The organism is Pseudoruegeria aquimaris, assembly GCF_900172235.1.
Taxonomy (GTDB): Bacteria; Pseudomonadota; Alphaproteobacteria; order Rhodobacterales; family Rhodobacteraceae; genus Pseudoruegeria; species Pseudoruegeria aquimaris.
The window spans coordinates 1-44,273 of sequence record NZ_FWFQ01000027.1; the positions used below are offsets into that span (position 1 = coordinate 1).

42 protein-coding genes are annotated in these 44,273 nt (G+C 67.2%); 22 read left to right on the forward strand and 20 right to left on the reverse strand.

What is annotated here, in order from left to right; translation table 11 throughout:
* Positions 1-229: 229 nt before the first annotated feature.
* A complete protein-coding gene (locus tag PSA7680_RS15540; protein ID WP_085869604.1) occupies positions 230-1,210 on the forward strand; it encodes a phosphatase PAP2 family protein in 981 nt (326 codons plus the stop codon).
* 3 nt (positions 1,211-1,213) lie between these two features.
* A complete protein-coding gene (locus PSA7680_RS15545; protein ID WP_085869605.1) occupies positions 1,214-2,167 on the forward strand; it encodes a C1 family peptidase in 954 nt (317 codons plus the stop codon).
* A gap of 92 nt (positions 2,168-2,259) precedes the next feature.
* On the opposite strand, the gene PSA7680_RS15550 is transcribed toward PSA7680_RS15545, so the two are convergent.
* Both PSA7680_RS15550 and PSA7680_RS15555 read right to left on the reverse strand, forming a co-directional pair.
* Positions 2,260-3,015 carry an SDR family oxidoreductase gene (locus tag PSA7680_RS15550; protein ID WP_085869606.1) on the reverse strand — a complete coding sequence of 252 codons (756 nt, stop codon included), beginning with the start codon at positions 3,013-3,015 and terminating at the stop codon, positions 2,260-2,262.
* Positions 3,016-3,049: 34 nt separating this feature from the next.
* Complete coding sequence (locus PSA7680_RS15555; RefSeq protein WP_245824685.1) at positions 3,050-4,078, reverse strand: LacI family DNA-binding transcriptional regulator; 1,029 nt, start codon at positions 4,076-4,078, stop codon at positions 3,050-3,052.
* A 266-nt stretch (positions 4,079-4,344) separates the two neighbouring features.
* Here PSA7680_RS15555 and PSA7680_RS15560 point away from each other — a divergent pair, with 266 nt between their 5' ends.
* From PSA7680_RS15560 to PSA7680_RS15590, 7 genes are all read left to right on the forward strand, one after another.
* Positions 4,345-5,667 carry an ABC transporter substrate-binding protein gene (locus PSA7680_RS15560; protein WP_085869608.1) on the forward strand — a complete coding sequence of 441 codons (1,323 nt, stop codon included), beginning with the start codon at positions 4,345-4,347 and terminating at the stop codon, positions 5,665-5,667.
* A 132-nt stretch (positions 5,668-5,799) separates the two neighbouring features.
* Positions 5,800-6,747: a carbohydrate ABC transporter permease gene (locus PSA7680_RS15565; protein ID WP_085869609.1), complete on the forward strand. Its 948-nt coding sequence runs from the start codon at positions 5,800-5,802 to the stop codon at positions 6,745-6,747.
* The gene (locus PSA7680_RS15570; protein ID WP_085869610.1) at positions 6,744-7,682 is read left to right on the forward strand and encodes a carbohydrate ABC transporter permease; all 939 of its coding nucleotides are present in this window, start codon (positions 6,744-6,746) and stop codon (positions 7,680-7,682) included. Before PSA7680_RS15565 ends, PSA7680_RS15570 begins: the two co-directional genes overlap by 4 nt.
* The gene (locus PSA7680_RS15575; RefSeq protein WP_085869611.1) at positions 7,679-7,867 is read left to right on the forward strand and encodes a hypothetical protein; all 189 of its coding nucleotides are present in this window, start codon (positions 7,679-7,681) and stop codon (positions 7,865-7,867) included. Before PSA7680_RS15570 ends, PSA7680_RS15575 begins: the two co-directional genes overlap by 4 nt.
* A gap of 3 nt (positions 7,868-7,870) precedes the next feature.
* A complete protein-coding gene (locus PSA7680_RS15580; protein ID WP_085869612.1) occupies positions 7,871-8,968 on the forward strand; it encodes an ABC transporter ATP-binding protein in 1,098 nt (365 codons plus the stop codon).
* Positions 8,961-9,965: an ABC transporter ATP-binding protein gene (locus PSA7680_RS15585; protein ID WP_085869613.1), complete on the forward strand. Its 1,005-nt coding sequence runs from the start codon at positions 8,961-8,963 to the stop codon at positions 9,963-9,965. The genes PSA7680_RS15580 and PSA7680_RS15585 overlap by 8 nt, the downstream gene beginning before the upstream one ends.
* Positions 9,966-9,967: 2 nt before the next feature.
* Positions 9,968-11,581 (forward strand): dihydroxyacetone kinase subunit DhaK, encoded by a 1,614-nt coding sequence (locus PSA7680_RS15590; RefSeq protein ID WP_085869614.1) that lies wholly within the window; start codon positions 9,968-9,970, stop codon positions 11,579-11,581.
* 78 nt (positions 11,582-11,659) lie between these two features.
* Here the strand turns inward: PSA7680_RS15590 and amaB are convergent, their stop codons facing one another.
* The 4 genes from amaB to uxuA all read right to left on the reverse strand — a co-directional run bounded on the left by amaB (position 11,660) and on the right by uxuA (position 16,128).
* The gene (gene amaB / locus PSA7680_RS15595; protein ID WP_085869643.1) at positions 11,660-13,192 is read right to left on the reverse strand and encodes an L-piperidine-6-carboxylate dehydrogenase; all 1,533 of its coding nucleotides are present in this window, start codon (positions 13,190-13,192) and stop codon (positions 11,660-11,662) included.
* A 5-nt stretch (positions 13,193-13,197) separates the two neighbouring features.
* On the reverse strand, positions 13,198-14,301 hold the full coding sequence (locus PSA7680_RS15600; RefSeq protein ID WP_085869615.1) for a saccharopine dehydrogenase family protein: 1,104 nt from the start codon (positions 14,299-14,301) through the stop codon (positions 13,198-13,200).
* 126 nt (positions 14,302-14,427) lie between these two features.
* Positions 14,428-14,925, reverse strand: coding sequence for an Lrp/AsnC family transcriptional regulator (locus PSA7680_RS15605; protein WP_085869616.1), 498 nt, complete (start codon positions 14,923-14,925; stop codon positions 14,428-14,430).
* A 33-nt stretch (positions 14,926-14,958) separates the two neighbouring features.
* The gene (uxuA, locus tag PSA7680_RS15610) at positions 14,959-16,128 is read right to left on the reverse strand and encodes a mannonate dehydratase (protein ID WP_085869617.1); all 1,170 of its coding nucleotides are present in this window, start codon (positions 16,126-16,128) and stop codon (positions 14,959-14,961) included.
* A gap of 126 nt (positions 16,129-16,254) precedes the next feature.
* Between uxuA and PSA7680_RS15615 the strand changes: the two genes are divergently transcribed.
* From PSA7680_RS15615 to PSA7680_RS15650, 8 genes are all read left to right on the forward strand, one after another.
* Positions 16,255-18,627, forward strand: coding sequence for a glycoside hydrolase family 31 protein (locus PSA7680_RS15615; RefSeq protein ID WP_085869618.1), 2,373 nt, complete (start codon positions 16,255-16,257; stop codon positions 18,625-18,627).
* 122 nt (positions 18,628-18,749) lie between these two features.
* Positions 18,750-19,517 (forward strand): SDR family NAD(P)-dependent oxidoreductase, encoded by a 768-nt coding sequence (locus PSA7680_RS15620; protein ID WP_085869619.1) that lies wholly within the window; start codon positions 18,750-18,752, stop codon positions 19,515-19,517.
* Between the two features lie 56 nt (positions 19,518-19,573).
* The gene (locus PSA7680_RS15625; protein ID WP_085869620.1) at positions 19,574-20,737 is read left to right on the forward strand and encodes an isovaleryl-CoA dehydrogenase; all 1,164 of its coding nucleotides are present in this window, start codon (positions 19,574-19,576) and stop codon (positions 20,735-20,737) included.
* Positions 20,734-21,537 (forward strand): EcsC family protein, encoded by an 804-nt coding sequence (locus PSA7680_RS15630; protein WP_085869621.1) that lies wholly within the window; start codon positions 20,734-20,736, stop codon positions 21,535-21,537. The genes PSA7680_RS15625 and PSA7680_RS15630 overlap by 4 nt, the downstream gene beginning before the upstream one ends.
* Entirely contained in the window at positions 21,534-23,138 is a 1,605-nt protein-coding gene (locus PSA7680_RS15635) for a carboxyl transferase domain-containing protein (RefSeq protein ID WP_085869622.1), read from the forward strand. The genes PSA7680_RS15630 and PSA7680_RS15635 overlap by 4 nt, the downstream gene beginning before the upstream one ends.
* Entirely contained in the window at positions 23,138-23,566 is a 429-nt protein-coding gene (locus tag PSA7680_RS15640; protein ID WP_217808354.1) for an ASCH domain-containing protein, read from the forward strand. Before PSA7680_RS15635 ends, PSA7680_RS15640 begins: the two co-directional genes overlap by 1 nt.
* Positions 23,567-23,672: 106 nt before the next feature.
* A complete protein-coding gene (locus PSA7680_RS15645) occupies positions 23,673-25,652 on the forward strand; it encodes an acetyl-CoA carboxylase biotin carboxylase subunit (protein WP_085869624.1) in 1,980 nt (659 codons plus the stop codon).
* A 73-nt stretch (positions 25,653-25,725) separates the two neighbouring features.
* On the forward strand, positions 25,726-27,171 hold the full coding sequence (locus tag PSA7680_RS15650; protein ID WP_176244159.1) for an aldehyde dehydrogenase family protein: 1,446 nt from the start codon (positions 25,726-25,728) through the stop codon (positions 27,169-27,171).
* Between the two features lie 93 nt (positions 27,172-27,264).
* On the opposite strand, the gene PSA7680_RS15655 is transcribed toward PSA7680_RS15650, so the two are convergent.
* A complete protein-coding gene (locus PSA7680_RS15655) occupies positions 27,265-28,152 on the reverse strand; it encodes a LysR family transcriptional regulator (RefSeq protein ID WP_085869626.1) in 888 nt (295 codons plus the stop codon).
* 112 nt (positions 28,153-28,264) lie between these two features.
* On the opposite strand from PSA7680_RS15655, the gene PSA7680_RS15660 reads away from it, so the two are divergent.
* Genes PSA7680_RS15660 through PSA7680_RS15670 form a run of 3 tightly spaced genes read left to right on the forward strand, consistent with a single transcriptional unit; the run spans position 28,265 to position 30,786 of the window.
* Positions 28,265-28,972 carry an NAD(P)H-dependent oxidoreductase gene (locus PSA7680_RS15660; protein ID WP_085869627.1) on the forward strand — a complete coding sequence of 236 codons (708 nt, stop codon included), beginning with the start codon at positions 28,265-28,267 and terminating at the stop codon, positions 28,970-28,972.
* Positions 28,973-29,029: 57 nt separating this feature from the next.
* Entirely contained in the window at positions 29,030-29,983 is a 954-nt protein-coding gene (locus PSA7680_RS15665; RefSeq protein ID WP_085869628.1) for an LLM class oxidoreductase, read from the forward strand.
* 11 nt (positions 29,984-29,994) lie between these two features.
* Positions 29,995-30,786, forward strand: coding sequence for an SDR family NAD(P)-dependent oxidoreductase (locus tag PSA7680_RS15670; RefSeq protein WP_085869629.1), 792 nt, complete (start codon positions 29,995-29,997; stop codon positions 30,784-30,786).
* 168 nt (positions 30,787-30,954) lie between these two features.
* Here the strand turns inward: PSA7680_RS15670 and PSA7680_RS15675 are convergent, their stop codons facing one another.
* Both PSA7680_RS15675 and PSA7680_RS15680 read right to left on the reverse strand, forming a co-directional pair.
* Positions 30,955-33,138 carry a xanthine dehydrogenase family protein molybdopterin-binding subunit gene (locus tag PSA7680_RS15675; RefSeq protein ID WP_085869630.1) on the reverse strand — a complete coding sequence of 728 codons (2,184 nt, stop codon included), beginning with the start codon at positions 33,136-33,138 and terminating at the stop codon, positions 30,955-30,957.
* A 4-nt stretch (positions 33,139-33,142) separates the two neighbouring features.
* Positions 33,143-33,607 carry a (2Fe-2S)-binding protein gene (locus tag PSA7680_RS15680; RefSeq protein WP_085869631.1) on the reverse strand — a complete coding sequence of 155 codons (465 nt, stop codon included), beginning with the start codon at positions 33,605-33,607 and terminating at the stop codon, positions 33,143-33,145.
* A 243-nt stretch (positions 33,608-33,850) separates the two neighbouring features.
* Here PSA7680_RS15680 and PSA7680_RS15685 point away from each other — a divergent pair, with 243 nt between their 5' ends.
* Complete coding sequence (locus PSA7680_RS15685; protein WP_085869632.1) at positions 33,851-34,459, forward strand: TetR/AcrR family transcriptional regulator; 609 nt, start codon at positions 33,851-33,853, stop codon at positions 34,457-34,459.
* A 47-nt stretch (positions 34,460-34,506) separates the two neighbouring features.
* Here the strand turns inward: PSA7680_RS15685 and PSA7680_RS15690 are convergent, their stop codons facing one another.
* From PSA7680_RS15690 to PSA7680_RS15735, 10 genes are all read right to left on the reverse strand, one after another.
* Positions 34,507-34,914 (reverse strand): universal stress protein, encoded by a 408-nt coding sequence (locus PSA7680_RS15690; RefSeq protein WP_085869633.1) that lies wholly within the window; start codon positions 34,912-34,914, stop codon positions 34,507-34,509.
* A gap of 72 nt (positions 34,915-34,986) precedes the next feature.
* Positions 34,987-36,168, reverse strand: a complete 1,182-nt coding sequence (locus PSA7680_RS15695) for a UxaA family hydrolase (protein WP_085869634.1) — start codon at positions 36,166-36,168, stop codon at positions 34,987-34,989.
* A 12-nt stretch (positions 36,169-36,180) separates the two neighbouring features.
* Positions 36,181-36,471, reverse strand: a complete 291-nt coding sequence (locus tag PSA7680_RS15700; RefSeq protein ID WP_085869635.1) for a UxaA family hydrolase — start codon at positions 36,469-36,471, stop codon at positions 36,181-36,183.
* A gap of 11 nt (positions 36,472-36,482) precedes the next feature.
* Complete coding sequence (locus PSA7680_RS15705) at positions 36,483-37,475, reverse strand: alcohol dehydrogenase catalytic domain-containing protein (RefSeq protein WP_085869636.1); 993 nt, start codon at positions 37,473-37,475, stop codon at positions 36,483-36,485.
* Positions 37,472-38,257: an SDR family NAD(P)-dependent oxidoreductase gene (locus PSA7680_RS15710; RefSeq protein ID WP_085869637.1), complete on the reverse strand. Its 786-nt coding sequence runs from the start codon at positions 38,255-38,257 to the stop codon at positions 37,472-37,474. The genes PSA7680_RS15705 and PSA7680_RS15710 overlap by 4 nt, the downstream gene beginning before the upstream one ends.
* Entirely contained in the window at positions 38,250-39,557 is a 1,308-nt protein-coding gene (gene hisD, locus PSA7680_RS15715; protein WP_085869638.1) for a histidinol dehydrogenase, read from the reverse strand. The genes PSA7680_RS15710 and hisD overlap by 8 nt, the downstream gene beginning before the upstream one ends.
* 9 nt (positions 39,558-39,566) lie before the next feature.
* Positions 39,567-40,895: a TRAP transporter large permease gene (locus PSA7680_RS15720; protein ID WP_085869639.1), complete on the reverse strand. Its 1,329-nt coding sequence runs from the start codon at positions 40,893-40,895 to the stop codon at positions 39,567-39,569.
* Between the two features lie 10 nt (positions 40,896-40,905).
* Entirely contained in the window at positions 40,906-41,418 is a 513-nt protein-coding gene (locus PSA7680_RS15725; RefSeq protein WP_085869640.1) for a TRAP transporter small permease, read from the reverse strand.
* Positions 41,419-41,526: 108 nt separating this feature from the next.
* Entirely contained in the window at positions 41,527-42,672 is a 1,146-nt protein-coding gene (locus tag PSA7680_RS15730; RefSeq protein ID WP_085869641.1) for a TRAP transporter substrate-binding protein, read from the reverse strand.
* A gap of 20 nt (positions 42,673-42,692) precedes the next feature.
* The gene (locus PSA7680_RS15735) at positions 42,693-42,884 is read right to left on the reverse strand and encodes a hypothetical protein (protein ID WP_085869642.1); all 192 of its coding nucleotides are present in this window, start codon (positions 42,882-42,884) and stop codon (positions 42,693-42,695) included.
* Between the two features lie 142 nt (positions 42,885-43,026).
* Between PSA7680_RS15735 and PSA7680_RS15740 the strand changes: the two genes are divergently transcribed.
* A complete protein-coding gene (locus tag PSA7680_RS15740) occupies positions 43,027-44,085 on the forward strand; it encodes a LacI family DNA-binding transcriptional regulator (RefSeq protein WP_245824688.1) in 1,059 nt (352 codons plus the stop codon).
* Here the strand turns inward: PSA7680_RS15740 and PSA7680_RS15745 are convergent.
* A partial coding sequence (locus tag PSA7680_RS15745; protein WP_217808310.1) for a transposase occupies positions 44,082-44,273 on the reverse strand: 192 nt, incomplete at its 5' end. The genes PSA7680_RS15740 and PSA7680_RS15745 overlap by 4 nt on opposite strands.

The following is a 44,273-nucleotide window of genomic DNA, read 5'->3' on the forward strand; positions in this document are numbered from 1 at the left end:
ACAGCGGCGAGATCACCGCCCATTCCGCATCGCTCACATCGTGTCTGCCCGTCATGCTCACCTCCGTTTCCGAAAGTGAATCATCACACCGCCAAAAACGGAATCCCGTTTATGAGTTCACGACCTAGCCGCGCGGCCAGCCGCCTGCATCCCCGTCGTGAATAACGGGGCCTTCACGCTCGCTCTGCCACTGATACCTCCAGTTTTGGAAAAGTATCAGGAGTGCATCATGACGGGGTTCATGAATGGCGGCATAAACGGGGGTATCAACGGGGGTATCAACGGCGGCATAAACGGAGGGATCAACGGGGGCATCAACGGCGGCATTTCGGCCAGCCCCTTCTCCATCGGCGGCGCGCCGCTGCATGTGCCGATCGTGGATTCCCTGAGCAACGTCGATGACAGGCCCTTCGCCATGGTCACCGACGTGGAGTTCCCCGACGAAGCCTGGGCGGCGGACCTGAAGGCGCAGTTGATCGTCAACAAGTTCTGCAAGACCGATTGGGACGATCCCCAGACCGGCATCCAGGGCACCGCGCCCGACAATTCCGCCGCCGCCATCGAGGCCGAGATCCAGAAGCTGATCCACGAGCGCAACTACCTGCGCGGCCAGCGCGTGGGCGAGATCCTCGCGCAGGTCGACGGATCGGAGCTCTACTGGTCCAACCTCCTGATGGCCGGGGCCAACAACCGCCCCCGGACCGCCGAGCTGATCACCTGCGCGATGATGATCGGCACGGTGGTGGCGATGCATTTCAAGCACAAGTGGAAGCGCGCGCGCCCGAGCCAGGTGTTCCCGGCGATCATGCCCGCCATCCCGACGCCGCGCCATCCCTCCTACCCGAGCGGCCACGCCACGCAGTCCTTCCTCGTGATGCACCTCGTCTCGGCGGCGCTGCCCGGCGAGAAGGACAACGTGATGTTCCCCTACATCCGCTCCATGGCCGATCGCATCGCCCACAACCGCGAGGTGGCCGGGGTGCATTTCGCCAGCGATTCCGACGAGGGCGAGCGCCTCGCGAAGGAGGTCTACGAGCGTTACCTGACTCAGCTTGAGCCCCTGCAGGCGCTGATCGAGGAGGCCAAGGCCGAGTGGGCGGACGTGGCCTCCACCCTGCCGCTGAAGGACACCGGCGAGCTGGACGGCCCGCCCAACCTGACGAAACAGATCGCGCGGGATCTGGCCAACGAACTGGCGAAGGACACCTGAACCATGGGTCGCGACATTCTGGACAATGATTTCGGCACCGGGGGCTGCCCGCCTTCGGCGGCCGTCCGCGCCAAGATCTGTGCGGAAGGCTATGCGCAACAGGTGCTGGAGGCCTTCAATGCCACCCGTCCGCTGGAGGATCGCCCGGCGATCGATCTCGTGGAGGGTCTGGACTGGCCCGCGCGCGATCAGTGGCGGCGGGGCACCTGCACCGCCTTCGCCGCGGCGGCCCTTGCGGAACACGCCCACGCCAGGGCCTGCGGGCGGCTGGAGGCGTTTTCGCCGGAGTTCCTCTACTGGTGCATGCGCAAGGAGCCGGGCTACACGCCAGATCCCGGCATGCCCTACTACGAGCTCGGCGCGACGAAGCTGGACCAGGCCCGCCGTGTGCTGGCCGATCTCGGCCTCTGCCGGGAGAAATACGCGCCCTACGTGCCCAATCCGCACACGCTCATGCGCCGCCCGTCGCAGTCCGCCTGGGACGATGCCGCCGCCCACCGCTTCGAGCCGGTGCTCTACGATGATTTCGAGGGCCGCCGCCCGGATTTCGACGTGGCCCACGCGATCTACGAAGAGCTGTCGCAGGGGCGGCCCGTGGCCCTCGGCCTGCCGATCTTCGGCTACCGGGGCAACCGCGCGCTCGACAACTGGACGAACAGCCGGACGATGAACACCGGCCGCGTGATGGGGCCGGTGAACGAGCCCGAACTGGTGGATCCGGACGCGGTGGTCTCGGGGCATGTCGTCTGCGTGACCGGCTACCAGCCGGATCCGGGCAGCGCCGCCGGGGGCTGGTTCATCTTCAAGAACAGCTGGGCGGCGCGGTTCAACGATCCGGTGATGATCTACCACCCCGCGACCGTGCCCGCCATCACCCGTCGCGGCTACGGCGCGGTGTCGGTGGCCCATGTGCTGGGCTACACGCTGGAGCTTCTGAGCGTTAAGGTGAAGGCCTAGGGGCAGCGCCTTCGACGGCGGAGCCCGCAGCAAAGCCTTCCGCCCGGTTGGGCGCGGAAGCCGCCTGGCCGGGCTGCCTGTGTGAGCCTTTCCTAGTAGTGGCTCGTGTAGCCGCCATCCACGGCCAGGATCTGCCCGGTGACGTAGGAGGCTTCATCGGAGGCAAGGAACAGCGCCGCCGGCGCAAGTTCCGGCGGCTCGCCCCAACGCTTGAGGGCGGTGGCGGCCTCCAGCCGGGCCTGGATCTTCGGATCCTGCGCCGCGGCGGCATTGGGCGCGGTGCGGAAGAACCCCGGCGCGATGGCGTTCACGGTGATGCCATGCGGGCCCAGCTCGGCAGCCAGCGCCTTCGTCATGCCGTTCACGCCGGCCTTGGCCGAGGTGTAGACGGCGTCGCTGCTCTGGGCGATGAGGCCGGCGATCGACGAGATGTTGATGATGCGCCCGCGCGTGCGGCCCTCCACCATCAGCCCGGCGGCCTTCTGGGCCAGCAGGAAGGGCGCCACAAGATCGGCGTTGATCAGGCGCGCCACGTCGGCGGCGGTGAACGCGGCCAAGGCGCGGCGGTCGCGCAGGCCCACGTTGTTGACGAGGATGTCCAGCCCGCCGGGCGCAAATCCCGCCATGGCCGCCTCGATGGCCTCGGGCGAGGTGGCGTCGAAGGGCAGGGGGGTGGCCCGGCCCTCGATCGCGGCGACGGCCCGCGCGCAGCTTTCCGCGCTGCGCCCGTTGACGAAGACATGCGCGCCCTGGCGGGCGAAGAGTTTCGCGATCTCGTGGCCGAGCCCGCTCGTCGCTCCGGTCACGAGGGCTGTCTTTCCGGCAAGGCTGAAGGCGGGGCTGTGCATGGGGCTTGGTCTCCGGTCCGGTCCTGCGCCCTTTCTACGGCAGGTTCTCGCGGATGACGATCTCCAGCCTGATCTTTTCCTGCGCCTCGATGATCGGCGTGCCGTCGCAGGTGGCGCGCAGAACGCGGATCGCGCTGCGCACGATATGGCCCACGTTCTGGGTGATGACGGCATCCACCACGCCGCTTTCCAGCCCGCGCCGGGTGCTTTCCGTCAGCTCATGCGCGATGACGGTGACCTGCTGCGACAGCCCGAGCGATTTCAGCACCCGGCTCACTTCGCGGTTGCCGGCGCCCAGAACGTAGAGCCCGTCCACCGCGCCCCGCTGCTCCAGCGCGCGGGGCAGGAGGGAGGAGATGTAATCCATGTCGTCGCGCCCTTCGAGCGAGGGCAGCACCTCGATGTCGGGCCAGGACTCCGCGATCACCTGGTCGAAGCCGAAGCGGCGCTCCAGGCTGTCGCGCGCCTGCATCGAGTTCACGAGCACCATCACCCGATGCCGGCCGGGGCCGAGGAAGCGGCCCATCAGGGCTCCGGCGGTGCGGCCGGCCATCACGTTGTCCACCCCCACGAAATGGTCGCGATCGGAGTTCGGCTGGTCGGAGACCAGCGTCACCACCGCACGGTCCTGCTCTTTCAGATGCCGGATGGCATCGCGGACGGGCGGCGTTTCCGGCGCCAGGATCGCCACGCCGTCCACCGCCACTGTGGCCAGTTCGCCCAGCCGCGCGGCGATGAGGTGAGGATCGTGGGCCGGCACCGGAAGGATGGTGATGCGCGTGCGATCGAGGCGGGAAAGTTCGGCCACCTCGTTCACCATGTCCCGCACAGATTGCAGGAAAAGGCTGTCGCTTTCGGGCAGCACGAAGACGAAATGATATTCGCGGCGCCGGGCGAGATTGGCGGCGGTGATGTCGCGCACGTAGCCGATCCTGCGGATCGCCTCGTTGACCTTCTCTACCGTCTTCTTGCGCACGCCGGGGCGGCCGTTGAGCACGCGATCGACGGTGGCAAGGCTCACGCCGGCCTCCTTCGCGATGTCGTTCACTGTGGGTCGTGCCACGGTTTCCACTCGTTCCTGGGTCAGAAGCAGCGACGTAGCCGCAAGACTTCGAGGTGCGCCTTTCAAATAGGCCATGCCTAAAATAGTCAAGTTTACAACTGGATAATGACCTCCGATTTCTGGTGTGTCGAGCAGAATGAGGCACGCACCTCAAAAAAGAGTCGACATGAGGCACGCACCTCAGATAACTCATACATTAGGCACGGTGGAATCGGGCGCCCCATTTGGGCGGCCTCGGGCGTGCCGCCATACTGGGAGGAGATAGAATGACCAAAAGAACGAAGACGGCGGTTTCGCTGCTCGCACTCACCGCCGCCGCGGGCTTCGGCTCCGCAGCCCAGGCCGATGATCTGACGCTCTGCTGGGCGGCCTGGGATCCGGCCAACGCGCTCGTCGAGCTTTCGAAGGACTTCGAGGAGAAAACCGGCCACACGATGAGCTTCGAGTTCATTCCCTGGCCCAATTTCGCGGACCGGATGCTCAACGAGCTGAACTCCGGCGGCAAGCTCTGCGACCTGCTGATCGGCGACAGCCAGTGGATCGGCGGCGGCGCGGAGAACGGTCACTACGTGAAGCTGAACGATTTCTTCGAGGCCGAGGGCATCAGCATGGACGATTTCGCCCCGGCCACCGTCTATGCCTATTCCACCTGGCCAAAGGGCACGCCCAACTATTACGCGCTGCCGGCGATGGGCGATGCGAACGGCTGGTTCTACCGCAAGGACTGGTTCGAGAACGAAGAGATCCGTGCCGCCTACAAGGAGGCCACCGGCAAGGGGCTGGGCGAGCCCAAGAGCCAGAAGGAACTGATGGAGATCGCCAAGTTCTTCCAGGGCCGCGAGATTGACGGCAACACCGTCTACGGTGTCTCGATCTTCACCGAACGCGGTTCGGAAGGCATCACCATGGGGGCCACGGGCGCGCTCTATGCCTGGGGCTTCAAATACGAGAACACGCCCGGCTCCTACGACATGGAAGGTGCCGTGAACTCGCCGGAGGCCATCGAAGCCCTTGAGTTCTACAAGGAGCTCTACGAGTGCTGCACCCCGCCGGGTTACACCAACTCCTACATGGGGGAATCGCTCGATGCCTTTAAATCCGGGCAGGTGGCGATGGCGATGAACTGGTTCGCCTTCTTCCCCGGCCTTTACCAGGATCCGGATGTGGGCGGCGACAAGATCGACTTCTTCGTCAACCCGCCGCAGAACCAGCCCGGTTCCACGCTGGGCGGGCAGGGGATCTCGGTCGTCAGCTATTCCGACAAGCAGGATGCGGCTCTGGAATACATCAAGTGGTTCGCCGATCCCGAGATCCAGGCGCGCTGGTGGGAGCTGGGCGGCTACTCGGCGCACAACGCGGTGCTGAACGATCCGGGCTTCGTGGACAGCCAGCCCTTCGCGGGGGATTTCCTCGAAGCGATGCAGAACGTGCAGGATTTCTGGCAGGAGCCGGCCTATGCCGAACTGCTGCTAGCGATGCAGAAGCGCCTGCATGACTACGTGGTCGCCGACAAGGGCACCGCGGAGGAGGCGCTGAACCTTCTGATCGAGGACTGGACCGAAGTCTTCGAAGACGAAGGCAAGCTGTAGGCCCGGTCGCCTTTCACGGCTCTCCAGTGTGCTCCGGCCTTGGCCGGGGCGCCGTTCCCTGGAGCGTCCGCTTTCTTCAGCGGGCGGGCGCTCCGACCGTGCCGATCAACTGATCAATTTCCTGGACGCGAGATGTCAGAGTCACCCATCACACGCATGGCCGAAGCCACGCCACAGCCGCTGGCGCGCAAAGTGCGCGGGCTTTCGGACCGGGCCATCGCCTGGATCTTCGTGGCCCCCACGATCTTCCTTCTGCTGGCCGTCAATATCTTCCCGTTGATCTGGACGATCAACCTGAGTTTCACCAACTTCAAGGCCAACCGCCCGAACCGGGAGGTGGAATACATCGGCCTGCGCAACTACGAGCGCATTCTCACCGACTCCGACATATGGCTGTCGATGCAGGCCACCGCGCATTTCCTGTTCTGGACGATCTTCTTCCAGGTGCTGATCGGTTTCACGCTGGCCTGGCTCATCAACAAGAAGTTCAAGGGCAATGATCTCTGGACGACGATCATCGTGCTGCCGATGATGCTGTCCCCGGCCGTGGTGGGCAACTTCTGGACCTTCCTCTACCAGCCGCAGATCGGCCTCTTCAACTACGTGGTGGCCTTCTTCACCGGGGCGGACCCATCCAGCTTCGAGATGCTTGGCTCGGTGCAGCTTGCGCCCTGGGCCATCGTGATCGTGGACACATGGATGTGGACACCTTTCGTGATGCTGATCTGCCTCGCCGGGCTGCGCTCGATCCCTGACTACATCTATGAAGCGGCCGAGATCGACCGCGCCAGCAAATGGCGGCAGTTCTGGACGATTACCGTGCCGATGGTGATGCCTTTCCTCATGCTCGCCGTGCTGTTCCGCGGCATCGAGAACTTCAAGATGTTCGATCTGGTGGTGCAGCTCACCGGCGGCGGGCCGGGCTCCACCACCGAACTGGCCTCGATCAACCTCAAACGCGAGGCTTTCGAGAAATGGCGCACCGGCTATTCCTCGGCCTTCGCCATCATCCTTTTCGTCACCGTCTTCGGGCTCGCCTCGATCTACGTGAAGGCACTGAACAAGGTGAAAGACAGATGAGCTATTCCATCACCGACCCTTCGCCGCGCCAGAAGTGGTTCGCCGGCACCCTCGTGATCCTCTACGCGCTCATCACCCTGATGCCGCTGGTCTGGATCCTGATGACGGGCTTCAAGACGCCGCCCGATTCCATCAGCTACCCGCCCAAGGTGATCTTCCAGCCCTCGCTGGAAGGTTACGTTAACCTCTTCACCACGCGCACACGCGTGTCGCCGGACGATCTCGCCGCGCTGCCGCCGCCGGCGAATTTCGCCGAGGAGATCGTGCGCAACCGCGACATGGTGATCGTGGGGCCGAGCAAGTTCGGCGAGCGTTTCATGAACTCGGTGATCATCGGCTTCGGCTCCACCTTCCTGAGCATCTTCCTCGGCACGCTCGCGGCCTATGCCTTCAGCCGCTACAAGATCCCGCTGAAGGATGACCTGTTGTTTTTCATCCTCTCCACCCGGATGATGCCGCCGATCGCCGTCGCGATCCCGATCTTCCTGATGTATCGCACGCTCGGGCTTTCGGACACGCACCTCGGCATGATCCTGCTCTACACGGCGGTGAACATCTCGCTCGCGGTCTGGCTGTTGAAGGGCTTCATCGACGAGATCCCGCGGGAATACGAGGAAGCGGCGCTGATCGACGGCTACACCCGCTTTCAGGCCTTCTACAAGGTGGTGCTGCCGCAGGCGGCCACCGGTATCGCCTCAACCGCGATCTTCTGCCTGATCTTTGCCTGGAACGAATACGCCTTCGCCGTGCTGCTGACCTCGGGCACCGCGCAGACTGCGCCGCCCTTCATCCCGACGATCATCGGCGTGGGCGGGCTCGACTGGCCGGCCGTTGCCGCAGGGGCCACGATATTCCTGCTGCCGGTCATGGTGTTCACCATCCTTCTGCGCAAGCACCTGCTGCGCGGCATCACCTTCGGAGCGGTTCGCAAATGAGCAATTTCATCAACGGCTTGCTGCGGATGCGCCGCGGCCCCTGGGAAATGGTGGCAACCATCCTCATCGCGCTGGGCGTCTTCATGCTGATGCAGCCCTTCGCGATGTGGATGTACACCTACTCCTTCATCGTCACGCTTGTCGGCACGGTGATGTTCATCATCGTCAGCCATTTCCCGGAGTAAGAGATGGCCGAGATCATCATTGAGAACCTGCAGAAGATGTTCGGCGAATTCACCGCCGTGCAGTCGTCCTCCTTCACCATCGAGGACGGCGAGTTCTTCATGCTGCTGGGGCCATCGGGCTGCGGCAAGACGACGACACTGCGCATGATCGCGGGGCTGGAATTGCCCACCTCGGGCGAGATCTATCTCGATGGCGAAGAGGTCAGCCAGCGCCCGGCGAGCCAGCGCGACATCGCCTTCGTCTTCCAGATGTTCGCCCTCTATCCGCACATGAAAGTGGGCCAGAACCTGCGCTATCCGCTGATCAGCCAAGGGATGGGGCGGGCCGAGGCCAACGCCAAGGTCGCCGAGGTTGCGAAGATCCTCGGCATCGAAGGCATTCTCGATCGCCCGGTCGGCGGGCTCTCCGGCGGCGATCGCCAGCGCGTGGCGCTGGGCCGGGCCATCGTGCGCGAGCCCAAGGCTTTCATGATGGACGAACCGCTCGGCGCGCTGGATGCGGAATTCCGCGAGCATATGGCCGAAGAACTGCGCGCCCTGCACGATCGCATGGGCGCCACCACCGTCTACGTCACCCACGATCAGCTGGAGGCGATGCAGATGGGCGACAAGATCGTGGTGATGAACCACGGCGTGGTGGAGCAATTCGGCACGCCGCAGGACGTCTATGACAAGCCGGCCACCATGTTCGTCGCCGATTTCATCGGCGCGCCCTCGATGAATTTCCTCACGTTCGCCGGCAGCGTCCGGCCGGGGCAGGATACGGTCGAGCTTGACGGGGCCACCTTCGGCGTGCCCCGCCAGATCGGCGCGGCGCAAGGGGATCTGGTGTTCGGCGTGCGCCCGGAGCACGTGGGCTTCGACGACGCCAGCCCCTACCGCGGGCGGATCGATGCCACCGAGTATCTCGGCACCACCCAGATCGTCACCGTGGCAACGCCCAACGGCGATCTCAAGGCGCGTATCCCGTCCAGCGAGGTGGTGCGAGAAGGCGAGAGCGTGGGGCTCACATTCCGAGCCGAGACGATCACCCTCTTCGAACGATCGAGCGGGCGGGCGCTGCGATCCGAACTCAACAAGGAGGTCGTAGCCGATGTCTGAAGTCGTCCTTGAAAGTGTCAGCAAGCGCTTCGGCGACACGCTGGCCTTGGCCGATGTCTCCATGGTGGTGCCGGACGGCGCCTTCGTTGTGCTGCTCGGCCCCACCGGCGCGGGCAAGACGACGACGTTGCGCCTGATCGCCGGGCTCGACCGGCCTGACACGGGCAACATCGTCATCGCCGGGCAGAGCGTGCTGGATTACACCCCCGCGCAGCGCGACGTGGCGATGGTGTTCCAGCAGTATTCTCTCTACCCGCATCTCACCGTGCGCGAGAACCTTGCCTTCCCGCTGAAATCGCCGCTTCTGAACACGCCGGCGGACGAAGTCGAACGCAAGGTGCGGGCCGTCGCCGAGACCCTTCGGATCCCGCACAAGCTCGACAACAAGGCCACCGAGCTTTCGGGCGGCGAGATGCAGCGGGTTTCGATCGGGCGGGCGCTGGTGCGCCAGCCGCAGATCTACCTGATGGACGAGCCGCTCTCCTCGCTCGACGCCAAGCTGCGCGCCGAATTGCGGGTGGAGCTGAAGCACATCCAGGCCAACCTCGGCGCAACGATGCTTTACGTTACCCACGACCAGATCGAAGCGATGACGATGGCCACCCACATCGGCGTGCTGGAGGAGGGGCGGCTCGTGCAGTTCGGGGCCCCCCGTGACGTGTATGAGAACCCGGTCAGCACCTATGTGGCCACGCGGCTTGGCCAGCCCCGGATCAACCTCCTGCCGGCGGATCTGTTCCCGGGTGCACCCAGCGGGGCCGAAACCATCGGCCTGCGCCCGGAGCACATCGTGCAGGGCGAGGGCCAACCGGCCACGGTGCTGCGGGTGGAGCACCTCGGGGATCAGACCCGCCTGCACCTGCGGTTCGGCGGCCATGAGGTCGTGACGACGACGGAGGTGCACAGCCACCACGCACAGGGCGACGAGATCTCGATCCGCCCGCAATCCGCCCTTTATTTCGATGCCGCCGGCACATGCATGACGACGGGAGCCTGAGCATGAAACAGTTCATCAACGCGAAAGAAGATCTTGTCACTGAAGCCATTGACGGTGTGCTGCGCACCGCCGGCGGGCGGCTGGCTCGGCTCGACGGCTTCCCGCATATCAAGGTTGTCGTGCGCACCGATTGGGACAAGTCGAAGGTCGCCATCGTGTCGGGCGGCGGCTCCGGGCATGAGCCCTCCCACGCCGGGTTCGTCGGGCGCGGGCTGCTGACGGCGGCCGTGTGCGGTGATGTGTTTGCCTCGCCGTCGGTGGATGCGGTTCTGGCGGGGATCCTCGCTGTTTCCGGCAAGGCGGGCTGCCTGCTGATCGTGAAGAACTACACCGGGGACAGGCTGAATTTCGGCCTCGCCGCAGAGCGCGCCCGCGCCTTCGGGATCAAGGTGCGCATGGTGATCGTGGACGACGACGTGGCCCTGCCGGATCTGCCGCAGCCGCGCGGCGTGGCAGGCACGCTCTTCGTGCACAAGGTCGCTGGCCACCTCGCCGAGACCGGCGCCGATCTCGATACCGTGGCCGACGCGGCGCAAGCCGTGATCGAGAACGTGGTGTCGATTGGCATGTCGCTGGATACCTGCACCATCCCCGGCTCTCCGAAGGAAGAGCGGATCGGCGCGGGCATGGCTGAACTCGGGCTCGGGATCCACGGCGAAGCCGGGATCGAGCAGGTGCAGTTCGAAGGCGCGCGCCATGCGATGTCTTTGGTGGTGGATCGTCTCGCGCCGCGGGCAGGGGACGGCCCCTTCGTCGCCCTGCTGAACAACCTCGGCGGCACCACGCCGCTTGAGATGAGCGTTCTGGCCGAAGAACTGGCCCGCTCGTCCATCGGCAGCCAGATCCGCTGGATGATCGGCCCGGCGCCCCTGATGACATCGCTCGACATGCGCGGCTTCTCCGTGTCGCTGTTGTCGGTCTCCACCGTTCAGGAAGAGGCCCTTCGCAGCGCGGTCGGCCCGGGGGGGTGGCCGGGGATGCAGGGCTTCGGCGAGGTCGAAGTTCGGCCCCTCCCGGACGGGCTCTCGCCGATCCAGCCTCTGCCGTCCCAACATGTCGGCAATGCTGCCCTGCTGGCCAAGTGCTGCACGCTGATGATCGAGGCGGAGGATGCGCTGAACGCGCTGGACGCGAAATCGGGGGATGGGGATACCGGCTCCACACTGTCCACCGCGGCGCGGGCGCTGATCGCCAGCACCGATCGCCTGCCGCTGGCGGATCTCACCCAACTCTACCGCGCCATCGGGCTGGAGCTGAGCCAGACGATGGGCGGTTCCTCCGGCGTGCTGCTCGCAATCTTCTTCTCGGCCGCCGGGGATGCTTCGGCCAATGGCGCAGGCCCGGTGGACGCCCTGAAGGCCGGGCTGCTTCGGGTGCAGCAGGTGGGCGGCGCGCAGGTGGGCGACCGCACGATGATCGACGCGTTGGCACCTGCTCTTGAGGCTTTGCCGGACGGCATCGCCGCCGCCGCCGCGGCCGCCCGCAAAGGCGCCGATCATACGGCCCAGATCACCAAGGCCAAGGCGGGTCGGGCCAGCTACATCTCCGAAGCCAGCCTCGCCGGCCACAACGATCCCGGCGCCGAGGCCGTCGCGCTCCTGTTCGAAGGGCTCTGACGCCGCCGGGCCAAGCGCGGAAGGCATGAAAAGGGGGCGCGGATCAACCGCGCCCCTGAACCGTTCCGGCAAGATGAGTCAGATCTCGAAAGAGACCCCCTGGGCGAGGGGTAGCTCCGCGGAGTAGTTCACGGTGTTGGTCTGCCGGCGCATGTAGGCTTTCCAGGCGTCGGAGCCGCTTTCGCGCCCGCCGCCGGTTTCCTTCTCGCCGCCGAAGGCACCGCCGATCTCGGCGCCGGAGGGGCCGATGTTGACGTTGGCGATGCCGCAGTCAGAGCCGGCTGCCGAGACGAAGGCCTCGGCCTCGCGCATGTCGCGGGTGAAGATGCAGGAGGAAAGCCCCTGCGGCACGCCGTTCTGCATCGCGATGGCCTCGTCGAAAGCCTCATACTCCATGACGTAGAGAATCGGCGCGAAGGTTTCGGCGCGCACGATGGCGCTCTGGGCCGGCATTTCCACGATGGCCGGGGCCACGTAGGCGCCCCCCGCCGGCACGCCCTCGCGCACGCGCTCGCCGCCGTGGACGACTCCGCCCTCTGCGCGCGCCGCGGCCAGCGCATCGCTCATGGCCTGCGCCGCGGCTTCGTCGATCAGCGGGCCGACGAGCGTCGCGGGGTCCAACGGGGAGCCGATCGGCAGGCTGGCGTAGGCGGCCACGAGCTTGCGGGTGAGCTCTTCCTTGAGCGTTTCGTGCACGATCAGCCGCCGCAGCGAGGTGCAGCGCTGCCCGGCGGTGCCGACGGCGGAAAAGACGATGGCGCGCACGGCCATGTCCAGATCGGCGGAGGGCGCCACGATCATCGCGTTGTTGCCGCCGAGTTCGAGGATGGAGCGGCCGAAACGCGCGGCGACCTGCGGCGCGACGGCCCGGCCCATGCGGGTGGAACCCGTCGCCGAGATCACCGGCACCTGAGGGCTCTGCACCAGCGCCTCGCCAAGCTCCGCCCCGCCGATCACAACGTGGTGCAGGCCCTCCGGCGCATCCCCGAAGCGCGCGAGCGCACGTTTCAGGATCGCTTCGCAGGCAAGGGCCGTGAGCGGGGTCTTCTCGCTGGGCTTCCAGATCACCGGATCGCCGCAGACCAGCGCAATGGCGGCGTTCCAGCTCCAGACCGCCACCGGGAAGTTGAAGGCGGTGATGACGCCCACGGGGCCGATCGGATGCCAGCTCTCCATCATCCGGTGCCCGGGGCGTTCGGACGCGATGGTCAGCCCGTAGAGCTGCCGCGACAGCCCGACGGCGAAATCGCAGATGTCGATCATCTCCTGCACCTCGCCAAGGCCCTCGGTGCGGATCTTGCCGGCCTCCAGCGAGACCAGCGTGCCCAGCGGCTCCTTGGCGGCGCGCAGCTCTTCGCCGAGCAGGCGCACCAACTCGCCGCGCCTTGGCGCCGGCACGCTGCGCCAATCAAGAAAGGCACGCTGCGCGCTTTCGATCACGCCGCCCATGGCACCGGCGTGCGTCTGCCGAACCCGCGCCAGTTCGCTGCCGTCCACGGGGGAGCGCACGGCAAGGCTGCCTCCGCTCACGGCCTCGTCGGTGAGATCCAGCGCGGTCCGGCAGGCCGCCCAGGCCTCGGCCACGGTTTCGCTTTGCATCCTGTCAGCCATCCTGTTCATGCGGCCCCCTTGAGTTCGGTGATGTTGCCGGCCAGGTAGAGCTGGCCGAATTCGGTGGAGAGGAACTCCGAAAGCGGAACGTCCTGCTGCGAGATGAACCCGCGCCGCGGCAGCGCGCCGCGCCGCATCAGCTCCACCACGCCGCAGACACCCGCCGCGGTGGTGATCTGGATCGCGCTCCAATGGGCGCCGCCCACCTGCCGTGCGTAGGTCTTGTTCAGGAAACTGTGCTCGCGGTAGGCGCCGTCGATCCAGCCCGTCGCGGTGCAATGGACGATCACCACGTCCTGTTCCGTGCGGGGCAGGGCGGCCTCGAAGATCTCCTTCATCAGGTCGCGGCGGGAGGCGAGTTGCAGATCCTGCAGCAGCAGCTTCACCACGTCCCGGTGGCCGGGGTAGCGGATGGTGCGGTAGGTCACCTGCCGGGCCTTGCCGGCAAGCGCCTCGGCCAGAGTGCCCAGCCCGCCGGAGGTGTTGAAACACTCGTAGTCCACCCCGTCGAGGCTGAAGGTTTCAAGCCCCTCCAGCGGCGCAAGCTTCTGAAGCGTGCCGTCCTGCACCGCGTCGCAGGGGTTGCAATACTCGTTGATCAGCCCGTCGGTGGACCACGTCAGATTGTATTTCAGCGCGTTGGTGGGGAACTGCGGCAGCGCCCCGACACGCAGCGAGAGCGTATCGAGCCTGTCGAACCGCCTGGCCAGATCGGCCCCCGCGATGCCGACGAAGCCCGGCGCGAGCCCGCATTGGGGCATGAAGGCCGTGTCGGCCTCCTCGGCGAGGCTGCGCACGGCCTCGGTGGCGGCCACGTCCTCGGTGAGATCGAAGTAATGGGCGCCGGCGCGCCGCGCGCCCTCCGCTATGCTCGGCGTGAGGAAGAAGGGCGCGGCGCTGATCGCGGCGTCGCAATCGGCAAGCACGGCCGCCACGCCCGCCGCATCCGATCCGTCAACCTGCCGGACCTGCACGCCGGGGGTCTCCAGCCGCTTGAGCGCGGCGAGATCGCTGTCGGCGATGATGACCCGATAGTTGCGCGATGCCGATAGAAAGGCGGCGATCGTCTGCCCGATCTTGCCGGCCCCGATGATGCAGACTGTCCACATCCTGTGTCCTCCCGATGTTGCCTCCCCTTCAGGCTGAAGCGGCGGCGGCGCGGGCGGGAGTGGGCAAATTGCCGAAGGTTTTCGGATCCGCCGGCAAAGTGGCGGCGTATCCGTCAAGGCGGCGGATCAGCCGAGAAACTGTTCGGTGATCCTCTGGGCCGTCTCGTCGTAGCGGCGGTCGAAGCGGCTGCCGAAGACGATGGAGGTCTTGGTGCGCAGCACCCCCGGAATTTCGCCGATCTCGTCCACGATGGCGTCCAGATCGTCGATGCGGGGAGCTTCGAGTTGCAGGAAGAGATCGAACTCGCCGTTGATCGACAGGCAGACCCGCGCCTCGCTGTATTGCGACAGGCGCTGGATGATCTTGCGGGTTTCAGGCTGCTTCACTTCCAGAAGCACCAGCGCCTGGATGCCCTCCTTCTCGGGGGCGCGGGCCAGAACGACGGAATAGCCCGCGATGATGCCCTCCCGCTCCATGCGCGTGATGCGCTCGTGCACGGTGGAGCGCGGCACCCCGAGGCGGGCGGCGATGGTGGTGGTGCTTTCGCGGGCGTTGCGCTGCAACTCGGCGATGATGCGGCGGTCCAGCGCGTCGCGGAACCATGTGGCGGCGGTGTTCGTCATATCGTCAGAATGCGCGCTGATGCCGGCAGATTGTCAAGCCCGCGCCGCCGACCATTCAAGCCCACGGATCGCGCCGCGCAGCTCAGCCAATCCGCGCAGGCGGCCGATGGCGGGGTAGCCCGGCGTGCTCTCGCGCCCCAGATCGGTGAGGATCTGGTGGCCGTGGTCGGGGCGCATCGGGATCTGCACGCCGTCCGCCTTCTCGGCGGCCAGCAGGGCGCTGAGCACCGCCATCATGTCGAGATCGCCGGCCAGATGCGCATCCTCGTGGAAGGAGCGCGGGTCAGTTTCGCGCTTGGTGGCGCGCAGGTGGGCGAAATGGATGCGCGGCGCCAGCGCCTCGATCATGGCCGGCAGGTCATTATCGGGGCGCACGCCGAGGGAGCCGGTGCAGAAGGTGAAGCCGTTCTCCGGCGCGTCCACCATGGCGGCAATGTCCTGCAGATCGGTGAAGGAGGACACGATGCGCGGCAGGCCGAAGAGCGGGCGGGGCGGATCGTCGGGGTGGATGGCGAGGGTGAAGCCCTCGGCCTTGGCCACGGGCACCACGATCTCCAGGAAGGCCTTGAGGCGGGCCTTGAGCCCTGCGGCGTCGATGCCGTCGTAGCGGGCCAGTTGGGCGCGGAAGCTTTCGAGCGAATAGCTTTCCTCGCTGCCCGGCAAGCCAGCGATGATGGTGGCCTGAAGCTTGGCGCGATCTTCTTGGGATGAGGCGTCAAACCACGCCTGCGCGAGCGCCTTGTCGGCCTCGGAATAGTCGGCTTCCGCCCCCGCGCGTTGCAGGATCAGCAGATCGAAGGCGGCATAGGCGGCGAAGTCGAAGCGCAGGGCGCGGGCGCCGTCGGGCATCTCGTAGGTGAGATCGGTGCGGGTCCAGTCCAGCACCGGCATGAAGTTGTAGCAGATCGTGCGCACGCCCTGCCGCGCCAGCCGGCGCGCGGTTTCGGCCCAGTTTTCCGCAAGCGCTTCCCAGCCGGGGGCGCCTGTCTTGATGTCTTCGTGCACGGGGATGCTTTCCACCACGGCCCAGCTCAGGCCGGCGGCCTCGATCATCGCCTTGCGCGCGGCGATCTCCTCTTCCGGCCAGATCGCGCCGTTGGGCTGATCGTGCAGCGCGGTGACGACGCCCGTGGCCCCCGCCTGCCGCACATCCGCCAGCGAAACGGGATCTTTCGGCCCGAACCAGCGCCAACATTCCTGCATGATCTTTCCTCCCGCTTCCCACGTGCGGGGCCACCTAAGCCGCTGATTTGCCGAATGTCGAGAGAGAAGCGACCTTGGGGCAACTTCGCGGCTAGGCAAGCCCGCGCGCTTGGCTACAGTGGCGCAATGAAAGCTTTGCGACTCTGGGAGGTTGCGCAGGCCGGGCCCGAGGGGCTCACCCTGCGTATCGATGGGCGCCACCTGCTGCGGTTGGAGGCGCTGGAGGCGGATCTGATCCGCGTGAGCCTGTTGAACGGGGGTGCTTGGCGCAACCCGCGCACGTGGTCGATCGCGCCGCAGGAAGATGTGCCCTGGGAGGGGCGCAGCCGCGACAGCCGCGCGGGTTTCGGCTGCCCCGCGCTGCGGTTCGACGCAGATACGGCCACGGCGGAGACCGACAGGCTTCGCGTGAAGATCCACGCCCCTCTGGCGCTGGAGTGGCACTGGCGGCCCAACGTGGATGCGCCCTGGCAGCCCCTGATGGCCGACCGCCCCGAGGCTGCCTACATGCTGGGCACCCGCGATCACCGCAACAGCCACTTCCTGCGCCGTCACGCAGGCGAGCGCATTTTCGGGCTGGGGGAGAAAACCGGCCCGCTGGAGCGCACGGGCCGCCGCTTCGAGATGCGCAACCTCGATGCGCTCGGCTATGACGCCCGCAGCACCGATCCGCTTTACAAGCACATCCCCTTCACGCTCACCGCCCGCGAAGGCGGCCGGGCCTACGGGCTGTTCTACGACAATCTGTCCACCTGCTGGTTCGATCTGGGCAACGAGCTGGACAACTACCACCCTGCCTACCGCGCCTACCGCGCGCAGGACGGCGATTTGCAGTATTACGTCATGGCGGGGGCGGGCGTGCCCGAGGTCGTTGCGCGCTTCCACCGGCTGATCGGCGGCACCGCGTTCATGCCGCTCTGGGGGCTGGGTTACTCTGGCTCCTCCATGGCGCTGGCGGATGCGCCCGACGGGCAGGCGCAGATCGAGGCGTTTCTCGCGCGCTGCCGCAGCGAGGGCATTCCGCTGGACAGTTTCCAGATGTCCTCGGGCTACACCACCATCGGCCCGCGCCGCTACGTGTTCAACTGGAACACGGATCGCTTCCCCGATCCGGAAGGCATGGCCGCGAAATTCGCCGCCGAGGGCGTGGAACTGATCGCCAACATCAAGCCGGTGCTGTTGGACGATCACCCGAGATATGCGGAAGCCGAACAAGCAGGCCTCTTCGTGAAGGACGGCGAGACGGGCGCGCCCGAAACCTCTGCCTTCTGGGACGGGCGCGGCTCGCATCTGGACATGACGAACCCGGCCACCCTGCGCTGGTGGCGGAAAGGTTTGCGCGAAGCGCTTCTTGAAAGGGGTATCGGCAACACCTGGAACGACAACAACGAATACGAGGTCTGGGAGGATGCGGCGCAATGCGCGGGCTTCGGGGAGCCGATGGACATCGCCCTGATCCGCCCCTTGCACGGGATGCTGATGACGCGCGCCTCCAGCGAGGAACAGAAGCGCCACCGCCCCCAAGAGCGGCCCTACCTGATCTCCCGTTGCGCCGCGCCGGGCACCCAGCGCTACGCCCAGACGTGGACAGGCGACAACCGCACGGGCTGGGAGACCCTGCAATACAACATCCCGATGGCGCTCGGGCTGGGGCTTTCGGGCTTTTTCAACATCGGCCACGACGTGGGCGGCTTCGCCGGTCCGCCGCCGGGGCCGGAGCTGTTCCTGCGTTGGGTGCAGAACGGCATCTTCTCGCCGCGCTTCACCATCCATTCCTGGAACGATGATGCCACCTCCAACGTGCCGTGGATGCACCCGGAGTTGGCGGGCGAGGTGAAGGCGGCCATTCACCTGCGCTATCGCCTGATGCCCTATCTCTACACGCAGCTCTACCGCGCGGTGACGGAGGGCGCGCCCATCCTGCGGCCGCGTTTCTATGACTTCCCCGCCGATGCCACCTGCTGGGAGGAAAGCTTCGACATGATGGTCGGCCCCGATCTTCTGGTGGCCAACGTGGTGGAGCCGGGCGCGGAGCGCCGGGCCGTGTATCTGCCGGACTGCGCCGAAGGCTGGTGGGACCATGCCACGGGCCAATGGCACGCGGGCGGGCAATGGCTGGATCTCGCGGTGGATCTGGCCAGCATTCCGCTGTTCGTCCGTGGTGGCACCGTCCTGCCGGTCGCGACCGCGCCCTGCCGGGGCGTGGCCGATACGCTCACGGCGCGCGCGCTGGCCGTTTTCCCGTCCGGGGCCGAGGGCACGCGCGAAAGCCTGCTCTACGAGGATGATGGCGTGGCCGTCGATGCGCTGGCAGGCAACCATGCGCTCTTGCGCTTCCAGCTTGCGCAACGCGGGGCGGAGACAACGCTCGCGCATCGGCGATCCGGCCGCTTCACGCTGCCTTACCGTGAGGCGGAAATCCTTTTGCCTGAGGGGTTTTCCGGCACGCTGGCGCAGGCAACGGGCCCGCTTGGCCACGGCGCGCGGCTGGCCATCTAGGCGCGCGGCTCTCCCGTGCCTGCCGCGCGGGCGGGCTTGCACCTTCCCGCATGGCTTGAAACACTCTCGCAACATTCGTGAATCATGTGGAGCATGAACACGAGTCTGGGAGGATAGGAACCATGGAAATCGGACGTGACACGCCCGTCGTGATCACCGGTGGCGGCTCCGGTCTGGGCGAAGCCACCGCCCGCAGGCTGGCCGGACTGGGCGCGCAGGTCGCCATTTTCGATCTGAACGAAGAGGCCGGAGCGGCCGTGGCCTCCGAGATCGGCGGCCTGTTCTGCAAGGTGGACGTGAGCGATCCCGAAAGCCTCGCCGCCGGGTTTGAAAAGGCGCGCGCGGCCCACGGGCAGGAGCGCATCCTTCTGTGCTGTGCCGGCATCGCCCCGGCGCAGAAGACCGTCGCCAAGGGCGCGCCGCACGATCCGGCGCTCTTTGCCAAGGTCATCGACGTGAACCTCAACGGCAGCTTCTACGCGGCGTCTCAATCGGCCGCCGGCATGGCGGCGGCGGAGCCGCTCACCAAGGACGGCGGGCGCGGCGTCATCATCATGACGGCTTCCATCGCCGGATACGAGGGGCAGGTGGGGCAGGCGGCCTACGCGGCGTCCAAGGGCGGAATCATCGGCCTTGTCCTGCCCATGGCGCGCGATCTGACGAGCGCGGGGGTGCGGGTCATGGCCATTGCGCCGGGGCTCTTCCTCACGCCCATGCTGCTTGGCCTGCCGCAGGAGGTGCAGGAGTCTCTTGGCGCGCAGGTGCCGTTCCCGCCCCGGCTCGCCGACCCGCAGGAATACGCGCAGCTGGCGCAGCAGATCTGCGAGAACGAGATGCTCAACGGTTCCGTCATCCGGCTGGATGGCGCCCTGCGGATGAGCCCGCGCTAAGGGCAAGCAAGCGGCCGTGTGGCCGAAACGAAGATGCAACTGGGGAGAGGCTCCCGATGTTCAACGCAACGATGAAATTCGATCTCGGCGAGGAAGTGAACGCCCTGCGCGAGATGGTGCACCGCTGGGCGCAGGAGCGGGTGAAACCGCTGGCCGCCGAGGTCGACAGGAAGAACGAGTTCCCGTCGGAGCTCTGGCGCGAGATGGGTGATCTGGGCCTGCTGGGCATCACCGTGCCCGAGGAATACGGCGGCGCCGGCATGGGCTACCTCGCCCATGTGATCGCGGTGGAGGAAATCGCGCGGGCCTCGGCCTCGGTGTCGCTCTCCTACGGTGCGCATTCCAACCTCTGCGTGAACCAGATCAAGCTCAACGGCACGCCCGAGCAGAAGGCGAAATACCTGCCCGGCCTGATCTCGGGCGAGCATGTGGGCGCGCTGGCGATGAGCGAGGCGGGCGCGGGCTCGGACGTGGTGTCGATGAAGCTGCGCGCGGAGAAGCGCAACGACCGCTACGTGCTCAACGGCACCAAATACTGGATCACCAACGGCCCCGACGCCGATACGCTCGTCGTCTACGCCAAAACCGATCCCGAGGCCGGCAGCAAGGGCATCACCGCCTTCCTGATCGAGAAAACCATGAAGGGCTTCTCCACCTCGCCCCACTTCGACAAGCTGGGCATGCGCGGCTCCAACACCGCCGAATTGATCTTCGAGGACGTGGAAGTGCCGTTTGAGAACGTGCTCGGCGAAGAAGGCAAGGGCGTGCGCGTGCTGATGAGCGGGCTCGATTACGAGCGCGTTGTGCTTTCCGGCATCGGCACCGGGATCATGGCCGCCTGCCTCGACGAGATCATGCCCTACATGGCCGAGCGCAAGCAGTTCGGCCAGCCCATCGGGAACTTCCAGCTGATGCAGGGCAAGATCGCCGACATGTATACCAAGATGAACTCCGCCCGTGCCTATGTCTACGAGGTGGCCAAGGCCTGTGACCGCGGCGAAGTCACCCGGCAGGATGCCGCGGCCTGCGTGCTCTATGCCTCCGAGGAAGCGATGACGGTCGCCCACCAGGCGGTGCAGGCCATGGGCGGCGCGGGCTTCATGAACGAAACGCCCGTCTCGCGCATCTTCCGCGACGCCAAGCTGATGGAAATTGGCGCCGGCACCAGCGAGATCCGCCGGATGCTTGTAGGGCGCGAACTGATGGCATCGATGGGATGACGGAGAAGCTGCCCCGCACGCCGGACGGCGCCCTGCCGGAGGCGATAAGGCGCGCCTTCGACGAGCAGCGCGCCTACGAGGAGGCCCGTGCCACGCGGCTGGGGCGCGGGGCCGAGAAGCTCACCGCGCCGCTCGGCGGGCTGATCGGCAAGGCCGTCCCGGCCTCCACGGTGCGCGCGGGGCTCGATCTGGCCGACCGCGCGGCGGGCCTGACGGTGCCGGCTTCGCTCTACGGCCACGACACCGACGACATCGCGGCCTGCGACGAGGCCGCGCTGAAGGTGCAGGCGTGGTCGCAGGGGGTCAACGCGGCCTCCGGCGGCGCCGCCGGTTTCTTCGGCATGGCGGGGATGACGGCGGACATTCCGGCTACCCTCTCGCTGGCGGCGCGCAACGTGCGCGCGACCGGCGTGTGCTACGGGTTCGACGGCAACAGCGAGGAAGACCGCCTGTTCCGCCTGATGGTGCTTGAGGCCGCAACGGCGCAGGCCGGCGACAAGCGGCGCGAAACCCTTGATAATCTCAACGCGCTCGCGCGGCACCTGAACTCGCCCGAAGGCCGCTATATCCTTGAAAAGGGTGGGGATTGGGTCGTGGACAAGGTGGTCGAACGGGTAGCGCGCGCGCTTGGGGTGTCGCTTGCGGGGCGCAAGGCCGCGCAGGTCGTGCCCTTGGTCGGCGGCGTCGTCGCGGCGACCGTGAACGCGAGCTTCCAGGCCGATGTCTCCCGCGCCGCCCGCTACGCCTATCGCCAGCGCTGGTTCATGGCGCGCAAACTGTTGAGCGGAGATCCAACATGAAACTCACCTCCTCCATCTCCCCCGGTTCCGACACCTTCAAGGCCAACCAGGCCGCCCACGAAGCCGCGCTGGCCGAGATCCGCGCCGCCGCCGAGATCGCCATGGCCGGGGGCGGGGAGCGCGCCCGCGAACGCCACCTTGCGCGCGGCAAGATCCTGCCGCGCGAACGGGTCGAGCGCCTGCTCGATCCCGGCTCGCCCTTCCTCGAAATCGGCCTCTTCGCCGCCCACGGGCTCTACGAGGGCGCTTCGCCCTCCGCCGGCGCGGTGGCGGGTATCGGGCTCGTGGAGGGGCAGGAGTGCATGATCGTCTGCAACGATGCCACCGTGAAGGGCGGCACCTACTACCCGATGACGGTCAAGAAACACCTGCGCGCGCAGGAGATCGCCGAACAGAACAACCTGCCCTGCATCTACCTCGTCGATAGTGGCGGCGCGAACCTGCCCAACCAGGATGAGGTGTTCCCCGACCGTGATCACTTCGGGCGGATCTTCTTCAATCAGGCCAACATGAGCGCCAAGGGCATCCCGCAGATCGCGGTTGTCATGGGGTCCTGCACCGCCGGCGGCGCTTACGTGCCCGCGATGAGCGACGTGACGATCATCGTGAAGGAGCAGGGCACGATCTTCCTTGCTGGCCCGCCGCTGGTGAAGGCGGCGACGGGCGAGGTGGTGAGTGCCGAGGATCTGGGCGGTGGCGACGTGCACACCCGGCTCTCCGGCGTGGCCGACTATCTGGCCGAGGATGACGCCCACGCGCTGGCGCTCGCCCGTCAGGCCGTGGCCAACCTTAACCGCCCGAAGCTTTCGCAGCTCGATCTGCGCACACCCGAAGAGCCCGCCTATGATCCGGCGGAGATGCTCGGCGTCGTGCCCGCCGATCTCAAAACGCCCTACGACATCCGTGAAGTGATCGCCCGTCTGGTGGACGGTTCGCGCTTCGACGAGTTCAAGGCCCGCTACGGCACGACGCTCGTCTGCGGCTTTGCTCATGTGATGGGCATTCCGGTGGGCATCATCGCCAACAACGGCGTGCTCTTTTCCGAAAGCGCGGTAAAGGGCGCGCATTTCGTCGAGCTTTGCTCCCAGCGCAAGATCCCTCTGGTGTTCCTGCAGAACATCACCGGCTTCATGGTTGGCCAGAAATACGAAAGCGGCGGCATCGCCAAGGATGGCGCCAAGCTCGTCACCGCCGTGGCCACCACCAAGGTGCCCAAGATCACCATGCTGGTCGGCGGCTCCTTCGGTGCGGGCAACTACGGCATGTGCGGCCGGGCCTATTCGCCCCGTTTCCTGTGGACATGGCCCAACTCCCGCATCTCGGTGATGGGCGGTGAGCAGGCCGCCGGCGTGCTGGCCACCGTCAAACGCGACGCCATCGAACGCGCCGGCGGCAGCTGGAGCGCGGAAGAAGAGGCCGCCTTCAAACGCCCCACCATCGAGATGTTCACCGAGCAGTCCCACCCGCTCTACGCCTCCGCCCGGCTCTGGGACGACGGCATCATCGACCCCCGCGACAGCCGCCGCGTGCTCGCGCTCTCCCTGCGCGCCGCGCTCAACGCCCAGATCGAGGAGACACGCTTCGGCGTGTTCCGGATGTGATGATGGACATCGCCGCGCTGAAAGCGAAATACCCCGGCGCCGTCACCTTCAAGTTCGGCGACAACGCCCGTTTGAGCGCCGAATTGATCGCGCTGGTGCGCGCCGGGCGCAAGACCGCCACCTGCGGCGCCCTGCGCGACCATGAGGCCGGCGGCGAGGCGCTGCCCGAAGTCGGCCGCCGCGATATCGCGCTCAACTGGGACGGCAGCCCCGCCTTCGTGATCGAGACCGTCGAAGTCACCCGGAAGCGTTTCTGCGACGTGGACGAAGCCTTTGCGCTGGCGGAGGGCGAAAACCCCGATCTCGCCGGCTGGCGCGCCGGCCATGAGGCCTATTTCCGCCGCAACGGCGGCTTTGACCCGGAAATGATGCTCGTCTGCGAACGCTTCCGCATGATCGAGGATCTAGAAGCGCAACAGGCCCGCTGATGCGCCGCGCCCCCCCTTCATCCTGGCCCCAATATCCCGAGGGAGACGTGCCGCAGGCACGGTGGGGGCAGCGCCCCCGAACCCCACATCCAAAGGACCCTTGCCCATGTTTGACAAGATCCTGATCGCCAACCGCGGCGAAATCGCCTGCCGCGTGATCGAAACCGCCCGCCGGCTCGGCGTGGCCACCGTCGCCGTCTACTCCGATGCGGACGCTGGGGCGAAACACGTCGCGCTGGCCGACGAGGCGGTGCACATCGGCCCGCCCGCGGCCGCCGAAAGCTACCTGCTGGGCGACCGCCTGATCGAAGCCGCAAGGGCCACCGGCGCCCAGGCGATCCATCCGGGCTACGGGTTCCTTTCTGAAAATCCGGGCTTCGTGGAAGCGGTCGAGGCCGCCGGCCTCACCTTTATCGGCCCGCCGGCCGATGCGATCCGCGCCATGGGGCTGAAGGATGCCGCCAAGGCCCTGATGGAAGAAGCCGGCGTGCCCGTGGTGCCCGGCTATCACGGCGCCGAGCAGGGCGCGGAGTTCCTGAAGCAGAAGGCCGACGAGATCGGTTATCCCGTCCTCATCAAGGCCCGCGCGGGTGGGGGCGGCAAGGGCATGCGCCTCGTGGAGCACCCCGAAGATTTCGCCGCCGCCCTTGAAGGCGCGCAGCGTGAGGGGCAGGCCAGTTTCGGTGATCCGGCGGTGCTGGTGGAGAAATACATCCAGCAACCGCGCCACATCGAGATCCAGGTTTTCGGCGATGCCCATGGCAACGTCATCCACCTGTTCGAGCGTGATTGCTCCCTGCAACGCCGCCACCAGAAGGTGATCGAGGAAGCCCCCGCGCCCGACATGCCCCCCGAGGTGCGCGCGGCCATGGGGCAGGCGGCGGTCAATGCCGCCAAGGCCATCGGCTATCAGGGCGCGGGCACCGTGGAATTCATCGTCGACGGCGCGAACGGCCTGCGGGCCGACGGCTTCTGGTTCATGGAAATGAACACCCGTTTGCAGGTCGAGCACCCGGTCTCCGAGGCGATCACCGGGCTGGATTTCGTCGAGCTTCAACTGCGCGTGGCCGCCGGCGAGCCGCTCCCCGTGGCGCAGGAGGATCTCACCCTCGGCGGCTGGGCCTTCGAGGCGCGTGTCTATGCCGAGGACGCCACCAGGGGCTTTCTGCCCGCCACCGGCACGCTCACCCATCTCGCCTTTCCGGAAGGCACCGAATTCACCCTCGGGGGTGTGCGGATCGACAGCGGCGTGCGCAGCGGTGATGCGGTCTCGCCCTGGTATGACCCGATGATCGCCAAGGTGATCACCCACGGCCCCACGCGGGAGATCGCGCTGCGCAAACTCGGCCGGGCGCTGCGGCAGACGCAGGTGGCCGGGCTCACCACCAACATCCCCTTCCTGATCCGGCTGGCAGACCACGAAGGCTTCGCCGCCGGGCAGGTCGATACCGGGCTCATCGCGCGCGATCAGGCGGCGCTCACCCATGTGCCTGTACCCGATGCCGCGGCCCTCGCCGTGGCCGCCGCGGCCACCCTGCCGCCCCCGGTGGCGGATGGTTGGGAAGGGCTTGCGGGCTTCCGGTGCTGGGGGCAGGGCGGCCAGGTCGTGTCGCTCGCGCAGGGCGAGGCGCTCCACGAGGTCCGGCTGCTCCATGCCGGCGCCACCCTGACGGCCACGGTCGAGGCGGCAACCGTCACGCTCCGGCGGCTCGATGGCGGCGCCTTCGCCGTTGCAGGCCCCGGCGGCAGCCGCAGGCTTGCGGCCTCCTTCGACGGCGCCGAGGTCACCGTCTTCACCGGCGAAGCCACCCACCGTTTCATCCGGCCCGATCCGCTCGCGGCAGGGGCGGGGGAGGCCGCCGGCGGCGATACCGTCACCGCACCGATGCCGGGCCTCGTGAAGGCCATTCTCGTGGCGCAGGGCGATGGCGTCTCCAAGGGGCAGCCGCTGGCCATCCTCGAAGCGATGAAGATGGAGCACACGCTGACCGCGGCGCGCGACGGCGCGATCGAGGAGGTGCTCGTGGCGGAAGGCGCACAGGTGCAGGACGGCGCCCTGCTGCTTTCGCTCGTGCCGGAAGGCTGAGGCGCATCGCCACTGGCGCCGGCACCGGGCTTCTCCTATGTCTTGGCGTCGGCCCATCACAGGAAGTCACACCATGCCCGCCCGCCTGCCGCGCCCCCCTTGCACCCTCGTCCACCCGGCTGCCGCCGATTGGCACGATGCGCCCGGCTTCGCGCTGGTCGATCCCGCCACCGAGGCCACCGTGGGCGAGATCCCGGTCTGCGATGCAACCACGGTGGAGGCCGCGGTGCGCCGCGCCGCCGCTCTCTCCCGGCAGCTTGCGCTCGGGGAGAGGGGGCTCGATCCGCTGGCGATCCTCGAGGCCCTGATCGGCGAGATCGCCGCCCGCCACGATGCCTTCGCCGAGGCCATCGCCCGCGAGATGGGCGCGCCGCTGGACTTCTCGCGGGACAAGCAGGTCGGCACCGCGCTGTCCCACCTGCGCACGATCCTGAAGGCCGCCCGCGAAAGCGCCGCCGAACTGGCCACCCCGCCGGGGCAGGACAGCCACTTCGTGCGGTACGAGCCGCTCGGGGTCGCCGCGCTGATCACCCCGTGGAACTGGCCGCTGAACCAGGTCGCGCTGAAGGTCGGCGCGGCTCTGGCGGCGGGCTGCACCATGATCCTCAAACCCAGCGAACACGCCACCCGCTCGGCCCTTCTCTTCGCCGAATGCATGGAGGCTGCCGGCGCGCCGGAAGGGCTGTTTGCGCTCCTGCCCGGCGACGGCACGACCGGCGCCGCGCTCGCCGCGCATCCCGGCGTGGACGTGATCTCCTTCACCGGCTCCACCGGCGTGGGCCGCGCCATCGCCTCGGCCGCGGGGGCCAATCTCACCCCCTGCCTGCTGGAACTGGGGGGCAAATCCGCCAACATCCTCTTCGCCGACTGCGACGTGCCCACGGCCGTCGCCCAGGGCGTGGCGCATTGCTTCCGCAACGCCGGCCAAAGCTGCAACGCGGCCTCCCGCATGCTGGTGGCCCGCGAGATCTACCAAGAGGTCTGCGCCCGCGCCGCGGCCGAGGCCGAAACCTACCGCTTCGACGCGCCGCTCAAACCCGGCAGCCACCAGGGCCCGCTCGTCAACCGCGCCCAGTTCGACCACGTGCAGGCGGTGATCCGGCGCGCGCAGGCCGAGGGCGCCCGGCTGCTCACCGGCGGGCCGGGGCGCGCGGATGGCAAGGACATCGGTTTCTACCCCCGCCCAACCGTCTTCGCCGACGTCACCCCCGCGATGGCCCTCTTCCACGAGGAAGCCTTCGGCCCGGTGCTGGCCATCACGCCCTTCGACAGCGAGGCCGAGGCGGTCGCCCTGGCCAACGAAAGCGCCTACGGCCTTGCCGGCTACATCCAGACGGCCGATCGCGCACGTGCCATGCGCGTGGCGCGGCGGCTGGCGGTGGGCATGGTGCAGGTCAACGGCCGCAGCCGGATCGAAGGGGCACCCTTCGGCGGGCGCAAGGCCTCGGGCTACGGGCGCGAAGCGGGGCTCTGGGGCATCCGCGCCTTCCAGGCAGTCAAGTCGATCAGCGGCATCTAGCCTTCCTCTCGCCCCAAATACCTCGGGGGGAGGCGCCCGCACGGGCGGTGGGGGGCAGCGCCCCCCCTTCCGGCCCGGCGGATGCACCGGGGCTCAATCGCCGAGCCGCTCGATCAGGAAATCCATGAACACCCGTACCTTCGGCGTCAGCACGTTGGAGCGCGGATACATCAGCCAGAGCACCGAGGCGTCGTCCAGCCGCCAGTCCGGCAGGATCTGCACCAACCGCCCGGCGGCGATCTCGTGGGCAACGCTCCAGAGCGAGTTGATCGAGATCCCGGCGCCGGCCACGGTGGCCGCCCGCTGCGAGGCGCCGTCATCGAAGATCGTGCGGCAGATCATCCGTGCCGGATCCAGCGTCGCCGTCTGCCCGCCGGCATGGCGCAGGCGGCGCGGCGCGCTGTCCGCCCAGGCGAGGAAGGCATGGCCGTCCAGCTCTTCCGGCGCCTGCGGCGTGCCATGGGCGGCGAGGTAGCCGGGCGCGGCGCAGAGCACGCGCCTGTCGTCCGCCAGCCGGCGCCCCCGCAGACTGCTGTCCTGTAGGGGGGCGGACCGCAGGGCCAGATCGAAGCTGCCCTCGATCAGGTCGAACCGCGCGTCCGAGAGCCGCAGATCCAGCGTGATCTTCGGAAAGGCGGCGTGAAAGGCGGGTAGCAGCGGCATGATGTGCAGCTGCGCGTAGCTTGAGGGCGCGGTGAAGCGCAGCGTGCCGCCCGGTGCGGCGGCATCCTGCCCCAGCGCCGCGCGGCCGGCCTCGGCCTGTGCAAGGATCTCTCGCGCATAGGGCAGGAAAGCCAGGCCTTCCTCGCTGAGCGAGACCTTGCGCGTGGTGCGATGCAGCAGTTCCGCGCCCAGTTCGCGCTCCAGCTTCGCGAGCCGCGCGCTGGCCATCGCGGGGGCAAGGCCCAGCCGGCGCCCGGCGGCGGAGATGTTGAGCGCATCCGCGGCGGCCACGAAGAGGCGGAGGGAGTCGGTGTCCATGGCGATTATATGAAAAACCGGAATTCTGAATTCCATAGTGCGCTGATTTTATCGCAAACGGCAAGTGATACATGGCGTGTCAGCCCATCGACGCAACAAACAGGAGCTGCACATGAATGCGATCACCGAAACCCGGCCCGACGTGAACACCCAGATCGTCGAGGCCTTCCAGTTCCGCCACGCCACCAAGATCTTCGATCCGGAGCGCAAGGTGTCGGAGCGCGACATGGAGACCATCCTCGAAGCCGGGCGGCTCTCGCCGACCTCCTTCGGCCACGAACCTTTCCGCATCCTGATGATCCAGAGCCCGGAAAAGCGGGAGCTGTTCCGCCCGTTCTCCTGGGGGGCGAACGGGATGATGAACGGCTCCGCCGGCCAGCTGGGCACCGCGAGCCACTTCGGCATCCTGCTGGCGGCGCGCGCGCCGCTGATGACGGCGGGCTCGGAATATCTGCAGGCGCACTACCGCGGCGTGAAACATCTGCCGGAAGAGGTCATCGAGATCTTCAACGGCGCCTACGGCAAGTTCCAGAGCAGCGACCACAGGATCACCACCGATCGCGAGATCACCGACTGGTCGGGCAAGCAGGCCTACATCGTGTTGGCGAACATGATGACGGCCGCCGCGCTGCTCGGGGTGGATTCCTGCCCGATCGAGGGTTTCGACATGGAGCGGACGACGCAGGTGCTGGGCACCGAGTTCGGCATCGACACCGAGGCCTGGAAGCCCGCGGTGATGTTCGCCTTCGGCTACCGTGCGAAGGATCCGGAGTTCCCGAAGACCCGGCGCAGCATGGAAGAGACCGTCACCTGGTTCTGAAACGGGCGCGGGTCATGCCTCGGGCGCGGCCCGCGCATCCTCACGTGGGAGAATGGAATGGAAACGCCGGCCTTCGAACCGATCAACCGCGGTTTCGCGGCCACCTTCCGTCCGGGGCGGCTGAGCCTCGGGCTGGTGGTGCCGATCACCGCCTACCCCGACAGCCCCGTTCCCGACATGGAAGGCCATCTCGCCCGCGTGCAGAAAGCGGAGGCGCTGGGTTTCAAGGCGATCTGGCTGCGGGATGTGCCTTTCAACGTGCCGAGCTTCGGCGACGCCGGGCAGCTTTTCGATCCTTTCACCTACCTTGGCTACCTCGCCGGGCAGACGCGGGACATCGCGCTGGGCGTGGCCAGCATCGTGCTGCCGCTGCGCCACCCGGCCCATGTGGCCAAGGCGGCGGCCAGCGCCGACGTGCTCTCCGGCGGTCGGCTGATCCTCGGGGTGGCCTCGGGCGACAGGCCGGAGGAATACCCGGCGATGGCGGCGGATTTCGACGCCCGCGGGCAGGCCTTCCGGGAGAGCTTTGCCTATATCCGCGCGATGGGCGCGGCCGCACCCCGCATCGAAAACCGCTTCGGCCACACGGACGGGCGCATCGACATGCTGCCAAAGCCCACCGGCCCGCGCCTGCCGCTGCTGATCACAGGCTCCAGCCGTCAGGCGCCGGACTGGATCGCCGAACATGGCGATGGCTGGATGACCTATCCGCGCGGCGGCGCGGCGCAGGGGCAGGTGTTGGCGGACTGGCGCGCGCGTCTGGAACGTCTGGGCCAGCCCGCAAAGCCCGTCCTGCAGCCGCTCTACGTGGATCTGGCGCAAGATCCCGATGAGGGCCCCAGCCCGATCCATCTGGGCGTGCGCACGGGGCATCGCTGGCTGCTGGCCTACCTGAAAGAGCTTGAGGCCCTCGGGGTGAACCACGTGGCGCTCAACCTGCGGTTCAACCGCGCGCCGATTGACGAGACACTGGACAGGCTGGCCCGGGACGTGCTGCCGCATTTTTCCTGAAGGAGACGACCATGACGAAAAAGACGATCCTCATCACCGGCGCGACCGACGGCATCGGCCGCGCCACGGCGCAGGCGCTGGCCGCCGATGGCAACCGGCTGATCCTGCACGGGCGCAACGCCGAAAAGCTGGCCGCCGTGGCCGCCGAGATCGGGGGAGATGTTGCCACCGATCGGGCTGATTTCGCGGATCTGTCCGAGGTCGCCGCGCTGGGCCGCCGCGTGGCCGAGGCTCATGGTCCTGTTGATGTGCTCATCAACAACGCAGGTGTGTTCCGCACCGGCACGCCGCGCACCGCATCAGGAGAGGACGTGCGTTTCGTGGTGAACACCTTCGCGCCCGCGCTTCTGTCCCGCCTGCTGCTGCCTGCTCTCGCGCCGGGAGCGCGGCTTGTGCATCTCTCTTCGGCGGCACAGGCGCCGGTGGATCTGGCAGGTCTGCGGGGCGAAAAGCCCCTGGAAGCGATGGAGGCCTATGCCCAGAGCAAGCTGGCGCTGACCATGTGGAGTCAGGATTTCGCGCAGGCGCATCCCGAGGGGCCGGTCTCGGTGGCGGTGAATCCGGGTTCGCTGCTGGCGACCAACATGGTGCGCGAGGGCTTCGGGATGTCGGGCCACGATATCGGCGTCGGCGTGGACATCCTGGCGCGCGCCGCCCTCAGCCCGGAGTTTGCCACGGCGTCTGGCAAATATTTCGACAATGACGCCGGCCGTTTCGCCGCCCCCCATGCCGATGCCGCCGATCCGGCCAAACTGGGCGCCGTCGTGGAGGCCATCGAGGCCCGGATCGCGGGGTATCTGTAGGGCTTTTTGATTTTCGGCGTTTCAGATTGAAAACGCATCGCGTCTTCGCGGCCTCTCCCTTCGGTCGAATGCGAAAAGCGATCTGCGATCTGTCAGGTCAAATCCGAAACGCTCCAACCAAAAGGAAACGGGCCCCGAGGGGCCCGTTGCTGGTTTCTGGTGCTAAGTTCAGGCGAAGCTGACGCCGTGTTCGACCATCGGAAGATCGGCGACCGTCAGCGCGCTCGCTGCCGCGATCGCGTTGGCCAGCGCCGGGGCCGAGGGCGGAGTGCCGGGCTCGCCGATGCCGGTGGGGGCCTCGGTGGACTTCACGATATGCACTTCGATCGCGCCGATATCGCCGATGCGCAGCGGCTCGTAATCGGGGAAGTTGTATTGCTCCACCGCGCCGCCCGCGAGCGTGATCTGATCGCGCATGGCGTGGCCGATCCCGTAGCCGATGCCGCCCTCCATTTGGGCGCGGATGATGTCGGGGTTCACCGGGATGCCGCAATCCACGGCCGCCGTCACCTTCTCGATGCGGAAGCCGTCTTCGGCGGTGCCGGAGATTTCCACCACCTCGGCGGCATAGGAGCCGAAGGACTTGTGCACCGCGACGCCCATGTGGCGGCCGGCCTGCGCCTTGCCCCAGCCCGCCTTCTCGGCCGCGAGTTTCAGCACCGCCGCCTTGCGCGCCTGATCCGCGCCGCCGCCTGCGAGATGGACCAGCCGGAATTCCACCGGATCGCGGCCGGCGGCCTTGGCCGCCAGGTCCATCATCACTTCCATCGCGTAGGCGGTGTGGGTGTGGCCCACGGAGCGCCACCAGAGGGTGGAGGTGGCTTTCTTCGTATCGGTCAGGCCGACGAACATGCCGGGCACCCGGTAGGGCGTGTCCGACACGCCCTCCACCGAGGAGCCGTCCACCCCGTCGTGCACGGCGAAGGCCTCGAACGCCGTGCCCTTCATGATGGACTGGCCCGCGATGCGGTGATCCCAGCCGAGGATCTCGCCCTCCGCCGAAAGCCCGACGCGCACCTTGTGGCCGAAGGCCGGGCGGTAGTAGCCCGAGCGCAGATCGTCCTCGCGGGTCCAGACCAGTTTCACCGGGCGGGAGCGGTCCGTCATCACGAAGGCCAGCGCGGCCTCGACCTGGTAGTCGGCATCCGGCGTGGCGCGGCGGCCGAAGGAGCCGCCGGCGAGCATCGTGTTGATGTGGATCTTCTCTGCCGGCAGGCCGAAGATCTGCTGGAAGGCCATATGGGGCCCCGTGGGCATCTGGGCGCCGTCATGCAGCACGATGTCGCCCTCCGCCGTCTGTTCGATGGTGCAGTTCAGCGGCTCCATCGGGGCATGGGCCAGGAGCGGGAAGTAGAAGGTCTTCTCGATCACCTGCGCCGCGCCCTCGATGGCGGCCAGCGTTTCGGCGTGATCCTTCTTGAGCACGTTGTATTCCGGCTCGGCATCCAGCGCGGCCATGATCTCGGCGCGGATCTCGTCGGAGGAGCGGGTTTCCGCCGCCGAGGTATCCCACGTCACGCTGAGCGCCTCGCGGGCCTGGATCGCGGCCCAGGTGTTCTCGGCATAGACGGCCACGCCCGCCTTGTTGGGCAAAACGGCGGCGTTGATGAAGCCCTTCACCTCTTTCGCGGCGCTGTCGTCGAAGCCCGTCGCCATGGCGCCCCTCTGCTCGGGGCGCGCGATCACGACGACCATCTGGTTGTCCAGATGCACGTCCATGGCGAACTTGGCCTTGCCGTTGCCCTTGATCACGGAGTCGAGCCGGCGGGTGCTCTCGTTGCCGATGATGCGCCATTCTTCCGGGCTCTTCAGGCGCGGCTCGGCCGGGGGCTCCATCTGCGCGGCGGCGGCGACGAAATCGCCGATGGGGGCGCTCCGGCCTGCGCCGACGACCATGCCCTCCTCGATGGAGAGGCCGGCAGGATCCACGCCCCAGGCCTCGGCGGCGGATTTGATCAGCAATTCGCGGGCGGCGGCGCCGGCCTGGCGATACTGCATGAAGCTGTTGGCCATGGCGGTGGAGCCGCCGGTGCCCTGGAATGGGCCGAACAGCAGGTTGTTGTAGACCTGCGGGTTGGAGGGCGCGAAGGCGTAGTGGATCTGGTCCATCCGCAGGCCAAGCTCTTCGGCGATCAGGGTGGAGAGGCCGGTGGCCGGGCCCTGGCCCTTCTCGAAGTGCTTGATGATTGCGGTGACATTGCCCTCTGAATCGATCTTCACGAAGGGGTTCAGCATCGCATCGGAGGAGGAGGCGGCGAGCGCGCCATCGGGGCGGGCGCCGATGAAGAGCGCGGCGCCGGCAGCGGCGGCTGCGCCCTTGAGGAAGGAACGGCGGGATGTCTTAGGGGTCATCGGATCAGGCCTCCATGATCTCTGCGGCGCGCTGGATGCCGGCGCGGATCCGCTGGTAGGTCGCGCAGCGGCAGGCGTTGCCGTACATGTATTCGTCGATTTCCGCCGCGCTGGGCTTGGCGTTTTCCCGCAGCAGCCCCACGGCCGACATGATCTGCCCCGATTGGCAGTAGCCGCATTGCACCACGTCAAGCTCCGCCCATGCCTGTTGCACGGCCTTGCCGATCGGGTCCTCCTCCATCTGTTCGATGGTGGTGATCTCACTGCCCTCCACGTCTTCGATGTAGGTCTGGCAGGAGCGCACCGGTTCGCCGTCCAGATGCACGGTGCAGGCCCCGCAGGAGGCCACGCCGCAGCCGAACTTGGTGCCGGTGAGTTTCAGTTCGTCGCGGATCACCCAGAGAAGGGGGGTGCCGGGGTCGGCCTCGACCTCGTGGGTCGTGCCGTTGAGTTTGAGGGTGATGGCCATGGGTGGGGATCTCCTGTTGGAAGATTGCCTGTTGCGTGGCGAAGGTGACGGCGCGTCGGCCGATCTTGCGGCGGGGCGGTGGCGGCCCCATTTCGAAAGTGTAAACTTATGCGTTTACTATACGGGAGATTCGCGCATTGTAAACTGGTAAGTTTACAGGGCCGGGGTAGCGACGCCGCGCCACGCGCAAGAAGGGTGCGCCGGCCCTGTGCGCAATAGATAGTCCGTGCTAAGGAAAGGTCCATGATGGATCAGACTGACTGCGAAAATCCGAAACGCCTCCAGATCATCGAGGCCGCCGTTGCCGAATTCCGGGAGCGTGGATTCCCCGACGCCAGCATGGACAGGATCTCCGCACGGGCCGGAGTTTCGAAACGAACCGTCTACAAGTATTTCGAAAGCAAGGAAAAACTCTTCGCCGCGATTGCCGAACTGATGTCGGCGCGGATGGCGGCGGAACTGGACATCACCTACACGCCGACCGTTCCGATCGCCGAGCAGCTGACGCGGCTCGCGGAGGCCGAGGGGCGGATCTTCCAGTCGCGCGAGGCGATGGCCATGGCGCGGATGCTGCTGGGCGAAACGCTGCGCGCGCCGGAGGTGGCCCGCAGGAGCCAGGCGCGGATCGACGCCCATGCCGTCTTCTCCCGCTTCCTCGCCGATGCCGCCGCCGACGGGGCGCTGCGGATCGACTGCCCCGACAGGGCGGCCAGCGAGTTCGTGGGTCTGCTGAAGGCCCGCGCCTTCTGGCCCCACGTTCTGGGCGGCACCGAGATCAGCGCCGAGGAAATGGCCGACGTCGTGCGGGCCTCCGTCGAGATGATGCTGGCGCGCTACGGCACGGGTGCTTAGGCGGGTGGCGCCCTGAACGCCCGTTCAGGGCGCGGGCTGAAAGGGCCTCACCGCAGGATGAAGACGGAGCAGGGCGCGCGGCGCGCGGCGCGGGCGGCGGTGGAGCCGAGCGCGTAGCCCCGCGCATCCGGGCTCTGGGCGCTGACGACGATCAGATCCACGCCCTTCTCGGCGGCATAGGCGCAGATCTGGACGCCTGCCTTGCCGCGCACAACATCCGACTCCACGTCGCCGTGTTCGGCGGCGATGGCGGCCAGCTTTTCCCGGACCTTGTTCGTCAGGTGGTTGGCTTCCCGCACGGTGACGAACTCCGCCACGAAGCCGGGGATGTCCTCCAGCACGGTCAGCAGGGTGATGCGCCCGCCCGGCGCCAGAAGGTGGCGGGCCGTCGCGATCTTGCGGGCGGCCGCCCCTTCGTGATCGAGGGCGACGGGGATCAGGATATGGGAAAACAAGGCGGCGTTCCTCCGGGTGGCGGTTCAGGGTGGGGGCGGCCCGGCGCGCGGCGGGCCGCCCGCAAGCGCGTGTCAGGCGCTGCGGTAGAGCTTGGTCATCGAGAATTCCCGGTGGCCGAGGGCTTCGGCGGCGGTATAGCGGCCGTTGGCGGTGCGGCAGATCATCTCGATCAGCGCGTCGCCGGCCTCGTCGATGGTCATCTCGCGGCGCAGGATGCCGGAGACGTCCACGTCCACGTGCTCGCCCATGGTGCGCACGGTGCGCGGGTTCGCGGTGATCTTGATCACCGGCACGATCGGGTTGCCGACCACGTTGCCCTGCCCGGTGGGGAAGGTGTGGACCACCGCGCCGCCCGCCGCCATCAGCGTCACGCATTCGGCCGCCGCGGAGGAGGAGTCCATGAAGTAGAGCCCGTTGCCGGATTTCGGCATCTCGGCGGGGCCGAGGATGTCGATGTAGCGCGAGGTGCGACCGATCTTCTCGAGGTTGCCGAGCGCCTTCTCCTCGATGGTGGTCAGCCCGCCTTCGATGTTGCCCTTCGTGGGCTGGCTGTCGGAGAGATCGTCGGTCTGGTGCGCGAAGATCACTTCGTCCTGGTAGGCCTTCCACATCTTGTACCAGCGCTCTCCGACTTCCTCGTTGATGGCGCGGGCCTTGCAGATGTGCTCGGCGCCCGTGATCTCGGAGGTTTCGCCGAAGAAGCCGGTGATGCCTTCGGGCAGCAGCTTGTCGTACATGTTGCCCACGGTCGGGCAGGAGCCCAGCCCGGTGGTGGTGTCGCTCTCGCCGCATTTGGTGGAGACCCAGAGCTCGGAGATCGAGCATTCCTCCCGTTGCAGCTCGGTGGCCCAATGGACGAAATCCTTCGCCGCCCAGCTGGCGCGGCGGATGGTTTCGAAATCGCCGTTCTGCTCGATGGAGAATTCGGCCACCGGCTTGCCGGTTTCGCGAATGCCATCGGCGATGCGCTTCGTCCAGCCGGGCTCGATCCCGATCACCACCACGGCGGCGACATTGGGGTTGGCGCCGGTGCCGATCATGGTGCGGAAATGCAGTTCGAGATCCTCGCCGAACTGCAGGCGGCCATAGGCATGCGGGATCGCAAGCGTGCCCTTGACGTTGTTGGCCACCGCCTCGCAGGCGGCGTTGGAGATGTCGTCCACGGGCAGGATGACGACGTGGTTGCGCACGCCGACGCGGCCGTTTTCACGCCGGTAGCCCTTGACGGTCAGGTTGGAATATTTCGATGCCATCGGATCGGCTCCTTACCAGCGTTTGGTTTTGCAGTTGTGGGTGTGGACGTGGCCGCCCTTGGGAACGTCGGCGATGATCTTGCCGATGTCCTCGCCGTATTTGATCGCGGTGTCGCCGGCCTTCAGATCCTTCAGCGCGATCTTGTGGCCGATGGGCACGTCGGCCCCGGCGGTGAGGCGGAAGGTGGAGTTGTCGTGGGTCACGCAACAAAGCATGTCGGTGCCCGCGGTCAGCCCTTCCACCACGACCACGCCGACGTTGTCGGCATGTTCATGGACGAGCAGGTGGGGGATTTCAGCCATTGATGGTCTCCTCAGGCGTCAGGTTTCAGAAGGATCTTGGGGGCCTGCACGCGGCCGGCCCGGATGTCGGCGAAGGCGGCGGCGCCTTCGGAAAGGGGGCGGCGCTCGGTCCAGTCCAGAGGGCCGAGGCGCCCGTCGAACATCGCTTGCGCGCAGTCGCGGAAATCCTGCGAGGTGTAGGTGTAGGTGCCGGTGAAGGTGATCTCCTGCAGCGTCATGCGGCGGATATCGAGCCCGCCTTCGGCCGAGCCGAGGCCGATGTGCACGATGATGCCGCCGGGGCGGGCCGCCAGGGACGCCGCCGCGCGGGTGGGCACGATGCCGACGCCATCCACGATCACGTCATACTGGCGGCTGGTGGCGGCCTCCGGGGCGATGACCTCCATCCCGCAGGCCTCCTTGAGATAGGCGGCGCGGGCGGCGTTTGGCTCGACGATACGGATATCCGCGATGCCTTGCGCCTTGAGGCTCAGTGCCGCGCCGAGGCCGATCGCACCGCCCCCGAAGACCAGCGCCCTTGCATCGGCTTGGGCACCGGCGGGGTGGGCGCGGGCGATGCGGGCTGCGTGCCAGCCGCAGGCGATGGGCTCCGCCAGGGCCGCCTGGTCGGACGAGACGTGACCCGGCACCGCCACGAGGTTGCGCTCCGGCAGCGCGACCCATTCGGCGAAGCCGCCTTCGCGCGGGGGCATGGAGATGATCTGGCGCTCGGGGCAGAGGTTGTCCTGCCCGCTCCGGCAGGCCCGGCAGGTGCCGCAGGTGACGAGCGGGTTGATGGTGACGCGCTGGCGGCTGCCGTCGGGCATCACCGCCACACCAGCCACCTCGTGGCCGAGGATCAGCGGCGCCGGGCGGCGTTCGTCATGGCCGAGGTAGGCGTGCATGTCGGAGCCGCAGATGCCGGCGCTTTCCACCTGCACGATAAGTTCGCCGGCAGCCGGGGCGGGGGGCGGGACGTCCCGGATTTCAAGGCTCTCAGGGCCGGTATAGACAAGTGCCTTCATTTCGCGGTGAACCCCCCGTCGACCATGAGGATCTGCCCGGTCACGTAGCGGGAGGCCTCGGAGCAGAGAAACAGAAGCGGGCCGTCCAGATCTTCCGGCACGCCGTTGCGGCCGATGCAGGTTTGCGCCGCATTGCGGGCCGCGCGGGCCTCGTCGGAGAAGACGGCCGCCGTGAGTTCGGTCGGGAAGAAGCCCGGCGCGATGGCGTTGGCGGTGATGCCCCGTCCGGACCACGCCTCGGCCATGGCCCGCGTCATCTGCGCCACGCCGCCTTTGCTGGCCCCGTAGGCGATGCCGCCCGGAAAGGCGCGGAAGGATTGCAGCGAGGCGAAATTAACGATCCGCCCCCAGCCCTTTTCGGCCATCGCGGGCGCGAAGGCCTGGCTCAGGAAGAAGGGGGCGGAGAGGTTGACGGCAAGCGTGGCCTCCCAGCCTTCGGGCGTCACCTCGTCGGCGCCCTGCCGCGTGTTGAGCCCGGCGGCATGGACAAGGATGTCGGGCGCGCCGAAAGGGGCGGCGATCCGGTCCACGAGAGCGGACCGCCCGACGGGATCGGCCACGTCGGCGGCCACCGCCGCGCGCGCGCCGGGCCCTTCCGCGCAGAAGGCTTCGAGCGCCTCGGCGCGGCGGGCCACGGCGATCACCTTCGCACCCGCACCCGCCAGCACCTCCGCCGCCCGCCGCCCGAGGCCCGAGCTGGCCCCGGTCACGCAGGCGACGCGCCCGGCAACGGAGAACAGCGCGGGATCGGGCGCGACGGAAGAGGCGGCGGTGCTATTCATCGGCGGAGAGGTTGAAGGTTTCGTCGGGGAAGTATTTCTTCAGCCGGATGTCGGCGGTGCGGGCGTGGCCCTCCATGCCTTCCAGCCGCGAAATCCGCGCGGTGGCCTCCGCCACGGGCTTGGCGCCTTCGCGGGTGGCGCGCTGCCACGTGACGATCTTCATGTATTTGTGCACCGAAAGGCCGCCGGTGTAGCTGGCCGCGCCCGAGGTGGGCAGCACGTGGTTGGTGCCGGAAGCCTTGTCGCCGAAAGCGACGGTGGTTTCCTCTCCGAGGAAGAGCGAGCCGTAGCAGGAGAGGCGGTCGAGCCACCAGTCCAGATCCTCGGCCTGCACGGTGAGGTGCTCCGGGGCGTAGTCATCGGAGGTGGCCGCCATCTCCTCGCGATCGGCGCAGAGGATCACCTCGGCGTAGTCGCGCCAGGCGGCGGTGGCGTTCTCGCGGTTCACCTCGGGCAGATCCTCGATCAGCGGCGGCACGAGGCGCATCACCTCCTCGGCGAGCGCGCGATCGTCCGTGACGAGCCAGACCGGCGAATTGTAGCCGTGCTCGGCCTGCCCCACGAGATCGGTGGCCACGATCATCGGATCGGCCGTCTTGTCGGCCAGGATCAGGCTGTCGGTCGGGCCGGCGATCATGTCGATGCCGACCCGCCCGAAGAGCATCCGCTTGGCCTCGGCCACGAACTGGTTGCCGGGGCCGACGAGGATGTTGGCCTTGGGCAGGCCGAAGAGGCCGAAGGTCATCGCGGCGACGGCCTGCACCCCGCCCATGGCCATGATCTTGTCGGCTCCGCAGACATGGGCGGCGTAGATGATCGCCGGCGCGACGCCCACGCCGGGGCGGGGCGGGGAGGCGGCGACGATGTTCCTGCAGCCGGCGACCTTGGCCGTCGTCACCGTCATGATGGCGCTGGCGATGTGGCTGTAGCGCCCGCCGGGCACGTAGCAGCCGGCGGCATGCACGGGGATGGCCTTCTGGCCCGCGATCAGGCCCGGCACCACCTCGACCTCGAAGTTGCCCACCGTCGCAAGCTGCGCCTCGGCGAATTTCTTCACGTTGGCATGGGCGAACTCGATGTCCTTGCGCAGCTGCTCGGGCACCTGCGCGGCGGCGGCGGCGACGGTTTCCTCCGACAGCAGGATCTCGCCGTCGTAGCGGTCGAACTTGCGCGCGTATTCGAGCGCCTTCTCGTCGCCGCCGGCCTCGATGTCATCGAGGATGCCGCGCACGATCTCCTTGGTTTCGGTGGCGTCGCTCCTTGAGGTGAGCGTGGCCTTCTTCAGGTACTCTCTCGGCATGGCAGGGCCCTATTTGTAGATGTCCGGCAAGAGGACGGTGGAAATGGTCGGCACGTAGGCGATGAAGAGGGTCACCACGAGCATGAAGAAAACGAAGGGGATGGCGCGATAGGCGATCCGAAGGATCGACTCCCCGGTGATCCCGGCCACCACGAAGAGGTTGAGCCCCAGCGGCGGGGTGATGAAGCCCACGCCGAGCGCGGTGATCATCATGATGCAGAACTGGATCTCGTTCATGCCGATGTCGTCGGCCAGGGGTTTCAGGATCGGCGCGAGGATCACGATGTTGGGCGTCGTCTCCATCACGCAGCCGGCCGCGATCAGGATGCCCACCATCATGAGGATCAGGATCAGCGGCTCGTCGCTCACCGAGGTGGCGGCGGCCACGAAGCCCTGCGGCACGCCGATGATGGCGAGCGCCTCGGCCAGCGGGGCGGAGAAGGCGATGATCGGCAGGATCACCCCGTTCACCTTGGCCGAGCTCACCAGCATCGCCGGAAAATCGCTCAGCCGCAGTGTGCCGAGGATGAAGCCCATGATGATCGTCACCACCACGGCCGTGGCGCCCGCCTCGGTGGGGGTGAGGCGGCCCGAGAAGATGCCGTAGAAGATGATGCCGGGCACGAGGAAGGCATACCAGCCGGATTTGAGCGCCGCGCCCAGGCGGGAGAAATACTCGCCCATGCTGATGTTTCCGCCGCCTTCCCAGCCCTTGAGCCGGTTCATGATGATGTTGGTGGCGAGGATCGACAGCAGGATGGCGATGCCCGGGATCAGCGCGGCGAGGAAGAGCGTGGAGGCGGAAATCCCCAGCACGAGGCCGATGATGATGTAGGCGATGGAGGGCGGGATCAGGATGCCGGTGCAGGCTCCGGCGGCCACCAGCGCGCAGGCGTAGGGGCGGGGGTAGCCCGATTCCACCAGCCGGTCGATCGTCATGCGGCCCACCGCGGCGGCACCGGCGGCGTCAGAGCCCGAGATCGCGGCGAACATGCCGCAGACAAGCACCGTGGCCGAGCCGAAGCCGCCCTTCGCGAACTGGGTGAGCGCCTCGGCGACGTCGAGGAACTTCCGGCTCAGGCCCGTGCGCACCAGCACGTCGCCCGTGAGGATGAAGAGCGGCACGGCGGTGAGTGCGAAGAAATCGATGCCCGAGAAGAGCTTTTCGCCCACGAGGCTCAGGGGCAGCGCACCGGACCAGACCAGCATCACGATGGCGGAGGAGCCGATGGCGGCCCAGACGGGCACGGCAAGCGCCACGAGCAGCACGAAGAGGATGACGGGGCCGTAGAAATCCCAGCCCAGGACGACGGATTGATCGAGTTGGTTCCAAAGCATCGCAGGGCCCTCAGTCGAACAGCTTGTCGCCTTCGTAGACGGGGCGGCCCGCACGAAGGTCCGCGATGTCGCGGAGGATGGATTGAACGAGGCGCAGCAGCACGAGCGCGAAACCCACGGGCACCGCCATCAGGAACCAGACGCGGCTGATCCGGAGCCCGTCTGTGACGGAGCCGAACTTGGCGGAAACATGCACGGTTTCATACGAGTAGTAGAGCGCGACGACGGAAACGGCGACCATCACCAGATCTCCGAAGAGGTAGATCACCGCCTTGGTGCGCGGGCCGACGTAATGCAGGATCACGTCGATCCTTATGTGGCCGCGTTCCTTCACGGCGGCGGCCGCCCCGATCCAGGCGAGATAGATGAAGGAGTAGCGCACGATCTCCTCGCCCCAGATCGAGGAGTAGGAGAGCAATTCGCGGCGCAGCACCTCGATGAACATCGTCGCCACGAGCATCGTGTAGAAGATGAGCAAGAGCCATCGCTCGGCATTCCGGTTGAGGGTTTGCAGAACTTGCATCCGTCACATCCTTCCCGTGCGCTGGCTTTGAACGGCCCGCGGCGATGCTGGTTTCAAGAGGGGTTTCAGAGGGTTGGCAGGGCGGGCGGGCCGCCCTGCCGTGATGCGTCAGGCGTCGTGGACGTAGTAGCGGCCCATGGTGCCGGCGGCCTCTTCGAGCTTGGCGAAGGTCTCCATCGAGCCAGCCAGCTCGACCTTGAACTCGTCCCATTCGCTGCGCTGGTAGCCACCGGCCTCTTTCCATTCGCCGAGCTGATCTTCGCTCAGGGAATGGAATTCGACGCCGGCCTTCACCAGCTCGGCCATGGCGTAGGCGCGCGCGGAGGGCACTTTGGCGAGGTTCTGGTGGGCGGTCAGCTCACCGGCAAACTCGACGCCTTCCTGAACGTCGGAGGGCAGCGAGTTGAACCACTCGAGGTTCATCGAGTAGATCTGGCTGTCCGGCACCGCCTGCGTGAAGGTGACGTGGCTCAGGATGTCCTTGAAGCCAAACACGTAGAGCGCGCCGACAGAAGGATCGAGCGCATCGGCCACGCCCTGCTTGATGGCAGACGGCGTCTCGCCCCAGGCCACAGGCGTCGGGTTGGCGCCGACCATGCGGTAGTACTGCTGCAGCATCTTGGAGCCCGGCACGCGGAATTTCACGCCGGCCATGTCGCCCGGGGTGATGACGGCATCGCCGCCCTTGCGCACGGCCACGACGCGCGGATCGATGTTGATGTAGAACAGCGCCTTGAAGCCCGCGGCTTCGATCTTGGGGTGCACTTCGCTCTTCCAGGCGTCGGAGGTGACGAGGTTGGTGAAGCGCTGGTTGGAGCCGCAGAAGTAGGGCATGTTGATGAGGTCGGCCGCGCTCGCATAGGGCGCGAAGTTGGACAACGAGTGCTGGGCGCATTGGATCGTGCCGGCCTGCACCGCCTGCACCAGCGCCCCGCCCGCGCCGAGCTGGCCGCCGGGGGCGAGCTTGACGTAGATCTTGCCGTTGGTGGCGTTCTGGATGTTTTCCTTCAGGTCCAGCTGCATGATCGGATAGCTGCGGGAGGCGCCCAGCACGTAGGCCGTGGCGATCGTCATCACGTGGTCCGCGGCGGCCTCACGCTCTTTCTCTTCCTTGGCGGTCTGGGCGACGGCCTCGGTGGACCAGAGCATCCCGCCGGCCCCGGCGACGACGGCCGCCGTGAAGCTGCCGCTGCCGGCCAGTTTCAAGAAGTTGCGTCGCTCCAGCGACGCGATCTCGCGTTTCTCACGATCCATGTTTTCCTCCCTGGATTGGTTCATGATTGGTTGTTGTCTTTTGATTTTTCGGCGGCTTCGCGGCGCAGGATGTCGATCACGAAGACGATGGTCGCCGCGAAGAGCATCAGCATTTCGCCCACGTCGCCCATGAACTGGGCCTTGCCGTAGGCCCCGAGCAGAACATTGCCGAGGTAGATGGCGAAGAGCGCCGCGGAAAATAGCAGAAACACGGGTGACTCCTCCCTTCACGCCGATTCTCCAGAAATGTAAGCGCTTACATTTCACGATGCAAGCGCTTACATTTGATCCCGTGCCCGCATGGCGGTAAGCCGGAAGGGCGGGAACGCGAGGTTGGAAACGAAAGGGGCATGAATGGCTGAGGATCGGCCCGGCACGGACGGCGGCATGGCGTGGGAAGGAATTTCCCCGACGCTGGAAGACGTTGCCGCGCGTGCAAAGGTCTCCACGGCGACGGTATCCCGATGCCTGAACGCCCCGCAGCGGGTCTCGGAACGGACCCGTGAACGGGTGATGGAGGCCGTCCGGGCGCTCGGATATGCCCCGCATTTCGGCGCACGCGCGCTGGCCGCCAACCGCACAAACACCTTCGGCGCGATCATCCCGACCATGGAAAACGCGATCTTCGCGCGTGGCCTTCAGGCCTTCCAGGAGGAGCTGGGCCGCCACGGAATCACCCTGCTGGTGGCCTCGTCCTCCTATAGCCCGGAGCTGGAGGAGGAGCAGATCCGCACGCTGATCGCGCGCGGGGCGGAGGCCGTGCTGCTGATCGGGCAGGATCGCACGCCGGAAAGCTACACGCTGCTGCGTCGGCGCAGGATCCCGCATGTCGTCGCCTGGACCAACGCGCGCGGGGAGGGGCCGGTGTCGATCGGCTTCGACAACCGAAAGGCCATGGCCGCGCTCACCGCCCGCGTGCTCGAGCAGGGGCACCGCCGGCTCGCCCTCGTCAGCGCGCCGCGCGCGGGCAACGACAGGGCGCGCGAGCGCGCCGAGGGCGTATCGGAGGCGATGGCGGCGCACGGGGTGCCGCCCGCCGATCTGGTGCTGATCGAAACACCCTATTCCATCACCAACGGAGCGGAGGCCTTTGCCCGGCTGATGGCGCGCAGGCCCCGGCCCACGGCCGTGCTCTGCGGCAACGACGTTCTGGCCGCCGGGGCGCTGCGGCAGGCGCGGGAAATGGGGATCGACGTGCCGGGCGAAGTCTCCGTGACCGGCTTCGACGACATCGAACTGGCCGAGATCGTGACGCCGGCGCTGACCACCGTCCACGTGCCGCACCGCGCCATGGGCGCCGGCGCCGCGCGCAAGCTCATGGCCCTGCGCAACGGCGAGGACGTGGGTGCCAGCGAGGAACTGGAGGCCACCATCGTGTGGCGGGAGTCCCTGGGCCCCGCCGCCGTCGGCTAGGTCGTGGACTCATAATGTCTGATCCAGAGCCTTGAGCAAGCGAGGTGAAGTGCGGCGAGGAAGTTTGCTGCGGTTTTGAAGTATCGCGTTGCGATGCCGCGGAAGTGTTTGAGACGATTGAAGAACCGTTCGACCTTGTTGCGTTCGCGGTAGAGGTCTCGGTCGACGGTCCTGACCACGCGGACGTT

Coding starts and splice junctions, on each gene's coding strand:
- PSA7680_RS15540 (WP_085869604.1), top strand. CDS start 230: ATGACGGGGTTCATGAATGGCGGCATAAACGGGGGTATCAACGGGGGT.
- PSA7680_RS15545 (WP_085869605.1), top strand. CDS start 1,214: ATGGGTCGCGACATTCTGGACAATGATTTCGGCACCGGGGGCTGCCCG.
- PSA7680_RS15550 (WP_085869606.1), bottom strand. CDS start 3,015: ATGCACAGCCCCGCCTTCAGCCTTGCCGGAAAGACAGCCCTCGTGACC.
- PSA7680_RS15560 (WP_085869608.1), top strand. CDS start 4,345: ATGACCAAAAGAACGAAGACGGCGGTTTCGCTGCTCGCACTCACCGCC.
- PSA7680_RS15565 (WP_085869609.1), top strand. CDS start 5,800: ATGTCAGAGTCACCCATCACACGCATGGCCGAAGCCACGCCACAGCCG.
- PSA7680_RS15570 (WP_085869610.1), top strand. CDS start 6,744: ATGAGCTATTCCATCACCGACCCTTCGCCGCGCCAGAAGTGGTTCGCC.
- PSA7680_RS15575 (WP_085869611.1), top strand. CDS start 7,679: ATGAGCAATTTCATCAACGGCTTGCTGCGGATGCGCCGCGGCCCCTGG.
- PSA7680_RS15580 (WP_085869612.1), top strand. CDS start 7,871: ATGGCCGAGATCATCATTGAGAACCTGCAGAAGATGTTCGGCGAATTC.
- PSA7680_RS15585 (WP_085869613.1), top strand. CDS start 8,961: ATGTCTGAAGTCGTCCTTGAAAGTGTCAGCAAGCGCTTCGGCGACACG.
- PSA7680_RS15590 (WP_085869614.1), top strand. CDS start 9,968: ATGAAACAGTTCATCAACGCGAAAGAAGATCTTGTCACTGAAGCCATT.
- amaB (WP_085869643.1), bottom strand. CDS start 13,192: ATGGCTGACAGGATGCAAAGCGAAACCGTGGCCGAGGCCTGGGCGGCC.
- PSA7680_RS15600 (WP_085869615.1), bottom strand. CDS start 14,301: ATGTGGACAGTCTGCATCATCGGGGCCGGCAAGATCGGGCAGACGATC.
- PSA7680_RS15605 (WP_085869616.1), bottom strand. CDS start 14,925: ATGACGAACACCGCCGCCACATGGTTCCGCGACGCGCTGGACCGCCGC.
- uxuA (WP_085869617.1), bottom strand. CDS start 16,128: ATGCAGGAATGTTGGCGCTGGTTCGGGCCGAAAGATCCCGTTTCGCTG.
- PSA7680_RS15615 (WP_085869618.1), top strand. CDS start 16,255: ATGAAAGCTTTGCGACTCTGGGAGGTTGCGCAGGCCGGGCCCGAGGGG.
- PSA7680_RS15620 (WP_085869619.1), top strand. CDS start 18,750: ATGGAAATCGGACGTGACACGCCCGTCGTGATCACCGGTGGCGGCTCC.
- PSA7680_RS15625 (WP_085869620.1), top strand. CDS start 19,574: ATGTTCAACGCAACGATGAAATTCGATCTCGGCGAGGAAGTGAACGCC.
- PSA7680_RS15630 (WP_085869621.1), top strand. CDS start 20,734: ATGACGGAGAAGCTGCCCCGCACGCCGGACGGCGCCCTGCCGGAGGCG.
- PSA7680_RS15635 (WP_085869622.1), top strand. CDS start 21,534: ATGAAACTCACCTCCTCCATCTCCCCCGGTTCCGACACCTTCAAGGCC.
- PSA7680_RS15640 (WP_217808354.1), top strand. CDS start 23,138: ATGATGGACATCGCCGCGCTGAAAGCGAAATACCCCGGCGCCGTCACC.
- PSA7680_RS15645 (WP_085869624.1), top strand. CDS start 23,673: ATGTTTGACAAGATCCTGATCGCCAACCGCGGCGAAATCGCCTGCCGC.
- PSA7680_RS15650 (WP_176244159.1), top strand. CDS start 25,726: ATGCCCGCCCGCCTGCCGCGCCCCCCTTGCACCCTCGTCCACCCGGCT.
- PSA7680_RS15655 (WP_085869626.1), bottom strand. CDS start 28,152: ATGGACACCGACTCCCTCCGCCTCTTCGTGGCCGCCGCGGATGCGCTC.
- PSA7680_RS15660 (WP_085869627.1), top strand. CDS start 28,265: ATGAATGCGATCACCGAAACCCGGCCCGACGTGAACACCCAGATCGTC.
- PSA7680_RS15665 (WP_085869628.1), top strand. CDS start 29,030: ATGGAAACGCCGGCCTTCGAACCGATCAACCGCGGTTTCGCGGCCACC.
- PSA7680_RS15670 (WP_085869629.1), top strand. CDS start 29,995: ATGACGAAAAAGACGATCCTCATCACCGGCGCGACCGACGGCATCGGC.
- PSA7680_RS15675 (WP_085869630.1), bottom strand. CDS start 33,138: ATGACCCCTAAGACATCCCGCCGTTCCTTCCTCAAGGGCGCAGCCGCC.
- PSA7680_RS15680 (WP_085869631.1), bottom strand. CDS start 33,607: ATGGCCATCACCCTCAAACTCAACGGCACGACCCACGAGGTCGAGGCC.
- PSA7680_RS15685 (WP_085869632.1), top strand. CDS start 33,851: ATGATGGATCAGACTGACTGCGAAAATCCGAAACGCCTCCAGATCATC.
- PSA7680_RS15695 (WP_085869634.1), bottom strand. CDS start 36,168: ATGGCATCGAAATATTCCAACCTGACCGTCAAGGGCTACCGGCGTGAA.
- PSA7680_RS15700 (WP_085869635.1), bottom strand. CDS start 36,471: ATGGCTGAAATCCCCCACCTGCTCGTCCATGAACATGCCGACAACGTC.
- PSA7680_RS15705 (WP_085869636.1), bottom strand. CDS start 37,475: ATGAAGGCACTTGTCTATACCGGCCCTGAGAGCCTTGAAATCCGGGAC.
- PSA7680_RS15710 (WP_085869637.1), bottom strand. CDS start 38,257: ATGAATAGCACCGCCGCCTCTTCCGTCGCGCCCGATCCCGCGCTGTTC.
- hisD (WP_085869638.1), bottom strand. CDS start 39,557: ATGCCGAGAGAGTACCTGAAGAAGGCCACGCTCACCTCAAGGAGCGAC.
- PSA7680_RS15720 (WP_085869639.1), bottom strand. CDS start 40,895: ATGCTTTGGAACCAACTCGATCAATCCGTCGTCCTGGGCTGGGATTTC.
- PSA7680_RS15725 (WP_085869640.1), bottom strand. CDS start 41,418: ATGCAAGTTCTGCAAACCCTCAACCGGAATGCCGAGCGATGGCTCTTG.
- PSA7680_RS15730 (WP_085869641.1), bottom strand. CDS start 42,672: ATGGATCGTGAGAAACGCGAGATCGCGTCGCTGGAGCGACGCAACTTC.
- PSA7680_RS15740 (WP_245824688.1), top strand. CDS start 43,027: ATGGCTGAGGATCGGCCCGGCACGGACGGCGGCATGGCGTGGGAAGGA.